The organism is Stenotrophomonas sp. TD3 (assembly GCF_001939825.1).
In the GTDB taxonomy this organism is placed as follows: Bacteria; Pseudomonadota; Gammaproteobacteria; order Xanthomonadales; family Xanthomonadaceae; genus Stenotrophomonas.
In genome coordinates, this window is sequence record NZ_MOYM01000001.1 from 1,647,321 (window position 1) to 1,704,991 (window position 57,671).

Consider the following 57,671-nt stretch of genomic DNA (forward strand, 5'->3'; position numbering starts at 1 on the left):
CGGCGGCACCCGCCAGGAAATCCGCGAACTGCTCAAGCTGTACCGCGCCATCGGCTGCCATCGCCTGGTCGCGCTGCGCGGCGACCTGCCCTCCGGCATGGGGTTCCCCGGCGACATGCGCTACGCCGCCGAGCTGATCGACTTCATCCGCGCCGAACACGGCGACGCCTTCCGCATCGAAGTCGGTGCCTACCCGGAGACCCATCCACAGGCCTCCGATGCACTGGCCGACCTCAAGCACTTCAAGGCCAAGATCGATGCCGGCGCCGACGCGGCGATCACCCAGTATTTCTACAACCCGGATGCGTACTTCCACTTCGTCGATGCCGTGCGCCGGCTCGGCGTGCAGGTACCGATCACGCCCGGCATCATGCCGATCGCCAACTTCAGCCAGCTGCGCCGCTTCTCCGAGCAGTGCGGTGCGGAAATCCCGCGCTGGATCAGCCGCAAGATGCAGGCCTATGGCGATGATGCCGAATCGGTGCGGGCGTTCGGTACCGAAGTGGTGGCCAAACTGTGCCAGCGCCTGATCGAGGGCGGCGCGCCGGGCCTGCACTTCTACACCTTGAACCTGGCCAAGCCGACCACGTCGGTGTTGAAGCTGCTGCACGGCTGAAAGCACGCCATGCCACCGCGATCGGCGCTACCCTGCGCCGATGAAACGGTTTTCCTTCCTGCTGTTGCTGCTGTCGTTGTGTTCGGCATCGAGCGTGGTCCATGCGCAGTCCCCACGCCTGAACCGCTGCACCGACGCGCAGGGACAGAGCGTGTATACCGACCGCCCCTGCGACAGCGTCGGCGCCCAATCGCGATTGCCACCGCCCGCGCCCACCGGCAGCACCCTGCCGCGCGACACCCTGGGTGCGCGCTGCCCACGGCGCCTGAGCGAGCTGGTGGAAGCACTGCGCACCGGCATCGTCAGCAACGATGTGAACCGGCTGTCCTCGCTGTACCTGTGGGGTGCGGTCTCCGATGCCGGCGCGCAGCGCATCCTCGGTCAACTCGAATCGCTGGCACGACGGCCGCTGGTGGACGTGGTGCCGGTGTATCCGTCACAGGGGCTGGCGTCCTCGCAGGAGGAGGGTCAGAGCCCTGCGGCGCAGGGATCCGACCCTGAGCCGCCAGCAGCACGGCATCCGGTCGGCCTGCGCCTGGAGCAGACCTTGCCCGGCAGCGTGTCGCGCGCTTCGACCGTGCTGGGGTTGCGGCGGCAATACGGGTGTTTCTGGATCACGCTGTGATCGGGAGGGGTTCATCCACGCATGGCGTGGATCTACTGCATCCGACCCTGCGTGCGCGGCGTTACGCTGGCCACAACCCGCGAATCGCAGCGATGCCCTGCCCGCCATGCCGGCGTGCTTCGGCGATGTGGCCGGCGGCCATGCCGCCCAACGCGTAGATCGGCAGCGACACCTGCGCGCGCAGTGCGGCGAAGGCCTCCCAGCCCAGCGGCACCGCTTCGGGATGGCTGGCCGTGGCCTGCACCGGGCCGAGCACCGCGAAGTCGCAGCCCAGCCGCTGCGCTGCCTGCAGCTGCTCCAGATCGTGGCAGGACGCGGCGACCAGCTGCCCTTCCGGCAAGGGCCGTTCCTGCAGGGCCAGCAATTGCTCGCTGCCCAGGTGCACGCCCACGCCCAGTGCGCGTGCCAACGCGATATCGCGGTTCAGCAGCCACTGCACGCCGCGGCGATGCGCGCGTACGGCCTGTTCGATCATGGCCTGCCGCTGCGGATGTTCCGGCGGCAGGCGCAGCTGGATGCGCTGCTGGCCGGCCGCCACTGCCTGCTGCAGCCGGTCATGCCAGTGCTGCACGCCGCCGGCATCGTCGGCCGGCGCCGGCGTGATCAGGTAGCGGTCCGGTTGGCGCAGTGCGGCCACCACCGGCAGGTCGGCCGGCGGCATCGAATAGCGGCCCAACTTGTCCTGCGCCACCCAGGTGATCGCCTGGCCTTCGCGCCCGCGCGGTGTGCCCTTCCAGCTGCGCACGTGGCGCACTTCCAGGGTCAGGTGCTTGTCCGGATAGCGCTGCGGCACATCCATCAGCCAGGGCCCGACATCGGCCTCGATGCCCAGCTCTTCGCGCAGTTCACGCACCAGCGCCTGTTCGGAGGTCTCGCCGGATTCGCGCTTGCCGCCGGGGAACTCCCACAGGCCGGCCATGTCGCGGTTCTCGGTACGGCGGTTGAGCAGCACGCGGCCACGGGCGTCGGTGATGACGGCGGCCACGACGTGGATCGATCGGGTGGGGGAAGGCATGGGGCAAGCATGCCCAGAACAGGGCGGGCCACGCAATCTCGGATCCGGCCGGATCAGCCCCGCGAAACAGCCGCCATGAAAGAAAAGCCCCGCTTTCGCGGGGCTCTTCGGGGTCAGCTCAGCTGGCCGTGGCAGTGCTTGTACTTCTTGCCACTGCCGCACGGGCACGGATCGTTGCGGCCGATCTTCGGCTCGTCGCGCTGCAGCGTGGCCACGCCCTGCTGGGCGGCTTCGACCTGCGCGGCTTCCTCGTCGGCGCTGTAGCCGCCCGCATCCTGGTGCTGGAACTGCGACTGGCTCAGGCGCGCCTGCACCTGCTGGCGCTCGGCCGCTTCCAGGGCCTGCACTTCCTCGTCGCTGCGGATGCGCACGCGGGCCAGCAGGGTCACCACTTCGCGCTTGACGTTCTCCAGCATGTCCGAGAACAGCTCGAAGGCTTCCTTCTTGTATTCCTGCTTCGGCTGCTTCTGCGCGTAACCACGCAGGTAGATGCCCTGGCGCAGGTAATCCATGCGCGCCAGGTGCTCCTTCCAGCTCTGGTCCAGCACGGTCAGCATCACGTGCTTCTCCAGCGCGCGCATGGTCTCTTCGCCCAGGCCGGCTTCCTTCTCGGCGAAGTGCTGGTTGACGCGCTCCTGGACCTTGGTGGCGATGGCCTCGGCGTCCAGCTCTTCGTGTTCCTTGACCAGGTCGGTCAGCGACATCTGCAGGCCGAAGTCCGACTCCAGGGTCGCTTCCAGGCCGCGCAGGTCCCACTGCTCGTCGATCGAGTTCGGCGGCACGAAGCGCGCAACGATGTCGAAGATCACGTCGTCGCGGATGCCATCGACATTCGCCTTCACCGACTCGGCATCCAGCAGCTCGTCGCGCTGGGCGTAGATCACCTTGCGCTGGTCATTGTTGACGTCGTCGAAGTCCAGCAGGTTCTTGCGGATGTCGAAGTTGTGGGCCTCGACCTTGCGCTGCGCCTTTTCGATCTGGCGGCTGACCAGGCGGTCCTCGATGACGTCGTCTTCCTTCATGCCCATCATGCGCATGGCCTTCTGCACCCAGTCGGAGGCAAAGATGCGCATCAGGTTGTCTTCCAGCGACAGGTAGAAGCGGGACGAACCCGGGTCACCCTGGCGGCCCGAACGGCCACGCAGCTGGTTGTCGATACGGCGCGATTCATGGCGCTCGGTGCCAACGATGTGCAGGCCGCCCGCGGCCTTCACTGCATCGTGGCGCTTCTGCCATTCGGCCTTGACTGCGGCCTTCTGCTCGTCGGTCGCGTCCTCGCCCAGGGCGTGGATTTCGGCTTCCAGCGAACCGCCCAGCACGATGTCGGTACCACGACCGGCCATGTTGGTGGCGATGGTCACGGCGGCCGGACGGCCGGCATTGGCGACGATGGTCGCTTCGCGGTCATGCTGCTTGGCGTTGAGCACTTCGTGCTTCACGCCGGCCTTGCTCAGGTGCTCGGACAGCATTTCCGAGGTTTCGATCGAGGTGGTACCCACCAGCACCGGCTGGCCGCGCTTGGCGCACTCTTCGATGTCGGCCAGCACCGCATTGAACTTGCCCTTGCGGTTGAGGAACACCTGGTCCGGGCTGTCCTTGCGGATGGTCGGGCGGTTGGTCGGGATCACCACCACTTCCAGGCCGTAGATGCTCTGGAACTCGAACGCTTCGGTATCGGCCGTGCCGGTCATGCCGGACAGCTTCTTGTACATGCGGAACAGGTTCTGGAAGGTGATGCTCGCCAGCGTCTGGTTCTCGCGCTGGACCGGCACGCCTTCCTTCGCTTCCACCGCCTGGTGCAGGCCGTCGGACCAGCGGCGGCCGGCCAGGGTACGGCCGGTGAATTCGTCGACGATGACCACTTCGCCGTCGCGCACGATGTAGTCCACGTCACGCTGGTAGATCGCGTGCGCGCGCAGGGCGGCGTTGAGGTGGTGGACCACGGTCAGGTTCTGCGCCGCGTACAGGCCTTCGGTCTCGCCGTCGAGGATGCCGGCGTCGACCAGCAGCTGCTCGGCGTGTTCCATGCCCGCTTCGGACAGGTGCACCTGCTTGCCCTTCTCGTCCACCCAGAAATCGCCTTCGCCGTCTTCCGCTTCCTGCTTGACCAGGTGCGGCACGACGCGGTTGACGCGGATGTACAGCTCCGGGGAATCATCGGCCGGGCCGGAGATGATCAGCGGGGTACGCGCTTCGTCGATCAGGATGGAGTCGACTTCGTCGACGATGGCGTAGTGCAGGCCGCGCTGGTAGCGGTCGGCCTTGGACAGCGCCATGTTGTCGCGCAGGTAGTCGAAACCGAATTCGTTGTTGGTGCCGTAGGTGATGTCGGCCGCGTAGGCTTCGCGCTTGTCGCTGTGCGGCATGCCCGGGTACACCACGCCCACGCTCAGGCCCAGCCAGTTGTACAGCTTGCCCATCTGCGCGGCATCGCGGCGGGCCAGGTAGTCGTTCACGGTGACCACGTGCACGCCCTTGCCTTCCAGCGCGTTGAGGTACACCGGCAGGGTCGCCACCAGGGTCTTGCCTTCACCGGTGCGCATTTCTGCGATCTTGCCCAGGTGAAGCACCATGCCGCCGATCAGCTGCACGTCGTAGTGGCGCATGCCCAGCACGCGGCGACCGGCTTCGCGGCAGACCGCGAACGCTTCCGGCAGCACCTTGTCCAGGGCTTCACCGCCGGCGATGCGCTGCTTGAACTCCGGCGTCTTGGCCTGAAGCTGCTCGTCGGAAAGCTTCTCGATCTCCGGCTCCAGCGCATTGATCTTGGCGACGATGCGGTTGAGCTGGCGCAGCTGTCGTTCGTTACGACTGCCAAATACGCGGGTAAGCAGGCTGTTGATCATTGAAGGAACCGGGTTGGATGGACACGACGCCCGGCCTCCCCCTTGGGATCCGTCCGCCGCAAACGAAACAGGGCGCCTGGCGCCCTGTCGATGGCAACACCCATTGTAGCTTGGGACGGCCGCGAGGGGTTTCAACCCCGTGGGGTAGTGCCGGCCGCTGGCCGGGTACGCGTCAGCGCATGCGCGCTGGCGCTCCCACGCTTCGCTGCGCGAACCGCGGGCCCCTCTTACCTGGCCTCCACACCCCCGCGCCTACGGCGCTGCCCCCGTACTCCGGGGGCGGTAGTGCCGACCGGCGGCCGGCACCCCAACGCGGCATCAGCCGCGGCTGATCCGCCCGACCGGCGTGTTGCCGCCGTCGCCGAGGAACTTGCGCGGGTTGACCACGTTGCCGTTTTCCCACACCTCGAAGTGCACGTGGGCACCGGTCGAACGGCCGGTGGAACCGGCCTTGGCCACTTCCTGGCCGGCACGGACCAGGTCACCGGCCTTCACCACCAGGCGCGAATTGTGCGCGTAGCGGGTGACATAGCCATTACCGTGGTCGACATCGACGACGTTGCCATAGCCGCCCTTCACACCGGCGAAGCTGACCACGCCTTCGGCCACGGCCATCACCGGGTCACCGACCTTGGCGTGGAAGTCCATGCCCTTGTGGGTGGCGGCACCGCGGCCGAACGGGTCGGCACGGGTACCGAAACCGGAGGTCACGTAGCTGTTGCGGATCGGCATGCGCGACGGCACGGCGTTCTGCTGCAGCTGGTGGTCGAACATCAGCGATTCCATCACCGACAACTGGCGGCCTGAAGCAGCAAAGCGCTGCTCCAGCACCTGTAAGTCGGCGTTGACGTCCTTGACCGGGATGTCGCTGGTCGGGCCGCCGGCGTCGCCGTCACCGAGGCCGGGGGTCTCGTTGAAGTCGAACTCGCCGTCTTCCAGCTTGCCCATCTGGGTCAGTCGTTCGCCGAGGGCGTTCAGGCGGGTGGCCTGGGCCTGCAGCTCGCCGAGACGGGCGGCCAGCGCGTTGACCTGGGTCTGCGCATCGCGCTTGACCTTGGCCAGCTCCGCGTCCTGCCGGTCGACCTTGGCCTGCAGCCGCGAATCATTCAGCGCACTGGCGCCAATGCCGCCGGCAAGGCCGATAATGCAGCCTACCCCGAGCACGCTGCCCAGCAGGGCGCGGGGGCGGTCCTCGAAATAGAACCGCAAACGCGCGATGGGCGACGCCTTGGCCTGTCCTTCACGCGTTTTGATTACGATCTTTTTGAATGCCATCAGTGAGTTTTCATGTCTGAGCCGAAATCCAGCGTTCGCCCCGCGTCAGTGCCGAAACCGGCGCTGGATGCGGTGATGGCGGACAAAAGCGGGAACCCGCTGCGGCGTGCCTTGTGGCTCGACGCGCTGGACCGTCAGTTGCGCCCCCAGTTGCCGCCACCTCTGCGCAGCCGTTGCCGGCTGGCCAATGTGGACGGGGAACACCTCGTTTTTCTCGTCGAGTCCCCGGTCTGGCATGCCAAGTTGCGGCTTGCCGAAGCCCAGTTGCTCGACGCGGCCCGTTCCATCGGGCTGAAGGCCACCAGGGTGACCATCAAGACTGCGTCCACCACTCCCTCACGCTCCCCAGCGATCGACAACCGGAATGGCCCCCACGCAGTTTCAGCCGCCACGCACAAAGGGCTACGCGACGCCTTGGCTTGCCTGCAGGACATTCCCTCGAAGCCGAAGAAACGGTCCTGACGACAACGGAGCATCCGGCTCCGCTCCCCGTCGCGCGTGTCACCACGGCGTGAAACATTTCGGGGGCCGGGTCGCATCCTAGCTGCCATCCGGGGGCCTGTCGTTAGATTGGAGTTAAAACTTCGTTAAATTCAGGCTTCCGATCCAACAGGTTCACAAAACCGTGACCTTGAACCGGCCTTGACGCGTTTCAAGCGCGCTGAATGCGTCGCTGGCGCCGGAAACAACAACGCCGCCCTGGAAGGCGGCGTTTTTATTTTTAAATTCAATAACCTACAGGATCAGGCGTAGGCTGGGGTGGCGTATTCCACCGGATCCGGGGTGGCCGGCGAGTCGAAGCTGACCCATTCCCAGGCGCTGGCGTCGGCCATCAGGGCCCGCACCAGCTTGTTGTTGAGCGCGTGGCCGGACTTGAAGCCCTCGTAGGCGCCCAGCACCTGGCCACCGGCCAGGTAGAGGTCGCCGATGGCGTCAAGGATCTTGTGGCGCACGAATTCGTCGGCGTAGCGCAGGCCGTCTTCGTTGAGCACGCGGAACTCGTCCAGCACGATGGCGTTGTCCATCGAACCGCCCAGGCCCAGGTTGCGCTCGCGCATGTATTCCAGGTCGCGCATGAAACCGAAGGTGCGCGCGCGGGAGATTTCCTTGGTGTAGGCCAGCGTCGAGAACTCGATCTCCTGGCGCGACTGCTTGGCCGGGATCATCGGGTGGTCGAACTGGATGGTGAAGCCCAGCTTGTAGCCCTCGTACGGGGTGAAGCGGGCCACCTTGTCGCCCTCGGTCACTTCCACGGTCTTCAGCACGCGGATGAAGCGCTTGGGCGCATCCTGTTCCACGATGCCTGCCGACTGCAGCAGGAACACGAACGGGCCGGCCGAACCGTCCATGATCGGCAGCTCGGCCGAGGACAGTTCAACGATGATGTTGTCCACACCCAGGCCGGCCAGCGCCGACATCAGGTGTTCGACGGTCTGGATCTTGGCGTCGTTGCAGGTCAGGCCGGTGCACAGGGTCACTTCGGTGACCAGCTCGGCCTTGGCCGGCACTTCCACGACCGGGTCCAGGTCCACGCGGCGGAACACGATGCCATGGTTGACCGGTGCCGGGCGCAGGGTCATGTAGACCTTGTCACCGCTGTGCAGGCCAACGCCGGTGGCGCGGATCGTGTTCTTGAGGGTGCGTTGCTGGATCATGGGGGATGGACCGGAAGTGACACATTAGATTAACACGCGCACTCCCCTACCCTGGCTGAAACGCCAGTTGCAGCCACCGGCAGGACGCACCGGCACGCCGCTGGGAAGCGCGTGAAGCAGGGCGGCCGGGCCCATCCTGGCCCGGCGCCCGCGTTTTCAGGACATGGTGGCGCAACCCGGGGAGGACAACCCCGGGCCGCCCCGCTTAGTCCGCCTGGCGGCGCAGGAACGCCGGGATGTCCAGGTAATCGTTCGGCAGTTCCGCCGCCGCCGGGGCCGAAGCGGCCGGGGCCGACGGTGCGGAGGCCGCCGCGGTATCGCTGCTGGCGCGACGCAGGCCCAGGCCCATGCCGCCCACCGCCTTGGAGACGGCATCGCCGCCGTTGTCGAACTCGCCGAACTCCGGCTGGCCGGTGGTGGCGTTGCGGACCAGCTTGATCGGCGCACGCTCGCCCGGACGCTGGGTCTTGCTGGCCGAGACGCGGTTCAGGCCCGTGGCCACCACGGTCACGCGCACTTCGTCCTGCATGTCCGGGTCCAGCACGGTGCCCACCACCACGGTGGCATCTTCGGAAGCGAAGCCATCGATGGTGCGGCCGATCTCGTCGAACTCGGCCATGGTGAAGTCGGCACCGGCGGTGATGTTGACCAGGATGCCGTTGGCGCCGGCCAGGTTCACATCGTCCAGCAGCGGGTTCTGGATCGCCGATTCGGCAGCGGCCTGGGCGCGGTCATCGCCACGGGCGGTGCCGGTACCCATCATCGCCAGGCCCATTTCGGACATGACGGTGCGCACGTCGGCGAAGTCGACGTTGATCAGGCCCGGACGCACAATCAGGTCGGCGATGCCCTGCACGGCGCCCTGCAGCACGTCGTTGGCAGCGCGGAAGGCCTGGATCATGGTCGCATTGCGACCCAGCACGGTGATCAGCTTCTCGTTCGGGATGGTGATCAGCGAGTCGCAGTGCTGGCTCAGTTCCTCGATGCCCTTCAGCGCCACCTGCATGCGGCGACGGCCTTCGAACGGGAACGGCTTGGTGACCACGGCCACGGTCAGGATGCCCATTTCCTTGGCCAGCTGTGCAACCACCGGCGCAGCGCCGGTGCCGGTGCCGCCGCCCATGCCGGCGGTGATGAACACCATGTCGGCGCCCTGCAGCGCGTCCATGATGCGCTCACGGTCTTCCAGCGCGGCCTGGCGGCCGACTTCCGGGTTCGCGCCTGCGCCCAGGCCCTTGGTCACGTTGGTACCCAGCTGCAGCTGCAGCTTGGCACCACAATTCTTGATGGCCTGCGAGTCGGTGTTGGCGGTGATGAATTCCACGCCATCCACCGCCGAGTTGACCATGTGCGCCACGGCATTGCCGCCGCCGCCGCCCACGCCAACCACCTTGATCACCGCATTGGGTGCCATCTTTTCGATCAGTTCAAAATGCGCCATGTCCGTGTCCTCGTTGTATCCGCTTTGGCTGGCATGGGCATTCGGGCGTCCTGCCGTCCTGCTGCATGCCGACGTTGCGGCTGTGTGGGTTGTGTGTTGCCGGTACTGCGTTGTGATGCGGGTACTGCGGGTACTGCGGGTGTTGCGCCCGGGCGAGGCCCGGGTTTACGGGTTCCGCGTCAGAACTCGCCGCGGAACCAGGTCTTGAGTTTCTTGAACATGCTTCCCGCGCGTCCGGTCGGCAGCGACGGCCGCCGCGGGTGCTCGATCTGGCTGCCCATCAGCAGCAGGCCCACGCCGGTGGCGTGCACCGGGTTGCCGACCACTTCGCCCAGGCCGGTGACGTGCTGCGGGATACCCACGCGCACCGGCATCTGCAGCATTTCCTCGGCCAGCTCGACCACGCCTTCCATCTTCGACGCGCCACCGGTCAGCACCATGCCGGCGCGCACCAGTTCCTCGAAGCCGGAGCGGCGCAGTTCGGCCTGCACCATCTCGAAGATTTCCTCGTAGCGGCCCTGCACGGCCTGCGCCAGCGAATGGCGCGGCATGCGGCGCGGCGGGCGGTCGCCCACCGACGGCACCTGGATGCTCTCCTCGGCCGTGGCCAGCTGGGCCAGGGCGCAGGCATAGCGCACCTTGATCTGCTCGGCTTCCGGGGTTGGCGTGCGCAGCATGTGCGCGATGTCGTTGGTCACGTGGTCGCCGGCGATCGGCAGCGAAGCGGTGTGGCAGATCGCGCCCTGCACGAACACGGCGATGTCGGTGGTGCCGGCGCCCATGTCGACCAGCACCACGCCCAGCTCGCGCTCGTCGGCGGTCAGCACCGCCACGCTGGAGGCCAGCGAGGACAGCACCAGGTCGTCCACCTGCAGGCCGCAGCGCTGCACGCACTTGCTGATGTTGGCCGCGGCCGACTGCGCGCACACCACCAGGTGGGCATGCACTTCCAGGCGCACGCCGGTCATGCCGACCGGGTTGCGGATGCCTTCCTGCGAATCATCCAGCACGTACTCGCGCGGGATCGCGTGGAGGATCTTCTGGTCGGCCGGGATCGCCACTGCCTTTGCCGCGTCGAGCACGCGATCCAGGTCGCCCCAGGTCACTTCACCGTCGCGGATCGGCACGATGCCCGGCGAGTTCTTGCACTGCACGTGGTTGCCGGAGATCGAGGCGTACACCGAGCGGATCTCGCAGCCGGCCATCAGCTCGGCTTCTTCCACCGCGCGCTGGATCGACTGCACGGTCGATTCGATGTCCACCACCACGCCACGCTTCAGCCCGCGCGATTCGTGCGAGCCGATGCCGATCACTTCGATCGGGTTGCCCGGCGAATACTCGCCCACCAGCGCCACCACCTTGGAGGTGCCGATGTCCAGGCCAACGATCAGCGATTTGTCACCCTTGCGATTCATGTCCTTTCCTGCGTGCTTCTGGCCGGGGTCGCCGGCGTTTTCGCCGGCGTGGCCGGGGTACCCCAGCTCAGCGTGAAACCATTGGTGTAACGGAGGTCGGCGCGCTCGATCGGCGCGTCCTGACGGTTGAGCTGCGGCAGTACCTTGACGAAGCGCTGCATGCGCGAGCGCGCGTCGTCACGGCCGACCACCACTTCGGTGCCGTTGCTCAGCACCAGCGACCAGCTGCCGCGTGCATCCATCGTCACCCGGCGCACATCGACGCCGGCCGGTGCGAACAATGCACGCGAGTCGCTGTACAGCTTCATCACTTCTTCGGTCTGGCTGTCCGGACCATCCAGTTCGGGCAATGCCAGGTCGGACAGTTTCTTCGGCGTGGGGAACAGCTTGCCCTGCTCGGACACCAGGCGGTCGGTGCCCCAGCGTGCGAACGGCTTGTGCTCGACCAGGGTCACTTCCAGCACGTCCGGCCACTGCTTGCGGACCTGTGCGCTTTCCACCCACGGCAGTTTTTCCAGGGCGTCCTGCGCGTCCTGCAGCTTGACCGCGAAGAAACCGGCGCGTGCATACGGCAGCAGCACCTGCTGCAGCTGTTCGGCCGGCACCCGCTTGAACTCACCATGCACGCGCAGCTTCGCCAGCGGCCAGCGCTCGGCGCCGACCCAGCCATTGACCACGGCCACCACCGGCAGTGCAACCACCGACAGCGCCAACAGCCAGACGAAGATGCGCAGCACCGCGTTCATGCGTGCGAGGCCTCCAGGGTCTGTTCCAGCACGCGCCACACCAGTTCCTCGAAACCGATGCCGGCCTGGCGGGCCGCCTTGGGCACCAGCGAATGGCTGGTCATGCCCGGCGCGGTGTTCACTTCCAGCAGGAAGAAACGACCGCTGGCACGATCACGCATCACGTCCACGCGGCCCCAGCCACGGCAGCCAGCAGCACGGAACGCGGCCAGCGCGATGCGGCGGATCTCTTCTTCGTCGTCACCGTCCAGGCCCGGGCACAAGTACTGGGTGTCCTCGGCGATGTACTTGGCGTTGTAGTCGTACCACTGGCCCTTGGGCACGATGCGGATCGACGGCAGTGCGACGTCGCCGAGGATGGCCACGGTCAGTTCGTCGCCGACCACCATCTGCTCCATCAGCAGCTGGCCGTCGTAGCGCGCGGCCAGCGCCACCGCTTCATCCAGGCCGGCGTCATCGGTGACCCGGCTGATGCCCACGCTGGAGCCTTCGTTGGCCGGCTTCACCACCACCGGCAGGCCGAGTTCGGCGGCATTGGCGTGCACGTCCTCGGCAGTGACCTTGCGGTACTGCGGGGTCGGCAGGCCCAGCGACAACCACACCTGCTTGGTGCGGATCTTGTCCATGCTCAGCGCCGAACCCAGCACGTTCGAGCCGGTGTACGGCACGCCGAAGGCGTCCATCAGGCCCTGCACGATGCCGTCCTCACCGCCACCGTTGTGGCCGTGCAGGATGTTGAAGACGCGGTCGATGCCACCGGCGGCGAGCGCCGTGGCCAGTGCCGGGATGCCGTCCACCGCGAACGCATCGACGCCACGCGACTGCAGGGCTTCGAGCACGTTGCGGCCGGAATCCAGCGACACCTCGCGTTCGCTGGAACTGCCGCCCAGCAGCACGGCGACGCGGCCGAACCCGGCCGGGTCGGTCACGCGCAGCGGCGGGAAGGTCAGCGTGCTCACGCCTGGCCCTCCCCCTTGAAACCTTCCACCGCGATATGGGTGGCCACCGCACCGATGTCGCCGGCGCCCATCATCAGCAGCAGGTCACCGTCCTGCAGGACGTCCGGCAGCACGCTGGCCAGCTCGGCGGCCTTGCCCACCACCACAGGCTCGCTGCGGCCGCGCGCACGGATGGCACGGGCCAGCGCGTGCGAGTCGGCGCCAGCAATCGGCTCTTCACCGGCCGGGTAGACCTCGCTCAGCACCAGCGCATCGACGCTGGACAGCACCGCGGCGAACTTGTCGAACTGGTCGCGGGTACGGCTGTAGCGGTGCGGCTGGAAGGCCACCACCAGGCGCTTGTCGGCCCAGCCACCACGGGCGGCGGCGAACACCGCCTCCAGCTCGCTCGGGTGATGGCCATAGTCGTCGATGATGCGGACCTTGGCACCGCTGGCGGTGGTCACCTCGCCCAGATCGTTGAAGCGACGGCCGACACCGGCGAAACCTTCCAGCGCGCGCGCGATCGCGTCCGGTGCCACGCCCAGCTGCCAGCCCACCGCAGCGGCGGCCAGCGCGTTGAGTACGTTGTGCTTGCCCGGCAGCGCCAGCACCACTTCCTGGCTGGTGCCCTGCGGCAGGCGCAGGGTGAAGCGCATGCGCGACCCTTCCTGCACCACGTTCTCGGCGCGCACGTCGGCCTGCGGGCTCATGCCGTAGCTCATCACGTGGCGCGGGGTCTTGGCAGCCAGTGCCGCCACTTCCGGATCGTCGATGCACAGCACCGCCAGGCCATAGAACGGCAGGCGCTGCAGGAACTCGGCGAACGCCGCCTGCACGCGGGCGAAGTCGTTGCCGTAGTTCTCCAAGTGATCCGCATCAATGTTGGTGATGATCGACATCAGCGGATTCAGGCGCAGGAAGCTGCCATCGCTTTCATCGGCCTCGGCCACCAGCCACTGCCCACCACCCAGCTTGGCGTTGGCACCGGCGGCCAGCAGCTGGCCACCGATCACGAACGTCGGGTCCAGGCCACCTTCGCTCAGCACCGCAGCGGTCAGGCTGGTGGTGGTGGTCTTGCCATGGGTACCGGCCACGGCGATGCCGCGGCGGAAGCGCATCAGCTCGGCCAGCATCGCCGCACGCGGCATGATCGGAATGCGCTGGCTGCGCGCTTCCATCAGTTCCGGGTTGTCTTCGCGGATGGCGCTGGAGACCACCACGCAGTCGGTGCCCAGCACGTTGGCCGCGGAGTGGCCGCGCATGATGCGCGCACCCAGGCTGGCCAGGCGGCGGGTCGCCACGTTGTCGGCGTTGTCCGAGCCGGACACTTCATAGCCCAGCGTCAGCATCACTTCGGCGATACCGCTCATGCCGGTGCCGCCGATGCCGACGAAATGCACGCGCGGGAACGCGCGCACCAGGTCGTTGGTGTCGTGCAGGCGACGGATCATGCGCGGCCTCGCGCAGGGCAGGCGCGGTGGCATGCCTTCTTCATACAGCTTCCTCGAGAATGATATCGGCGATGCGCTCGGCGGCATCGACCTTGGCCAGGGCACGCGCGGCTTGCGCCATCTGCATGCGGCGGGCGGGATTTTCGGACAGATCGCGCAGCAGTGCGGCAATGCCGTCGGCCAGCGTTCCGTCCTGCTTCAGCAAAACCGCCGCGCCGCGCTCGACCAGGTACTCCGCATTGCGGGTCTGGTGATCGTCGACGGCGGCGGGGAATGGCACCAGCACGCTGCCGACACCGACCGTGCACAGCTCGGCCAGCGTGGATGCGCCGGAGCGGCATACGACCAGGTCGGCCCAGGCAAAGGCTTCGGCCATGTCGGCGATGAACGGGGTGATTTCAGCCTGCACACCGGCCTTGGCGTAAGCCTCGACCGCTTCGGCATGCATCTTCTCGCCGCTCTGGTGGCGCACCTGCACCGGCACGCCGGCGCCCAGCGCGGCAATCGCCTGCGGCACGCCGGTATTGAGGGCACGCGCGCCCTGGCTGCCGCCCACCACCAGCACGCGCAGCGGGCCCTGGCGGCCGGCGAAGCGCCGTTCCGGCGGCGCGATGGCAGCGATTTCCGCGCGCACCGGGTTGCCGACGAACTCCTCGCGCTGGGCGAAGGTGCCCGGGAAACCGGTCAGCAGGCGGCGCGCATAGCGCGACAGGATGCGGTTGGTCAGGCCCGGTGCACGGTTCTGCTCATGCACGATCAGTGGCAGGCCATGCAGGCGCGTGGCCATGCCACCGGGGCCGGAGGCGAAGCCACCGAAGGCGACCACCGCGCGCGGCTGGCGCTGGCGGATGATCAGCCCGGCCGCGCGCAGCGCGCGCATCAGCCGCCACGGCGCCGCCAGCAGGGCCAGCTTGCCCTTGCCGCGCAGGCCGGTGATGGCCAGCGTGTCGATGGCGATGTCGTGCTGCGGCACCAGGCGGGTTTCCATCGCACCGTCGGCGCCCATCCAGGTCACCGGCACGCCGCGCTCGCGCAGCACCCGGGCCACGGCCAGGCCGGGGAAGATGTGACCGCCGGTACCACCGGCCAGGATCATCACCGGACGTCCACTCTCGGTGGCTGCACTCATGACAGCCTCCCGAAGGTGGGTTCGATGCGCGACTGCAGGCGGCTGGTGCCACGTGCGGCGTTCGCTGCAGCGGACGCGGATGCGACCGGCTCGGCACTCATCGGCACGCTGGCGGCCACCGGTGCGGTGGGCTCGTCCATCGGCTCGGCAGCGGCGTCTTCGGCGCCACCGATGCGCACGGCCTGGCGGCGCTCGGCGCGCTTGAGTTCATACGACACGCGCAGCAGCAGGCCCATCGCCACGCAGGTCATCAGCACCGACGAACCGCCGGAGGAGATCAGCGGCAGGGTCAGGCCCTTGGTCGGCAGGATGCCCAGGTTCACGCCGATCGAGACGAAGGTCTGCATGCTGATCCACAGGCCGATGCCGAAGGCGATGTAGCCGGAGAAGTGGCGCTTCATTTCCACGCAGCGCATGCCCAGCCAGAAGGTGCGGCCAACCAGCAGCGCGTACAGCGCTACGATCACGCAGGTACCCAGGAAGCCGAATTCCTCGGCGGTGACCGAGAAGATGAAGTCGGTGTGCGCTTCGGGCAGGTAGTAGAGCTTCTGCACGGAATTGCCCAGGCCGACGCCGGTCCATTCGCCACGGCCGACCGCCATCAGTGCGTTGGACAGCTGGTAGCCGTCACCCTGCTGGTCGGCCCACGGGTCGAGGAAGGAGGTGATGCGGCGCATGCGGTACGGCTCGATGATCGCCAGCGCGCTCATCCCGACCAGGCCGATGATCACCGGCATCGACATGCGCGGCATGTTCACCCCGCCCAGCACCAGCATGCCGGCGGTGATCGCCAGCAGCAGGGTCGAGGAACCGAAGTCCGGCTGCAGCAGCAGCAGCACCACCAGCGCACCGGCCACGCCCAGCGGCTTGAGCATCGCCGGCCAGGTCGCATTGACCTCGTCGCGGAAGCGCACCAGGTAACTGGACAGCCAGACGATGTAGAGCACCTTCACCGCTTCGACCGTCTGGAACTTGGAGATGCCCAGGTTGATCCAGCGGCGCGCACCGTTGACCGTGCTGCCCAGGCCTGGCGTGAACACCGCCAGCAGCAGCACGAAGCAGCCCAGCAGCAGCATCTGGTTGTACTGCTCGATCGACTTCAGCTCGGTGCGGGCGGCAATGACCGCCAGCACGATGCCCACCGCCAGGAAGATCAGGTGGCGATTGAGGTAGTAGAACGGGCTGCTCATCAGTGCGATCGAGCTGGACGCCACCATCACCACGCCGACACCGGTGAGCGCGATGATCGCGCCCAGCAGCCATTTGTCGTAGCTGCCTTCGATGGCTTCAAGGCGTGTTGCCTGGCGGGACAGGTCGTTCATCTCAGCGCACCTTCAACGTGGCCAGGCCGATCAGCACGAGCACGACGGAGATGATCCAGAAGCGCACGATCACGCGCGGCTCCGGCCAGCCCTTCAGTTCGAAATGGTGGTGGATCGGCGCCATGCGGAACACGCGCTTGCCGGTCAGCTTGAACGAAGCGACCTGGATCATCACCGACAGCGTTTCGATGACGAACACGCCGCCCATGATCACCAGCACCAGCTCCTGGCGAGTGATCACCGCGATCGTGCCCAGCACCGCGCCGAGCGCCAGCGCGCCGATGTCGCCCATGAAGACCATGGCCGGATAGGTGTTGAACCACAGGAAGCCCAAGCCCGCACCGGCGATGGCCGCGCAGATGATGACCAGCTCGCCGGCGCCCGGGATCTGCGGGATCTGCAGGTAGTTGGCGAACACCACGTTGCCCGAGGCATAGGCGAACACACCCAGCGCGCAGGCCACCAGCACGGTCGGCATGATCGCCAGGCCGTCCAGGCCGTCGGTCAGGTTCACCGCGTTGGAGAAGCCGACGATCCAGAAGTAGGCGATGGCCACGAAGCCGATGCCGGCCAGCGGCAAGGCGATCGACTTGAACATCGGGATGTAGAAGGTCAGCGCTGCCGGCACGTCGGCCGTGTAGAACAGGAACAGGCCCGCGGCCAGGCCGAAGATCGACTGCAGCAGGTACTTCCAGCGCGACTTCAGGCCGTTCGGATCACGGCGGACGATCTTGATCCAGTCGTCATACCAGCCGATGGCGCCGAAGCACAGCATCACCGCCAGCACCAGCCACACGTAGCGGTTGCGCAGGTCGGCCCACATCAGCACCGACAGGGTGATGGTGAGCAGGATCAGCGAACCGCCCATGGTCGGCGTGCCGGCCTTGGAGAAATGGGTCTGCGGACCGTCCTTGCGGATCGGCTGGCCGCCCTTGAACTGGGCAAGCTTGCGGATCATCGCCGGGCCGAGCCACAGCGACAGGAACAGTGCCGTCAGCGCGGCAAGGATGGCGCGGAACGTCTGGTAGTTGAACAGCCCGAACAGGCTCTCCAACTGCTGCAACCATCGAGCCAGTTCATACAACATGCGGGGATTCCTCTCCTTGCGCCAGCAGCGCTTTGACAATCGTGTCCATGGCGCTGCCACGGGACCCCTTGACCAGGCAGCGCACGCCGGCGTGCAGCTCGTCCTTCAGCGCCTGCGACAGCGCGTCATGGGTAGCGAAATGACGGCCGCCGTCGCCGAAGGTGGCAGCAGCAGCGGCGCTGAGCGGACCCAGCGCATACAGGCGCTTCAGGCCAGCGGCGCGTGCGCGGAGACCGGCCTGCGCGTGCAGCGCCTCGGCATCCGGGCCCAGCTCACGCATGTCGCCCAGCACCAGCCAGCCCTCTTCCGGGGCGGCGGCCAGGGCATCGATGGCGGCCGCCAGCGAACCGGGGTTGGCGTTGTAGCTGTCGTCCACCAGCACCGCGCCGTTGCGCAGCTGATGGGCGATCTGGCGACCCGGCACCGGCTGCGCTTCGGCCAGGCCAGTGGCAATCAGCGCCAGATCGATACCGGCGGCCAGCGCCAGGCTGGCAGCGGCCAACGCGTTGCTGACGTTGTGGCGACCCGGCAGGCCCAGCACCACGCGGGCTTCGCCGGTCGGTGCGACCAGGGTGAACTGGCTGCCCTGCGCACCGGCGCGGATGTCGCGCGCGGTCACGTCCGCCGAGTGTTCCAGGCCGTAGCGCAGCACGCGGCAGCGCGCCGGGGTGCTGATGAAATGCTGTTCGAACCAGCGGCCATAGGCATCGTCGGCGTTGATCACCGCCACGCCATCGGCCGGCAGCGCGGCATAGATCGCGCCCTTGGTCACCGCCACGCCGAGCAGGCTGCCCATCCGCTCCAGGTGGGCGGGGGCGATGTTGTTGACCAGCGCATAGCGCGGGCGGGCGATGTCGGTCAGGTAGGCGATGTCACCCGGCTTGCCGGCGCCCATCTCGTAGACGGCGTAGTCGGCATCTTCCGGGGCATCGATCACCGCCAGCGGCAGGCCGATCTCGTTGTTGCGGTTGCCCGGGTTGGCGTAGACCACCTTGTGCGCGTGCTGGGCCACCTGCTGCAGGATCGACAGCAGCAGGCTCTTCACGCTGGTCTTGCCGTTGCTGCCGGTGATCGCGAACACCTCGGTCTCGCGGTCGCGCTGCATGCCGGTGGCGATCTTCGCCAGCGCCAGTTCGCTGTCGGCCACCAGCACCTGCGGCAGTTCGATCGGCAGCAGGCGCTCGACCAGCAGCGCACTGGCACCGCGCGCCTGCGCGTCGGCAGCGAAGTCATGGCCATCGAAACGCTCGCCACGCAGCGCCACATACAGGCTGCCCGGACCCAGGTTGCGGGTGTCATTGCTGACCGCATCGATGGCCACGTCGTCGCCATGGATCTCGCCGCCGGCCCAGTGTGCGATCAGCGAAAGCAGGGTGCGCTTCATGCAATGCCCTCCCCGGCCTGCGCGGCCAACACGCCAGCCTTGGCAGCCAACGCCGCCGCGGCCACTTCGGTGTCGTCGAAGTCATGGCGCACGCCATTCACTTCCTGGTACGGCTCGTGGCCCTTGCCGGCGATCAGGATGATGTCGCCGGCACCGGCGCGCTTCACCGCCAGGCCGATCGCGCGCGCGCGGCTGCGCTGCACGGTCACGGCATCGGCGTTCTGGAAGCCGGCCAGGATGTCGGCCACGATCACGTCGCCGTCTTCGCCACGCGGGTTGTCGTCGGTGACGATGACCTGGTTGGCCAGGCGCTCGGCGATCGCCGCCATCTGTGGGCGCTTGCCGGTATCGCGCTCGCCACCGCAGCCGAACACGCAGAACAGCGCGCCGTGCAGGTGGCCCTGCAGGCTGTCCAGCGCCTGCTCCAGCGCGTCCGGGGTATGTGCGTAGTCGACCACCACGGTCGGCAGGCCGTCTTCGCCGCCCAGGCGGTTCATGCGGCCACGGATCGGCTGCAGCGCCGACAGCACGTCGGCGATGCGCGGCAGCGGCTGGCCCTGCGCGTGCAGGGTGCCGGCCACGGCCAGCAGGTTGTCCACGTTGAAGCGGCCCAGCAGCGGCGACTGCACCGCCGCACGCTGGCCGTCGATGACCAGCTCGAAGGCGATGCCACGGCCGTCCAGCTGCAGCGCCTCGGCGCGCACGCTGGCGTCGCTGGCACCGCGCGAGCTCAGGCCGATCGGCTGCACGCCGGCCGGCAGGCCAGCGAACAGCTGGCGACCGAAGGCGTCGTCAAGATTGATCACCGCGGCCTTCAGGCCCGGGCGATGGAACAGCCGCGCCTTGGCCGCGCCGTAGCTGGCCATGTCACCGTGGTAGTCCAGATGGTCGCGGGTGAGGTTGGTGAACACCGCCACGTCGTAGTGCACGGCATCCACGCGGCCCTGGTCCAGCGCATGCGAGCTGACTTCCATTGCCACCGCGCGTGCGCCGGCGTCGCGCAGCTGCGCCAGCAGCGCATGCATCTGCAGCACCAGCGGCGTGGTGAAGCCGGTCGGTTCGACCGCGCCATAAAGTCCGGCGCCCAACGTGCCGATACTGCCACTGGGCGTTCCGAGCAGGTGCCAGGCCTGGGCCAGCAGCTGCACGGTGGAGGTCTTGCCGTTGGTGCCGGTCACGCCCACCATCGCCATCGCCCGCGACGGTGCGCCATGGAACTGGTCGGCCATCGCACCCATGCGTGCGCGCAGGCCCGGCACGGCGATCGCATCGCCCGGTGCCGGCAGCTCGGCGGGTGCCGGCGGTTCGAACAGAATGGCGCTGGCACCGGCGGCGCGGGCCTGCTCGGCAAAGCCCAGGCCATGCGCGCCGAATCCGGCGATGGCGACGAAGGCATTGCCGGGGCGCACGGCACGGCTGTCCAGCACCAGGCCGGTCAGAACGGGGTCGTGCCCTGCCAGGGCCACGTCCGGAAGCAACTGCGAAAGCAACATCGAAGGACTCATTGCGTGCCTCCCGTAGCGGGCGGCGTCTGGGCTTGCGCGCTCGGCAGCGCAGCATCGAATTCGGCAGCGGCATCGACAGGCAGCGCGGCCTCGGCCGGCGGCGCCGGCAGGATCGACGCCGAATGGCCGACCTTGCCCGACTGCTGTGCGGCCAGCCACGACTGCAGGTCGTCCAGCGGCACGTCCATCAGGCGCAGGGTGCCTTCCATCACGTTGTGGTAGACCGGCGCCGAGACCAGGCCACCGTAGAACTTGCCGGCCTGCGGGTCGTTGATGACGATGACGGTGGCGAAACGCGGGTTGGTGGCCGGCACCACGCCAGCGAACAGCGCGTTGTAATGGCCGCGCTCATAACCGCCCGGGCCGGCCTTGCGCGCGGTGCCGGTCTTGCCGGCCACGCGGTAACCCAGCACCGCCGCCTGCTTGGCGCCGCCCTGGGTGACCGCCGTTTCCATCATCGCCACCACCTGCCGGGCGACGTTCTCGTCGATGATCTGCTGGCCTTCGTTGCGCTGGCCCTTGACGAAGGTCGGCGCGATCAGGCGGCCGCCGTTGGCCAGCGCCGAGTATGCAGTGGCGATCTGCAGCGGCGTGACCGACAGGCCGTAGCCGTAGGACATGGTGGTCTTGGTGGTGCCCGACCAGCGTGCCGGGCGCATCACCACACCGGCCGATTCACCCGGGAAACCGCTGTGCGGCGCCGAGCCATAGCCGAAGCGGCGCACGCCGTCATAGAAGGTCTGGTCCGGCATCTTCGCCGCGACCTTGGCTGCACCCACGTTCGAGCTGCGGGTGATCACGCCGGTCACGTTCAGCACGCCATTGTTGCGCGGCACGTCGCGGATGGTGAAGCGGCCCAGGGTCATGTAGCCCGGGTTGGTGTCGATGATGGTGTCCTTGGTCACCGCACCGGCCTGCAGCGCGGTGGCGATGGTCAGCGGCTTCATCGTCGAGCCCGGCTCGACCAGGTCGGTCACCGCGCGGTTGCGGCGCGTATCGGGGATCGCGCCGGTCAGCGAATTCGGGTTGTAGGTCGGCAGGTTGACCATGGCCAGGATCTCGCCGGTGGTCACGTCCATGATCACCATCGAACCGCCGGCTGCCTTGTTGGCCACCAGCGCGTTGCGCAGCTCCTTGAAGGCCAGGTACTGGATGCGGCGGTCGATGCTGAGGGTCAGGTCCTTGCCCGGCTCGGCGGCGCGCAGCAGATCGCTCTCGACCGTCTCGCCCTTGCGGTTGCGGATCACCCGCTTGGCGCCGGCCTTGCCGCGCAGCCATTCGTCGAACGCCAGTTCCAGGCCTTCCTGGCCGCGGTCGTCGATGTTGGTGAAGCCCAGCACGTGCGCCATCGCCTCACCCTGCGGGTAGAAGCGGCGGAACTCGCGCTGCGCGGCCACGCCCGGAATCTTCAGCGCGACCACCTTCTCTGCCTCGTCCGGATTGATCCGGCGGCGCAGGTACATGAATTCCTTGTCCGACTTCTGCGACAGGCGGCTGCTCAGCTCATCCACCGACATGCCGACCGCCTGGGCCAGCTCCGGGATGCGCTCGGGCGAGCGCAGCAGGTCCTGCGGGTTGACCCAGATCGAGGCAACCGGCGTGGACACCGCCAGCGGCTCACCGTTGCGGTCGGTGATCATGCCGCGCGAGGTCTTGATCGGCAGCTCGCGCAGGTAGCGGGCCTCGCCCTGGCGCTGGTAGAAATCGCTATTGATGATCTGCACGTAGGCCGCACGCCCCACCAGCGACACCGAGCACAGGCCAAGCGCCAGCGCGACCCAGCGCAGGCGCTGGCGCAGGTTGAAGGCGTTGCGCGGGCGGTTGCGGCCGGTCTTGCTCATGGGCGCACCACGACGATGTCACCGGCCTCGGGGAACTTCATGCCCAGCTTCTCGCGGGCAATGCGGTCCACGCGGTTGGCTTCGGCCAGGGTCGCCTGCTCCAGCTGCAGGCGGCCGAATTCAAGGTTGATGTCATCGCGCGTGCGCTCGGCACGCGACAGTTCGATGAACGTCTGCCGATGACGGTGACGCACGAACACGACGCCGATCGCCGAGGCCACGGTGCAGGCCAGCAGGATGATCAGCAGCAGCCGGCTCATGCGTCGGCCTCCCGCTTCTGTGCCACGCGCAGCACGGCGCTGCGGGCACGCGGGTTGGCGGCCAGCTCTTCGTCGGTGGCCTTGATGGCGCCACCGATCAGGTCCAGCGTCGGCACGAACGCAACAGCCTCGGGCAGGCGGCGGTTGGCCGGCGGCGCCTTGGCCAGGCGGTTCATGTACTGCTTGACGATGCGGTCTTCCAGCGAATGGAAGCTGATCACCGCCAGGCGGCCACCGGGCTTGAGCCGTTCCACCGCCGCATCGAGACCGGCTTCCAGATCGGCCAGCTCGCGGTTGATGTGGATGCGGATGGCCTGGAAGCTGCGCGTGGCCGGGTGGATCTTGTCCTTGCCACGCGGCATCACCGAGGCGATCAGCTCGGCCAGTTCGGCGGTACGGGTGAACGGCTGCTTCTCGCGGCGGGCCACGATGGCGCGGGCGATGCGCCGGCTCTGGCGCTCTTCGCCGTAGGTCCACAGCACATCGGCGATCTCGCGGTCTTCAACGCGGTTGATCCACTGCGCGGCGCTTTCACCGCTGTCCGGGTCCATGCGCATGTCCAGCGGGCCGTCCTTGCCGAAGCTGAAGCCACGTTCGGCCACATCCAGCTGCGGCGACGACACGCCCAGGTCGAACAGCACGCCGTCCAGGCCTTCGGCCGTCGCATCCCACTGCAGCAGCTGGGCGAAGCTGCCACGGAAGATGGACACGCGCGGGTCCGGCGCGAAATCGCGCTCGGCAACGGCGATGGCTTCCGGATCCTTGTCCATGACCAGCAGGCGCCCCTCGGGACCGAGCTGGGTGAGCACGCCACGTGCATGACCGCCACGACCGAACGTGCCATCCAGATAACGTCCGTTTTCGATCACCCTCAGGCCTTCAAGGACCTGGGTGTACAGGACCGGCAGGTGCACCGCCGGCGACTGCGACACCGGAAGGTGACCGGCCTGCGCTTCTGGGCGCATCCGGGCACCCCGGCTCACAACTTCAGGTCGAGCAACCCATCACCCAGATCCTCGTCAGACAACGTCTGCTGGATCAGGGCCCGATGCGCCTGCTCGCTCCACAATTCGAACTTGTCGCCCATACCGAGCAATACCGCCTTCTTCTCAATGCCCACCGCACCGCGGTGGCTGGCGGGGATGCTGATGCGACCGTTGCCGTCCAGCTCCAGATGGGCGGCCGAGCCGACCAGCTTCTGCTGCAACAGGCGCACGACGCGCTGGGTGTTGGGCTTGGACATCACATCGTCGCGGACCCGCTCCCATTCCGACTCTGCGTACAGCCACAGGCAGCCGGCTTCGAACGGGTTGTAGGTCAGCACGAGACGGTTGTTGCTGGCGCGCGCGACGAGGTCGCGGTAAGCGGTGGGAACCGCCATGCGCCCTTTGTCGTCAACTGTGATGGCCGTCTCGCCCTGGAACACGACGCCTGCACCTTGTCCTTCGCCCGGTGAAACATTGAACCACGAAAACCCACAAAACACCCGGATTTCCCTCTGATGCCCACCTTAGCAGCGGGCCGAGGGTTGTCAACAACTTTTCAGCAGGGAAATCGCCAGCCGCATCAATGGCTTGCAACAACCTTTAGAGAATTGTTCAAGGCTTATCCACAAGTTGCTGATCCGTCTCAATTTTTGAGATTGAACGGAAGTTCAGGGGCGTGGACGGGGCGTGAAACATCGGCCGCGCATTCATCCAGAACGGGCCGGAAACGGCGCCAGACTGCGCAAACCGTGCACAATGAAGCCATGTGCCTGCTCGCTCTTGGCTGGATGCACCACCCGCGCTGGCGGCTGGTGATGACCGGCAACCGTGATGAGTTCCACGCCCGCCCGACGGCGGCGCTGGCCCCCTGGCAGGATGAGACGTCCGTCATCGGGGGGCGCGACCTGCGCTCCGGCGGTGGCTGGGCCGGCGTCGGCGCCTCGGGCCGGATGGCGGTGGTCACCAATGTCCGCGACCCGCTGGCGGCCCAGACCGGCCCGTCGCGGGGCGCGCTGGTGGCCGACTTCCTGCGCGGCCGCGACCCTGCCGCTGTGCATATCGACCGATTGGCGACCGTGGCTGGCGCCTATGCCCCGTTCAATCTGTTGCTGGCCGATAGCGACAGCCTGGAGTACCTGGGCAACCATCCCGCCGAACGGCAGACCCTCGGCCCGGGCGTGCACGGCATGTCCAACGGCGCGCTGGACGCGCCCTGGCCGAAGACCCGGCGGCTGATGGCGGCGCTGTCGGCATGGCTGGAAGAAGACGGGGTCAGATCCCTTTCGCAACGCGAAAGGGATCTGACCCCGGATCTGGCCCCGCTCTGGGCCGCGCTGGCCGACGAACACCGCCCTGCCGACAGCGACCTGCCCGACACCGGCATCGGCCTGGAACGCGAGCGCTGGCTGAGCCCGGCCTTCATCCGCGGCGACGACTACGGCACCCGTGCCAGCACCGTGCTGCTGATCGACGCCGACGGCCACGGCGAGATCCACGAACGCCGTTTCGGCCCGCAGGGCGCACCCAGCGGACAGAGCCACGTCATTTTCTGACCGGGTCCTGCCGGCCGCTGGGCGGATTCTCTTGCCAGCGGGGTAGTGCCGGCCGCTGGCCGGCAACCACTGGATCTTCGGATGCGCCATGAAGCTGCCGGCCAGCGGCCGGCACTACCGGGCATCGCGTTGTCGCGATCCACGCGACGGTGGTCGTCATCGCAACGGACTCGAAACGTCATTCAGCTTCCAACCGCGACCGCGATCCGCCCACGCCACAGGGGCTCCGGCGTCGCAGTCCGCGCACTGTGCCCTTTTCGCATCCGGCACTGTGTCTATAAATGTCGGCCCTGACCTCCCAGGGTGGTCGTGCCCGGCACCGCGCCGCGCGATCGACCGCAACCACACGGAGGCCCCATGCGCCGCATCCTCATCCTGCTCGCCACCCACCTGCTTACCCTCGGCCTTGGCTTCGGCCTGGGCGTCTACCTCCTGCCCATTCTGATCGCCCCCGATGACCCGCCGGTCGCGCAGGTGCAGACCGCCATGAAAGACGCCACCTACCGCACCACCTTCCGCCGCGACCTCAAAGGCAGCGACGCGGTGCACTGGGCCGAAGGCAAGGTCAGCGTCAGCGCCACCCAGGTCGCCTTCGACGGCAAGATGGGACCGGGCCCGGACTACAAGGTCTACCTGGTCCGCGATTTCGTCGACAACAAGGCCGACTTCCTGAAGATCAAGGCGCAGGCCCAGCGCATCGGCGAGGTGAAGACCTTCAACCGCTTCCTGGTCGAGGTTCCCGCGAACGTGGACGTGGACGACTACACCACCGTGGTGGTGTGGTGCGAGCGCTTCTCGCAGTTCATCTCCGCCGGGCAGTACCGTACGCCGGGCTGACCGAGGCATGGGGTCGGATCCCTTTCCTCCGGAAAGGGATCCGACCCCGCAATCACGAAGCTGCCGGCCAGCGGCCGGCACTACCGATGCGCGGTTCACGCATATAGAAGAAAGAGGCGGAGCCGGCCGATAAGCCGGGTTCTGTCGTGGACAGTCATTCCTCTAGGCGTTACGTCACCGCAACGCTCAAGCAACCTACCCGGATCCAACGCGGGCCGCGCCAAAGGATCCCTATTTGGTCTTGCTCCAGGTGGGGTTTGCCGTGCCGGTCTGTTGCCAGACTCGCGGTGCGCTCTTACCGCACCATTTCACCCTTACCGGCCTTCCGAAGAAGACGTAGGCGGTATCTTTCTGTTGCACTTTCCGTCGGCTTGCGCCGCCCAGGCGTTACCTGGCACCTTGCCCTATGGAGCCCGGACTTTCCTCGGCACCCCCGAAGGGATGACGCGACTGTCTGGCCGGCTCCGCCAGCGCGTATTCTAGCGTACGCACGCTTTTCCTGCCGTGCTGATCGCGGCATCCGGTTCATCCATCCACGCATGGCGTGGATCTACCTGGATTCGGGGCCCCTATCCACGCATGGCGTGGATCTACTGCAGTAGCGCCACGCCATGCGCGGCTGCAGCAATCGATCAACTGCCGTACAACGCCTTGCGCGGCGCGCCGGTCAACTCGGCGGCCAGCTTGGCGGCGGTCGACGGCGGCAGGTGCTCACTCAGCTTGGCGTACACGCGGCGGCCATGGGCCAGCTGCGCTTCTTCGTCATCACCCGCGCCCTGCACCATCACCACGAACTCGCCCTTGCGCTGGTTGTCGTCGGCCTCGACCTTGGCCAGCAAGCCGGCCAGGTCGCCATCAAGCACGGTCTCGAACAGCTTGGTCAGCTCGCGGGCCAGCACCGCCGGGCGTTCGCCCCCGAAGATCGCCGCCATGTCGGCCAGCGATTCGGCAATGCGGTGCGAGGATTCGTAGAACACCATCGTGCGCACTTCGCCAGCCAGCGTCTGCAGCCGGTCGCGGCGGCCGCTGGCCTTGGCCGGCAGGAAACCCTCGAAACTGAAACGGTCGCTGGGCAGGCCGGCCACGCTCAGCGCGGCGATGGCGGCGCAGGCACCGGGAATCGGGCTGACCTTGATGCCCGCCGCGCGCGCGGCACGCACCAGCCGGAAACCGGGATCGCTGACCAGCGGGGTGCCCGCATCGCTGACCAGCGCCAGCGACTCGCCGGCCTGCAGGCGCGATACCAGGCGCTGCGCCAGGGCCTCTTCATTGTGTTCGTGCAGGGCCACCAGTGGTTGCTGGATGCCGAAATGGGACAGCAGCTGGCCGCTGCGGCGGGTGTCCTCGGCACAGATGGCCGCCACCGAACGCAGCACCTCCTGCGCGCGCGGGCTCAGATCGGCCAGGTTGCCGATCGGGGTGGCGACGACGTACAGGGTTGGGACACTCATTTCAGCGGTACTCACGGGGCAAGGGTAGAATCGTAGCGTGTACCCGGCCAAGGCCGCTGCCCTCATCGCATGGACCCGATCATGAACAAGCCCGCCGCACGGATCTCCGCCCTGTCGTTGTCGCTGATGCTGCTGGCCGGTTGTGCCACCACCAGCCTGACCAGCACGCCCGATTCGCCGGCCCAGAGCCAGGCGCTGGCGCTGATCGAACAGGGCAAGCCGCGCGACGCCGCACTGCAGCTGGAAGGCCTGGCCGCCACCCTGCGCGGCGGCGCCCGCAGCAACGCACTGGCCGACGCGGCCTGGGCCTGGCACCTGGCCGGCGACAGCGCCCGCGCGCGCAGCCTGCTGGGCCAGCTCACCGCGCGCCAGCTGTCCGGCGCCAGCCTGCAGCGCTACCAGCTGACCGGTGCCGAGCTGGCCCTGGCCGACAAGCAGCCGGCGCAGGCGCTGGCCCTGCTGAAGGACCATGGCGACAACGTGCTGCCGGCCCTGCGTACGCGCTGGTACCTGGCCCGTGCCGGCGCCCTGCAGGGCACCGGCGATGCCTTCGGCGCCGCCACCGAGCGCGCCCGCGCCCATGCCAGCCTGACCGGCAGTGCGCGCAGCGATAACCAGGCCGCCATTGCCGGCCTGCTCGGCACCCTCGACGACGCCACGCTGCGCAGCCGCGCCGCCGCCCTGCCGGCCAACGACCCGCTCTACAACTTCGCCGGCCGCGCACTGATCGCGCGTGGCCTGCCGCTGCCGCGCCCGTTCGACCGCGATGGCGCGGCCCAGTTCGACACCAGCAAGCGCCCGCCGGCGATGAGCGACGGTTACCGGCCGCCGGCCAAGCTGGCCGTGCTGCTGCCGCTCAGCGGCCGCCTGGCCACCGCCGCACAGCCGGTGCGCGATGGCCTGTTGAGCGCCTACTACGGTGAAAGCCGTCGTCGCCCGGACATCAATTTCTTCGACACCGCCGGCACCCCGGCCGGTGCCCTCGCCGCCTACGACAAGGCCGTCGCCTCCGGTGCCGACTTCGTGGTGGGCCCGCTGGGCCGCGACGAGGTGGACGCGGTGTACGGCCGCCAGCAGCTGCAGGTGCCGGTGCTGGCCCTGAACCGTGGCAAGGACGCACCGCCGGCCGGCAGCGCCGGTTTCTCGCTGGCACCGGAAGACGACGGCATCGTCGCGGCCGAGTACCTGCGCGGCCGCGAGCGCGGCAAGGCGCTGGTGATCAACAGCGCCGACGACACCGGCCGCCGTGCCGCCGCCGCCTTCGCCCAGCGCTTCGCCCAGCGCGGTGGCCAGGTCGTGGCCACGGTCGGCGTCAGCGATGCGGTGGGCGACGTCAGCGCCCAGGTGCGCAACGCCGGCCAGGTCGATGCCGTGTTCCTCGCCGTGCGTGCGCCGCAGGCCCGCCTGCTGGCGCCGCAGCTGGCGCTGGCCGGTGCCGGTGGCGCGACCCGGGTCGGCACCTCGCAGCTGACCGTCGGCAGCGGCAAGGTGGAAGAAGACGTGGCGCTGGACGGCATCGTCTACCCGAACGAAGCCTGGAACGTGCGCAGCGTGTCCGGACTGCCCTCGGCCAGCCAGGTGGCCAGCACCCTGCCGAGCGCACGCGGTGCGGCCGGCCGCCTGTTCGCCTTCGGCGCCGACGCCTGGAAGATCACCGCCTATCTGGACAAGCTGTCCAACGAGGGCGGCCTGGACGGTGCCACCGGCACCCTGTTCCTGGACAGCAACGGCAACATCCTGCGCCAACCGGCATGGTCGACCTTCAATGGTGGCCGGCCGATGCCGATCGTCGGTGGTCGCTGAGCGCAGCCAACGCGGCTCGGCGGTGGAAGCCGCCGCCGAGCAGCATCTGCAACAGGCCGGGCTGCAGCCGCGCGCGCGCAACGTGCGTTATCGCGGCGGTGAACTGGACCTGGTGATGGACGATGCCGGCACCGTGGTGTTCGTGGAAGTGCGCTACCGCGCGCGCTCCGATTTCGGTGGCGGCGCCGCCTCGGTGGATGCGCGCAAATGCCGGCGCCTGGCGCATGCCGCGCAGCTGTTCCTGCAGGACAACCCGGCGTTGGCCGATGCGCCTTGTCGCTTTGATGTGGTGGAAGCCACGGGTGAACCGCCGCAGTTGAACTGGCTGCGCGATGCGTTCCGGCTGGATGACTGCTGATGGGTCCCCTTTGCCGGCCAGCGGCCGGCACTACCATGGTCCATGACTGATGCCTTCGATCATCACCCATGCCGCTGTGCCGCTGGCGCTGTGGTGCGCCGCTGATCGTGGCCGCATCCCACCGCGCCTGCTCGTGGCCGGCGTGATCGCGGCGATGCTGCCCGATGCCGATGTGCTGGCCTTCGCCCTGCACATTCCCTACGCCGATGCCTTCGGCCATCGCGGCGCCAGCCATTCACTGCTGTTTGCCGCCGTACTGGCGGTGTTGGCCGCGGTGTGGGCGTTCTTTGGTAGTCGCCGACCTTGGTCGGCGGGTGTGCGCCAACCATGGTTGGCATCTACCGTACAAGCCGCTGTATTCGTCTTCGTCTGCGCGGCCAGCCATCCCTTGCTCGATGCGATGACCTCCGGCGGCCTCGGCGTCGCCCTGGCCTGGCCGTGGAGCGAACACCGCTTCTTCGCACCGTGGCGACCCATCCGCGTTTCACCGTTCGCGCCGCAGTTCTTCAGCGCGCGCGGCTTGGCCACCCTGCTCTCCGAACTGCGCTGGGTGTGGCTGCCGCTGGCTACCGCCGTCGTCGCCTGGAAACTGATCCAACCCGCTCCTGCTGCCCCACGAGATCCGTCATGAGTCCTACCCTGCCCGCCACCCTGGTCGCCGAACTGTCCACCCTGCTGGGCGCGGAGGGCTGGCGCATGGATGACAGCGCGCTGGAAGCCAACGCGCAGGACAACTCATGGCGCCGCCAGCGCCCGGCCGCGGTGGCGCTGCCGGCCGACGTCGAACAGGTGCAGGCACTGGTACGTGCCTGTCGCACGCATGGCGTGGCGCTGGTCGCGCGCGGTGCCGGCACCGGCACTACCGGTGCAGCGGTCCCGCAGCCGGGCAGCATCGTGCTCTCGTTCACCCGCATGGACCGCATCGTCGAGATCCGCGCCGGTGATCGCTGTGCGGTCGTGCAGCCCGGCGTGCTCAATGGCACCCTGCAGCAGGCACTGGCCCCGCATGGCCTGTTCTGGGCACCGGATCCTTCCAGCGCCGAGATCTGCAGCATTGGCGGCAACCTGGCCTGCAACGCCGGCGGCCCGCGCGCGGTGAAGTACGGCACCAGCCGCGACAACGTGCTGGGTCTGGTGGCGGTGACCGGCACCGGCGACGTGATCCGCTGCGGCGGCGCTTACACCAAGGACGCCACCGGCTACGACCTCACCCACCTGTTGGTAGGCAGCGAAGGCACGCTGGCGCTGATCGTGGAAGCCACGCTGAAGCTGACCCCGTTGCCGGTCAGCCAGGCCGGCCTGCGCGTGCTGTACCGCGATGCCGATGCTGCTGCGGCCGCCGTGTCGCGGTTGATGTCGCAGCCGATGGTACCCACCCGCCTGGAATTCATGGACGCGCGCAGCCTGGAGCTGCTGCGGCTCAATGGTGCTGACGTGCCGGAGGCCGGTGCGATGCTGCTGGTCGAGGCCGATGGTGACCACGACACCCTGCCCTATCTGCTGCAGGCCCTGGCCAGTGCCGCCGAAGGCAACGGCGTGATCGAACTGGACGTGGCGATGGAAGGCCGTGCACGCGACCAGCTGTGGGCGGCGCGCAAGGCGCTGTCGCCTGCACTGCGCAGTGTGGCGCCGGGCAAGATCAATGAAGATGTGGTGGTCCCGGTGTCGCGCATTCCAGACCTGGTGGCCGGCGTGCAGGCGCTGGCACGCGACTACACGCTCACCATCGTCACCTTCGGCCATGCTGGCAATGGCAACCTGCACGTCAACATCCTCTACCACCCGGACGATGCCGACGAGAACGCACGCGCGCATGCCGCGCTGCCAAGGATCTTCGAGCTGACGCTGGCGCTGGGTGGCACGCTGTCGGGTGAGCACGGGATTGGCCTGGCCAAGCGTGATTTCATGGCGCAGGCGTTCACTGCGGAAACGCTGGCGACGATGCGCGCGATCAAGGCCGCGCTGGACCCGGACGGCATTCTCAACCCGGGTAAGGTGCTGCCGCCGGCATAGGCGCGCGCCTACCTGTAGAGCCGAGCCATGCTCGGCTCACCGCGCGCAGCGCGGGCTTCCTGCCTGCGGAACGCAGAGCAGCCGAGCATGGGCTCGGCTCTACACCGGCTTGTCGCTCGCGATATCGATCAGCGTCTGCCGGAAGCTGGGCAACAGCACACGGTTGCCATGCCCGCTCAGGTGATCATTGTCGAAGAACAGCGGTTCACCGTCTTCCACCGCCGAACAGGTGTCTGGCCCGCACAGCAACGGCATCGGGTCCCACACAGTCAACGCGGGATACCGCGCTGCCAACTCGGCCAGCAACGCCATCTGCGGCACGCGCAGCCTCTCCAGATCCGCGCGCGGCATGCTCAGGCCTCCGGCGCATGCCGGATTGTGGCGGTTGAACCAGTCCGAACAGCGGTACGCACCGGCCTTGAACAACGGCAGCGGTGCATCCACAACCACATGCACGCCCAGCTTCTGCAGACGCCCAAGAACACGATCAGCCTCATCACGCGCGGCCTGCGCATTGGTCGGCGTGCGCTCGGCAAGCAATTGACGATAGATCTGCTGCGCATCCTGCTGTTGCCAGTCGAATCCACGCAGCTCCGGCATGCGCAATGCCGCCAGCAGCACGATGTCACCGGGACGTGCCTCGCGCTCGATGGTCGACAGCGCGTCTTCGATGAAGTCCTGGCAGTCGGCCGGGCTGGCCCGCAGCAGGTTGACGAAGCTGCAGCCGCCGCGATCCTGCTGGCGCACCTCCATGCCCGTCTGCCGCGCGACCATGCTGGTCATGGTGCGATACGCCGCCGCGTGCGAATCACCGGCCACGAACAGGCGCCGCCCTTCAAGCGCCGGCGCACTCACCGGTTCCAACGGGCGCCACGCCGGGTAGCGGCGCGCCTGCCATGCGTAGCCGTCGCGGGTCACGCTGAGCGAGACCTGCTCGTGGTATTCCACCGTGGCCCAGGCACCCGCGCCGCATAGCGCGACCACGGGTAGCGCCATCGCCAGCACCTTGGCCGGTGCCAGGCGCAGCAGCGGCGCCGCACTGCGCAGCGGGCGCTCGATGAAGTGATACGACACGGCGGATACCGCCAGCAGCAGTACCGGATACAGCCACAACGCGGCACCGTGCAGGCCGTAGGTCCAGCGCAGCAGCACCAGCAGCGGCCAATGCCACAGGTACAGCGAATAGGACAACCGGCCCAGGTAGGCCAGCGGTGCGCAGCCCAGCACACGGGCGATGCGCGATGTCCCCACTGTCGACACGCTCGCCAACAGCAACAGGGTACCGGCCACGGTGGCCAGCACGCCCGGCACCGGCATCGCCAGCTGCGGGGCGATCACCACACCTGCGGCCAGCAGCACCAGGCCGGCCGCTGCAACCGCGTCACCGTTCTGGCCGGGCGTACGCGTACGCATCCACTGGTACAGCAGCGCGCCCGCGGCCAGCTCCCAGAACCGTGCCGGCAGCAGATAGAACGCTGCCGCCGGTGCCGATTGCGCCTGCCAGCCCGCCCACGTCAGCGACAGCACGGTGAGCACCGGCAACAGCCAGCGCGACCACGGCCAGCGCTCACGCCCGCGCAGCCACACGAAGAACAACAGCGGGAAGACCAGGTAGAACTGCTCTTCCACACCCAGCGTCCATGTATGCAGGAACGGATTGAGTTCAGCGCCGGGTGAGAAGTAATCGTCCTGCTGGCCGGCCAGCACGATGTTGCTGAAGCCGACCAGCGCGGCCCAGCCGGTCTGGTCGAACTGCTCATTGCGCCACGCGCGGGGAATGAACAGTGCCGACAGTACGAAGGTGGCCATCAGCATCACCAGCAGCGCCGGCAACAGGCGCAGCACGCGGCGCCGGTAGAAGTCGAGCAGCATCGCGCCCAGCGACGCATGGGCGCGCGAGGCCAGCGACTGGCTGATCACAAAGCCGGACACCACGAAGAACAGGTCGACGCCGGTGAAGCCGCCGGGCAGCCACGTCGCGTTGGTGTGGAAAAGGACGACGGCCAGCACCGCCAGTGCACGCAGGCCATCGATGGCGGCGTTGTGGGAACGTTCGGGAGAGGACACGCGGGCAACCGGCAGAAGACAGGGCGGCAGCATCGCCACCGTTTGCGCAGTCATTCAATGGACAATCGCGACAGACGTGGACATGGTTCAGGTCCGGCCCCTGCTCGACGCGGTTGTAGAGCCGAGCCATGCTCGGCTGCCCTTCGTCCAGAGCGCTGTGAGCCGAGCATAGGCTCGGCTCTACAGCAGCCGTCGGGTCGGATCCCATTGCCATGGCAAAGGGATCCGACCCCGCTTCACGCGCTTACCAGGCCATGCGCAGGCCCAGCTGGCCGCTCACGTTGCGGTAGCCATGATCGCCGCGCTGCACGCTCATGCCACCCCACGCACCCCAACGCTGGCCCAGCCTCAGCTCGCCACCGGCCTGCACTTCATAGCGGTTGCGCGGCACGTCCGCACCCAGCGTGTCGCCGTTGAACTGCAACGTACTGGTGCCGCTGCCACGCAGCCAGTTCACGCCCAGGTACGGCTGCACGGTGTTGCCGGCGGCCGTGCCATGGCCGAACACACGCACGCCCAGGCGCCCGCTCAGGCCACCGGCGTCGGCGTGATCGACCACCGTGCCGTTGCTCTCCACGTGGCGATCGGCGCGGAAATCGACATGGCTCAGCTGCAGCTGTGGCTGCACATACAGTGCGCTGGCGGTGCCCTGCCACACATTGAATGTGTAGCCGGACTCCAGTGACGCAGTGGCCATGCGCGAGTCGTAGTGCTCCGGCGCCAGGCCGATGCCCTGCACGCGGTTATCGAAGCGGCCGTACTGCAGGGCTGCATCCACATACGCGCCCCGCGTGCCGTCCGCTTCCTGCATCCAGGTGCCGTACACACCCACGGCGCTGCCACGCACCCGGCCCTTGGCGCTGTAACCGGTCAGATCGGACACTACGCTGCTGTCGGCGCGGCCGCTGCCCAGCATCACACCGGCAACCGCGTTGCCACGCTGCAGCAGGTCAGTGCCGATCTGCAACATCGAGGTGTTGCCATCAATCGACAGCTGGCCGCCGACCGCGCTGAAATCCGCCTGCTGCCGACCCACGCGTGCCCAGGCCTGGCGCTCGCCGTCCATCGAACGTGCGCCATTGCGCTCGTGCATGCGGTGCGCGAACAGGTTGATCGCCGCCGACTGGTTGGCCAGGTAAGCCCCCGCTTCCGGGCGCAGCACCGGTGGCGGCAGGATCGGATCGCCCGGATCGCCCGGATCGCCCGGATCAGTCGGATCAGTCGGATCAGTCGGATCAGTGGGATCGGTTGGATCCGGATCCGGGCCCGGATCGACCACGCACCCCGGTGCGGCCGGGTTGTCCTGGCAGATATCGAACCACTGCGAACGCAGATACCAGTTGCCATCGGCAGGATCCGCCAGACCGCCCTGGAACAGGAAGTACTCGTACGATCCGCCCACCGCGCGGCCGCTCAGCGCGTAGCTCGCCAGTGATGCGCCGTCGACCTCAATCAACGGAATGCCATCGACCGTCGGCCCACCCACGCCACCGATGTTCTTCACCGCGATCAACGCGTCGCCGGAAGTATCGCCGCGCACGTGCAGGCGGTCCATCGCGCTGTCATCGCCGACCAGCGCGCCCTGGAACAGGAACGTCGCACCCTCGCTGTGCAGGTCGCCGTCCACGGTGAGCGTGTTGAAGCGACCACTGCCGTCTGACAGCGCCACGCCGCTGTTGAGCACCTGCAACTCGCCCACCGTGGCATCACTGGTCAACGTCCACTGGCTGCCGCTTTCAATTGCCATCGTCTGCACCAGATCCGACGAACCCTGCCACAGCGATCCATCCGACAGCCGTACATGCACGTCCGACTGTGGCGGTAGTCCAGCGTCCTCGTCCTCCGGCGTGATGACGACGTCGCCGTCCATCCGCGAGCGGCCCTCCAGCACCACATCGAAGCGCCCGGCCACTGCGGCATCCAGTGCCAGCGCAATGCCATTGCCGCCCGATACCAGTACGCCGTTGGACAGCGTCAGGCCAGGGTCGCGGCTGCTGCGCAGCCACACGCCGCCATGCTGGGCACTTACCAGCGAGCCGCCGTCGATACGCATCCGCCCGTTGTCATTGATCACCGCCGCCCACGCGCCCTCGCCTTCGGCGCGCACATGGGTATTGGTCAAGGCGATCTGCCCAGCCCCACCGGCAATGACACCGTGCGAAGATCGGCCAAGGGTCTGCAAGCGGCTGTCGACCAGCGTGACGGTCCCGCCGGTGCGCGCAATCGCCGCAGCAGACCCATCACCTTCGGTCAGCACCTGGGTATCGACCGCCTCGATCCCGGGCGGCCGCCCCGCGCCGCCCTGCGCATACAGACCATGGGCAGAACGCCCCTCTGTGCGCAGGTTGGTACTGAAAAGCTGCGCGCTGCCCCCTCGTGCATCAAGACCGAGTCCACCGTCGCCCTGGGCCGCCACCGAAGAATCGCGCAGCACCAGCGTGGAATCGTTGGGCATCCAGATGGCGGTACCCGCAGACGCCGCAAGCGAGCTGCGCTCCACTGTCACGACGTTGCCTCGGCCATTGATATCCAACGCGACCAGCTCGCTGCGGACACTGCTGTCGCGCAGGTTCACGCTGCCATTGTCCCTCAGCATCAGACCCGTGTTGCCGGACAGCTCGCTGCTCTGAACGTCCAGTGCACCACCCGACTGATCGACAGTGCGACCGTGGGCACCGTGCACGCTGATGCGGCTGTTGGAAACCTCGACGCTGCCTCCCATCGCCAGACCGACGGCGGTGTCACCGCGCATGTCGATGTCCACACCCGTCATCACCAGGCGCGCGCCGCGATGTGCCGTTGCGGCTACGCCAGAATGGCCAACGCGTCCAATGCTCGCGTCCTGCAGGATCACCTCGGCCGTGCCGGTCGCCAGAACGCCACTGCCCGCGTCGCCCGCCACATCGATGTGGACCGCATCCAGCGTTGCTGTACCCGCATTCGCATATAGACCGTAGGTGCCGTAGCGGTTCACCTGCAGGTGGGCGCCCTGCACCTGCAGCGTGCCTCCCATCAGTCGCAGCGCATCGCCGCCACTGCTGCGGACCTGCACGTTTTCCAGCACAGCATCCGCGTCCTGCACCTGCACCCCGTGAGCACTGTTGCCGCGTGTCTCGATCACTACGTCGGCGGCCTGCAGTCGGGCACCTGCCGCAACCGACGCGCCTGCCGCCGAAACGCCGGTGGTGGTCACCATTCCACCCTGCAACGAAATCAGGCTGCCCGCGCCTTCAGCGTGCGCCGCGTGGGCGCCGCGTCCTTCGGTAGAGAGATTGACCGGCCCTGTCGGAAGAATACGGCCGCCGTTGATTGCGTAGAAGGCATGCCCCGACGGGTCCCCCGGCAGCACCGGCTCCGTGGTGTGGTAATCGCCTTCGGCAGGCATCTGGTCGTCGCCGTCGGCCACGATCTGCTGGGCCGAGGCGGGAATGCTGGCAAGCAGTGCAATGGCGAGGGCAGCTGGCAGCGCATGGTGGCGTGGGGTGGAAGTGTGCATGGGGTTGTTCCTGAAAGGAGGCGCCATGCTCGGCATCTCCCTTCAATGCCTCCATCGAATCACTTGCAACCCACCTGCGACGGGTTGTCGCAGTGCTGGCTGGCGGCTGAAGGCACGACGGACGTCCAGCGTGCTTTACAACTTTTTGCATGGGACAGCCGGCCCCGCTCGCGGAGACTGCCGCCAGTGGAGACACGAGATTTCGCAATAAGCCCACTCCATCACGCCATTTTCACGATGGAGCGGCTTATACGGCGCTTCGTCTGAATGCGGTTGCGTGGTGTCGCGTGTCTTCCCCTTTTTCGACACAAGGAATTCCGATGAAGCGCATCACCAACGCCACCGCCTCCCGTCCTCCGACGCCGCGCCTTCTCTTCCGCAGCGTGCTGCTGGCACTGGCATCCCTTCCCACCGGCATCGCATTTGCCGGTGATCTCGACGGGCAGACCGCGGATGTCGGCGCAACCGATCCGGTCGAAGCGTGGACGTTGAAGAACGGCTCGCTGCTGACCGTGACCGGTGGTGCCACACAGACCATCGTTGCCAGCGATTCCCGCGTGACACTCGACGGCGCGACGGTATCGCGCAAGCCATCGGGCGACTACTCGGAGAATGCTGCAGTACTGAATGGCAACTCGCATCTGAACGCGCAACGCACCACGCTCGAGGGTTCTCTTCGCATACATGACTACGCGCAGGCCGTGCTCACCGACTCCCATATTGATGTCACGCCTGGCTCCGGCCTGGAGCCCGGTGATGCCACATCCGTGGGCCTGAACTTTGCATCGGTGATGAACACCGGCAACGCACGTGTCCTTCTCGATAACAGCACCGTCAGGGTTGACGCGATTCCCGGTGGCAGCGCCTACCCGACGTCCAACGGCGTGGGTGCGTTGATGTCCCACGGAACGCTTGAGCTCACGAACGGTTCGCGTATCGATGCCGGAAACCATGGCGTTGTAATCCTGCCAATGGACACTGGCCAGACGTTCGGCGTGCACTTGAACCGGTCCACCTTGTCGGCAGACAGCGCGGCCGCCATCTGGGTTCGTGGGCGTGCCAGCGACGCTCATGTCGATGTTACCGTAGCCAATGGCAGCCAGTTGCGCGGGGGGGATGGCATCCTCCTCCAGCTGAAGGGACAAACGTCCGCTGTAGCCGGACGTACCGAGGTCGATTTTACCGTCGATGATTCACGCATTTCCGGTGACCTTCTGCTCGATACAGCAACGGTTCCCAACGGCACGATCAACGTAACCCTGCGCAACAAGGCGCAGATCGACGGTCGCTTCCTCAACGTCACCTCGGCCAGCATCGACAGTGACAGCACCTGGCTGATGACCGGCGACAGCAACGTCGGCCATCTGGCGCTGGGCAACACCGGCACCGTGGCGCTGGGCAATGGCAGCACCTTCAACACGCTCACCGTGGACACCTTCGACGGCGCTGGCGGCACCCTGCTGTTCAACACCCAGCTGGGCGACGACAGCTCGGCCACCGACAGGCTGATCATCAAGGGCGATGCCAACGGCCAGGCCAATGTGCGTGTGCTCAACGCCGGCGGCGCAGGCGCCAAGACCGACAAGGGCATCGAGCTGATCCGCGTGGGTGGTGCGTCCAATGCGCAGTTCGATCTGCAGGGCCGCGCGGTGGGCGGGCAGTACGAGTACTTCCTGTTCAAGGACGCGACCAATGGCGGCTGGTACCTGCGCTCGGAGCTGGCCGGCACGCCGGCCCCGTGTGTGGTGGATCCCACGCTGCCGGAATGCACACCAATCGATCCGGTGGACCCGGTCGATCCGATTGATCCGATCGACCCCACGCCGGTGCTGCGCCCGGAAGCCGGCGCGTACCTGGCAAACCAGTTCGCGATGGACCAGATGCTGCGCCACGGCTGGCGCGACCGCCAGGGCGGCAATACCTCCGCCGTTGACGGCGTGCGTGGCTGGGCGCGTGTGGACGGTACGCAGAGCAAGCTGTCGGCGGTGGAAGACCAGCTCGACCTGCGCGTGGACCGCTCGCGCCTGCAGCTGGGTGCGGACATTGGCGTGTTCGACAACGGCCAGGGCCGCGCCGGCGTGATGGGTACGTTGGCCAAGTCCGATGCCACCTCGCGTTCGCAGCTGACCGGCTACAGCGCACGTGGCAAGGTCAACGGCGGCGCGCTGGGCGTGTATGGCAACTGGAGCAACGATGCGTTGTATGTGGATGCCAGCGTGCAGCGCGGCCAGTTCCGCAACCGCGTGCAGGGCGAAGGCCTGGCCGAGGAACGCTACGACTCGGATATCTGGCAGTCGTCGCTGGAAGCCGGCTACCGCATCGGCATCGGCCAGATCGGCAGCACGGCGCTGAGCCTGCAGCCGGAACTGCAGCTGGTCTACACCGACGCCAACACCGATCGCCACGAGGAAGCCAACGGCACCGTGGTGCGCAGCCTGGGCGACAGCGGCCTGTCCGGCCGCGTGGGCCTGCGCCTGCAGGGCGAAGGCCGCAGTGCCGCCGGTGCATCGGTCAGCCCGTATGTGGTGGCCAACTGGTACCGCGATGGTGCCAGCAACGGCATGGCGTTCGACGATGAAGCGCTGAAGGCCCGCGTGCCGCGCAACCGCTACGAGTTGAATGCCGGTGCGCGTGTGGACTTCCGTTCCGGGCTGAGTGCCTGGGGTGGCTTTGGTGTGATGCGCGGTGACCATGGGTATCGCGAAGCGACAGCCAATGCAGGCGTCGCATACCGCTGGTAATCCGTCTTGCCCCCCATCGCGAAGCGACGGGGGCTTCCCCTCTTTCCATCCGCTCGATAGCGCCATGCTCAATCCATACCCCACCTCCATCGCAACGACGCCCCGCGTTCGCCCGCTGAGTTCGTGCCTGCTGCTGGCGCTGCTCGCCCTGCAGAGCAACGCCGCATTCTCCCGTGAACTGGTAGGTGAGACGGTCCTTGTCTCCGCCGGAGACCCGGTAGAGGCCTGGACGCTGCGCGCAGGTTCACGCTTGCACGTACAGGGTGCGGAAACGCTGGGCATCGAGGCCTTCGATGACAGCACGGTCGAACTTGATGGTGCCACCCTCGGTGACCCCAGCTTCTGGGAACGAGGCTCCGTGCTGCTGGGCGATACCGCTTCATTGACCGCACGTGCCTCTACGTTCCGCGGCAAGGGCGTGATCGTGATGGGCTCAGCGTCGGTGCACCTGACCGGTAGCCGCGTTCTGGTGACGCACAGCGAGGGCCTGGACCCTTTCGCCACGCAATCCATCGGTGTAGATCTGAGTTCGGCAATCAACCCGGTGTTCGATGGCTCAGCGGTCATCGATTCAACCCTCATCCAGGTCGATGACGCAGGATCTACGCCCCAGGACAATCACAGCGGTCTTGGGTTGCGCCTGGGTCATGGCCAGACCTCGATCCGGAATGGATCCCACATCGAGGCGGCCAACGTCGGTGCGCTGCTCTATGGTGACGATAACGCTACAGCTCCGGTGCGACTGGCAGTAGACGCCTCGACGCTGATCTCCGGCCGGGGAGCTGCCATCCGGGTTGCCACGCTGGGCGTACAGGACCAGTTCGAGATCACTCTTGCAAACAGTACGCGCGTTCACGCAGGAAACGGAACGCTGCTGCAGGTGGATGCGTATCGCCCTGGTCGGCCTGGTCCTGCATCGATCAGGTTCGCCGTGGATGATTCACGTGTGGCCGGTGACATTGTCTTGGACAGGGCAGGCATCAGCCACGGTGGACTGGATGTTCGCTTGCGCAACAAGGCACAGATCGACGGCCGCCTCCTCAACGTCACCTCCGCCAGCGTCGACAGCGACAGCACCTGGCTGATGACCGGCGACAGCAACGTCGGCCATCTGGCGCTGGGCAATACCGGCACCGTGGCGCTGGGCAATGGCAGCACGTTCAACACGCTCACCGTGGATACCTTCGACGGCGCTGGCGGCACCCTGCTGTTCAACACCCAGCTGGGTGACGACAGTTCGGCCACCGACAGGCTGATCATCAAGGGCGATGCCAACGGCCAGGCCAATGTGCGTGTGCTCAACGCCGGCGGCGCAGGCGCCAAGACCGACAAGGGCATCGAGCTGATCCGCGTGGGTGGTGCGTCCAATGCGCAGTTCGATCTGCAGGGCCGCGCGGTGGGTGGGCAGTACGAGTATTTCCTGTTCAAGGACGCGACCAATGGCGGTTGGTACCTGCGCTCGGAGGTTCCAGCAGGTCCGGATCCGTGCGACACCGATCCCGGGCTGCCGGAATGCTCACCCGTGGACCCGATCGATCCGGTCGACCCGGTCGACCCGGTGGATCCGTTCGACCCCACGCCGGTGCTGCGCCCGGAAGCCGGCGCCTACCTGGCAAACCAGTTCGCGATGGACCAACTGCTGCGCCACGGCTGGCGCGACCGCCAGGGCGGCAACACCTCCGCCGTTGATGGTGTGCGTGGCTGGGCGCGTGTGGACGGTACGCAGAGCAAGCTGTCGGCAGTGGAAGACCAGCTCGACCTGCGCGTGGACCGCTCGCGCCTGCAATTGGGTGCGGACATCGGCGTGTTCGACAACGGCCAGGGCCGCGTGGGTGTGATGGGCACGCTGGCCAAGTCCGATGCCACCTCGCGTTCGCAGCTGACCGCCTACAGCGCACGCGGCAAGGTCAACGGCGGCGCGCTGGGCGTGTATGGCAACTGGAGCAACGATGCGCTGTATGTGGACGCCAGCGTGCAGCGTGGCCAGTTCCGCAACCGCGTGCAGGGCGAAGGCCTGGCCGAGGAACGCTACGACTCGGATATCTGGCAGAGCTCGCTGGAAGCCGGCTACCGCTTCGGGATCGGTCAGATCGGCAGCACCGCGCTGAGCCTGCAGCCGGAACTGCAGCTGGTCTACAGCGACGCCAACACCGACCGCCACGAGGAAGCCAACGGCACGGTGGTGCGCAGCCTGGGCGACAGCGGCCTGTCCGGCCGCGTGGGCCTGCGCCTGCAGGGCGAAGGCCACAGTGCCGCCGGTGCATCGGTCAGCCCGTATGTGGTGGCCAACTGGTACCGCGACGGTGCCAGCAACGGCATGGCGTTCGACGATGAAGCGCTGAAGGCCAGCGTGCCGCGCAACCGCTACGAGTTGAATGCCGGTGCGCGTGTGGACTTCCGTTCTGGCCTGAGCGCCTGGGGCGGCTTTGGTGTGATGCGCGGTGACCATGGATACCGCGAAGCCACCGCCAATCTGAGCGTGGCGTACAAGTGGTGATGTAGTTGAAAGGACGGCGCCGGAGCAATCCGACGCCGTTCTGCATTCTGTAGAGTCGAGCCATGCTCGACTTCTGTTGGCCGCAGTCGAGAAATGCAGTCGAGCATGGCTCGACGCTACAGGGAATGTCGCATTCGGCAGGCATTGCCATCTGCTGCCTGCCAGCCAGGAAATTGCAACGTTTTCGAATTTTCAAACAATTCTCATTGGCAGCATTGGCGCTTCATGCAAATCATGTAGCGCCACCGACAACGGGTGGCACGGGCTTCCAATCCCGTTTGGAGTATCTGTTGTTTACGCTTGTCTGCCGGCGTCACCCTTTCCTTGTTGGGTGGCGTCGGCAGGCATTCTGTCCGCGCTTACATGGCGGGCGGTGCGTGGGGGCCTTGTGCCCGCCGGCGTTTTGCAGATATTCCACCGGTATTGGAACCACGCACCGTCCGCCACCCTTGCTGTTAAGCGGGGTGGCCCCTTGCCGCTTGCACAAGGACGCCGCCATGACCGCTTCCCCCTACCCGCACCTGTTCGCCACCCTGGGCGACGCCGCCACGCGCCTGCCCGATGACCTGGCCCGCACGCTGGAAGACACCTTCGTTGCGCTGCAAAGCGGCAACAGCGCCGGGACCATCACCTTGCAGGCCTGCCTGCAGTACATCCGCCAGGGCGATGCCGCCGATGGCCAACCTTGGCCCGGCAGCAACCGTACACCCGGCCAGCGCCTGGCATTGGCGCGCATCGACCGCGCCAATGCGGGGCTGAGTTTCCTGCTGGAACTGCTGCACGCCACTGAACGTGTACGCGTGGACGGTGATATCGATCAGCAGATGGGCGATGGTGCGCGCGAAGGACTGCTGTTGGCCTGCCGTGGGCTGGCCGAGTATGTGGATGTGCAGCTGCGGGCGGCGTGAGCATCCAACGAAGAGAAGTGCGGGTGAGCGCTCAGTTCAGTTACGCGCTGCGCGCAATTGCAACGATTCCGATGGCTCATCATCACAGGAGCACCAATAGTGCGCACTTCTTTTCAGGGAGTGCCCAGATGCACAAGATGATGATTCCGCTTACCCGCTACACCCAGTTCAGCGGGCGCGCCAGCCGCAGCGAGTACTGGTGGTTCCAGTTGTTCATCGTGATCGTTTCGATCCCGTTGTACATCCTGAGCTTCTATGCCGGTTACAGCGGTTCGCAGGGCCTGGCCCTGGTATCGACCGGACTGAGCGTGGTGATGTGGCTGGTATTCGCCTTGCCGTGCATTGCCGCAACCATCCGCCGCCTGCACGATACCGATCGTTCGGGCTGGTGGCTGCTGCTGGGGTTCGTGCCGTTTGCGAGCCTGGTGCTGCTGGTGTTTCTGGTGCTGCCCAGCGCGCCGGGCGACAACCGCTTCGGTGCGCCGGTTCCGCACGTGTAACCACCCCGCTTTGGTAGGTGTCGACCTTGGTCGACACGGTGTTGCCACCGGCCGCTGACACATTCGTGCCAACCAAGGTTGGCACCTACCAGAGCAATGCCGAGGTGCCTCCGCCACCGTGTGAGCACCGGCGTCTGACACATTCGTGCCAACCAAGGTTGGCACCTACCAGAGCAATGCCGAGGTGCCTCCGCCACCGTGTGAGCACCGGCGTCTGACACATTCGTGCCAACCAAGGTTGGCACCTACCAGAGCAACACCGAGGTGCCTCCGCCACCGTGTGGGCACGCGCGGCTGACACATTCGTGCCAACCAAGGTTGGCACCTACCAGAGCAATGCCGATGTGCCTCCGCCGCCCTGCTGCCACCGGCCGCTGACACATTCGTGCCAACCAAGGTTGGCACCTACCAGAGCAACATCGATCTGACCCCACCCCGAAGGTTGGCACCCAGCGGGGCGGTACCGCTGCGGCTACGCGAAGTGCTGGTAACCGCCGTCGGCGGCTTCGCCATCCACGTGTACGCCCTGCCCTTCGGCAATACGACCGATGCGGGTGAGCGGCACGTCCAGCGATTCGGCCAGGTAGTGCAGCGCGTCGCGCTGGTCGGCGGCGGCGGTGAAGCACAGCTCGTAATCGTCGCCACCGCGCAGTGCGCAGTCGCGTGCACCGTCGCGGCCGAGCAGTTCACGCAGCGCGTGCGCGATCGGCAGCGAATCGGCATCCACATGCGCGGCCACGTTACTGCGCGTGGCGATATGGCCGAGGTCGGCCAGCAGGCCGTCGGACACATCCACCGCCGCGTGCGCGAAGGCACGCAGGCGCAGGCCGAGGGTCACGCGCGGTGTTGGCCGCAGCAGGCGCAGGCGCAGGCTTTCGTAGTCGGCCAGCAGCGTGGCGGTGGTTACGCTCAGCGCACCCTGCTGCCACAGGCGCAGCGCGCCGGCGGCATCGCCCAGCGTGCCGCTGACCCATAGGTCGTCACCCACCTGCGCGCGGTCGCGGCGCAGCGCCTGGCCACGCCCGACCTGGCCCATCGCGGTCACCGACAGCGACAGCGGACCGCGCGTGGTGTCACCGCCGATCAGCGCGATGTCGTGCTGGTCAGCCAGGGCGAAGAAGCCATCGGCAAAGGCCTCGATCCAGTCTTCAGACGCTTCCGGCAGCGACAACGCCAGCGTGCACCACGCTGGGCGCGCGCCCATCGCGGCCAGGTCCGACAGGTTGACCGCCAGGGTCTTCCAGCCGATGTCGAAGGCCGGGGTCTCCACCGGGAAGTGCACGCCGCTGTTGAGCGTATCGGCGGTGACCACCAGCTGCTCATTGGCACGCGGCTGCAGCAGCGCGGCGTCGTCGCCGATGCCGAGCAGGATGTCGTCGCGCTCGAGGGTGCGGGCGCGGATGCGGTCGATGAGGGCGAATTCGGCCAGGGACATGGGGCGCTCCCGCTGTTGTACGTGCCGCGCAGGGCGCGGTGGGCGGTAGTGCCGGCCGTTGGCCGGCAACCTCAGGATCCCTGCAGCTGCCGGCCGGCGGCCGGCACTACCACGGGTGGGTCAGTGACCCGATTCGACCTTGCGCCATTCCACGGCGGCACGATCCAGCACGCCGTTGACGTAGGTGTGGCCGTGTTCGGAACCGAAGCGCTTGGCCGATTCGATGGCTTCGTTGATCACCACGCGGTACGGCACGTCCAGGCGGTAGCGCAGCTCGTAGGCGGCCAGGCGCAGCACCGCGCGTTCGATCGCGTCCACTTCTTCGATGCCACGGTCCAGGTACGGGCCGAGCGCTTCGTCGATGTCGCGACGGTTGTCGAGCACGCCGTGCAGCAGCGCCTCGAAGTACGCCAGGTCAGCGATCTCGCGGGCCTGCTCGTGGGCGAACTGGGCGATCAGCGACTGGGCGTTGCCGCCGGAGATCTGCCAGGCGTAGATGGCCTGCACGGCACGACGACGGGCGCGTGAGCGCAGCACCGGATCGACGCCATCGCGGCGGACGGGTTTACCGGAGGGCTTGCCCTGGGTGTTCTTGTTCATGGCAGCTGCTCCAGAAGATTGACCATTTCCAATGCGGCGAGTGCGACTTCCTCGCCCTTGTTGCCGTGGCTGCCGCCTGCGCGGGCCTCGGCGTCTTCAACGCGTTCCACCGCCAGCACGCCGTTCAGCACCGGCACGCCGAAATCCAGCTGCACGCGCATCAGGCCTTCGGCGCAGCGGTCGGCCACGTGTTCGTAGTGGCGGGTGTCGCCACGGATCACGCAGCCCAGGGTGAGGATGGCGGCGTGTTCATGAGCGGCGGCCAGGCGTGCGGCCACCAGCGGCAGTTCCCAGGCTCCCGGCACGCGGATCACGTCGATGTTGGCTTCGGTGATGCCGTTGCCGGCCAGGCTCAGGCGGGCGCCTGCGACCAGCGCGTCGGTGATGCGGGCGTTCCAGCGGCTGGCCAGGATGGCGAAGCGCGCCGATTCGGGAGTGCGAAGATCGCCTTCGTAGTGGCTCATATGCGGCTTGGGGGACTCGATAAGGGGGTAATTCTAGCGTGGATGGGCCCCGGCCGTGGCTGGCGGGGCCTGCAGGGTGTGCCGACCAACGGTCGGCACCCACCGGTAGTGCCGGCCGCTGGCCGGCAATCCCGGGGGATGCGGTTGCCGGCCAGCGGCCGTGGCCGACCAACGGTCGGCACCCACCAGAGGGCAGACGGTGGGTGCCGACCGTTGGTCGGCACGCCAAGCGGCTTACAGGGTGACCGTCTCCACCACTTCCAGGCCGTAACCGGCCAGGCCGATCTGGCGGCGCGGGGTGCCCAGCACCCGCAGCTTGCCCAGGCCCAGGTCGGACAGGATCTGCGCGCCGGCACCGTTGCGGCGCCACTGGCCCACATCCTTGTCCTTGCCCGGCACCACCGGCGCCGGCTGCTGGCGCAGGCGGGCCAGCAGGGCTTCGCCGTCGCGTGGGGCCGACAGCACCACCATCACGCCCGCGCCCTCGGCATCGATCGCACGCAGGGCATCGGTGGCCGCCACGCCGAAGTCGTCACGGCGCCAGTGCAGCAGGTCGGCCAAGGGGTTTTCCACCTGCACTCGAACCAGGGTCGGGGTATCCGCATCCGGGGTGCCACGCACCAGGGCGAAATGCAGGTCGTGGGCGATGCGGTCGCGGTAGGTGACCAGCTTGAACGGGCCGAATTCAGTGTCGATCTCGCGCTCGTCGACGCGTTCAACGGTCTTTTCGGTGGCCAGGCGGTAGGCGATGAGGTCGGCGATGGAGCCCATCTTCAGGCCGTGCTCGCGGGCGAACACTTCCAGTTCCGGGCGGCGCGCCATGCTGCCGTCCGGGTTGAGGATCTCCACCAGCACGCCGGCCGGTTCCAGCCCGGCCAGCATGGCCAGGTCGACGCCGGCTTCGGTGTGGCCGGCACGGGTCAGCACGCCACCCGGCTGGGCGATCAGCGGGAAGATGTGGCCCGGCTGGTGCAGGTCCGACGGCTTGGCATTGGGCTTCACCGCCGTGCGGATGGTGTGGGCGCGATCGTGCGCCGAGATGCCGGTGGTAACGCCCTCGGCGGCCTCGATGCTGACCGTGAAGTTGGTCTGGAACTGCGCGGTATTGGCCTGCACCATCGGCGCCAGGCCGAGGTCGGCGGCGCGGGTGCGGGTCAGCGGCAGGCACACCAGGCCACGGCCGTGGGTGACCATGAAGTTGATGTCCGACGGCTTGACCAGTTCGGCGGCCATGATCAGGTCGCCTTCGTTCTCGCGGTCTTCGTCATCGACGATGACCACCATGCGGCCCTGGCGGATGTCCTCCAGGATGTCCGGAATCGGGGCGAAATTCATGCTGCATCTCCCTGTGGGTGCTGACCGTTGGCCGGCACACTGATCAGCCGCTCCACATAACGGGCGACCAGATCGATTTCAAGATTGACCGCGCTGCCCACGCCTGCGGCGGAGAAGGCGGTGTTGGCCACGGTGTGCGGGATGAGGGCGACTTCAAAGCCTTCCTCGTCCACTTCGTTGACGGTGAGGCTGACGCCGTCCACGCAGATCGAGCCCTTCTTGGCGATGTAGCGGCGCAGCGAGGCCGGCGCGGCGAAACGCCAGCGCTGGGCGCGTGCGTCTTCGTGGATGGACAGCACCTGGCCGAGGCCATCGACGTGGCCGCTGACCAGATGGCCACCGAGGCGGTCGGTCGGGCGCATGGCCCGTTCCAGGTTGATGACCGCCCCTTCGCCCAGCTGGCCCAGCGTGGTCAGGCCCAGGGTCTCGGTGGAGGCATCGGCCTGGAAGCTGCTGGCGTCGAACGCGATGACGGTGAGGCAGACGCCGTTGATGGCAATGCTCTCGCCCATCTGCACGTTGTCGAACGGCAGATTCCCGACATTGAAGGTGAAGCGGACATCGCCGCCGATGGATTCGCGTGCGGCCAGACGGCCGACGCCTTCGATGATTCCAGTAAACAAGAAACGTTCTCCGCGAAAAGTGAGCGAAAAACGCCGCAAGGCAAACAGGCGCACGCAGGGCAAGAGCCCTGTGGCACCGTCTTCTTTCATCCGGACTATGACCGTCGGCTCCGGCATTGGACCGGATCTGCTGACCCCCGGCCGTGGGCCGGGGCGCTCGCGGGCTCGTGCTTGCGCACCTACCGCCGGTGGGGAATTGCACCCCGCCCTGAAGACGTTTGTGTACCGGCGAACCGGCCCGCGTAGTGTACCAGCCCGGGCTGAACGGGGTCGGATGACCGGGGTCGGATCCCTTTCCGCAGGAAAGGGTTCTGACCCCGGCCAAGCCAGACCAGCCTGTGACGGCCGTCTCTCGCATTTTGTAAAACTTTCATTAAAATTCGCGGTGGACGACATGAGGTCGCCACGGGCAGCCGCGAGGGCAGGCCCGCCAATGGACTGAAATTCACAGGAATTCCCATGCGCAAGATCCTGATCGTGGCCGCCCTGCTGGCCGCCGCCCCGTTTTCGGCTTCGGCCGAAGCCCTGAGCTACACCTACGTTGAAGGCGGCTGGACGCAGGTCCAGGTTGACGACAACGCACTGGACGACCCGAAGGTCGACGGTGGCTACCTGCGCGGTTCGGTCGCGCTGGCCGAGCAGGTCTACGTGTTCGGTGGCTGGTCGCGCACCAGCAAGACCCGCCACTACGGCGAAGACTCGCTGAAGCTGGAACTGAACCAGCCGGAGCTGGGTATCGGCTACCACATGCCGTGGACCGACCGCCTGGACTTCACCGCCGATGCCGCCTGGGTGCGCCAGAACGCCGAATCGACCCTGCGTTATGACGGCGTGCGTTACCACGGCAAGGACCACACCAACCTGGGCCGCGTCACCATGGGTATCCGCGGCAAGCCGTCGCGCATGACCGAAGCCTGGGCCAAGGCCGGCTACATGGATGGCGGCAACAACTACAAGGGCACCTGGGTCGGCACCGTCGGCGGCCAGATCAACTTCACCAAGACCTGGGGTGTGGTGGGCGAAATCGCCGGCTACCGCGACGTCACCCAGTACTCGGTCGGCGTCCGCGCCAGCTTCTGATTGCCGATCCTCGTCGTGCGATCTGACGGGCCCCGCAAGGGGCCCGTTTTTTTGGCCCGCGCGCACCGGCGCGTGATCACATGGCGCCATCGGGCCTGCGCAAAGATGCGCTAGGCTTGCGCGCCTCTGGAACAGGAAACACCGTCATGAAGACCCCCTTGCGTACCCTGCTGGCCAGCGCCCTGCTGGCTGCCCCGCTGCTGGCCAGCGCCACCCCGGCCACGCTGACGCCCGAACAGGCGTTCGACCTGTACGCACGCGTGCTGCTGGAGGACGACGCTGCGGCGACCCGCACGCTCAACGATGCACTGAAGCCGGCGTTCGACGGCCAGGACGCCGTGACCCCGAACCCGGGTGCGCTGGCCAAGGCGCTGGCCGAACCGTGGCAGGTCGTGCTTGCCAGCACCGGCGCAAAGGCCGACGCGGCCGCCACCGAGGCGCTGTATGCCAAGGCCCTGCGTGATTCGAAGTGCCGCGCCAGCAAGAGCGTGATTGAAGACAACGAGTACGTGGAAGACCAGAAGCTGGCGCGCATCACCTTCAGCTGCCAGGTGCCCGACCTGGGCAAGGTGCGCCCGCTGTTCGCCGCCAGCCTTGCATCCGACGCCAGCCCGGCCTCGCGCAAGCAGTTCACCGACGCTTACACCCAGGCGCTGCAGAGCGGTGCGCGCGTGCCGGTCAGCGGTACTTTCACCCTGTACCCGGCCAAGGACAATGGCTACTGGTACAGCGGCAACTTCGACGACCTGGTGGGCACCGTGACCGGCGCGCTGGCACCGTTCGAGGACTGGATGCAGGACGCGCAGGCGGCCAACGCACCGAAAGTGACCGGCGTACCGGGCTGCGACCTGCTGCTGCAGCAGCACCGCGCCTGCGTGGCGAAGATCGCGCCGGACCAGATCAGCGGCGTGGATGCGATGGCCGAAGAACTGAAAGCCAAGGCCCAGGTGCAGTCTGCCGATGAGATGACGCAGGAATGCAAGGCACTGCGCCCGATCGCCGAGATGATGTGGACCGACGAGTGCGCGTGAGGTGGTTGCACTGAAACCGCTGGGGCTGGCGGCGCTGCTGCTGGCCCCCGGCAGTGCGCCGGCCGGTACCGGGGCGGCATCGCCGGCGCAGCTGTTCGATCTGCATGCGCAGGTGATCGTGCACGGCGATGCCCGTGCGCAGGCCGCACTGGCCGCGCAGCTGGGTTCGGATGACGCGCCAGCCTTCGTTGCCGCGTTGGCTGCTGCAAGCCAGCTGGATGAAGCACCCGAGCTCGCTGGATGGCCGGCTGCTGCACAGGCCCTGCGCACGCGGCAGGCCTCGGCACAGTGCAAGGCCGATGGCGTGCGTTGGCCGCAGGGCCATGACGGCGACGTTGCCGAAGTGGCTTACCGCTGCCACCTGCCGGATCTGTCGGGCCTGCTCCCGCTCTATCGCCAGCACCGTGTGCCCTTCAATGGGCCGCATCCGCCGCAGATGTCCGCACCCCTGGCGGCCGCCTACACGACGGCGATGCACAACGCGCCAGACCGCGTTCGCAGCGGCACTCTGACCTTCCAGCGCAGCGGCGACCACCGCGCATGGCGCGTGCGCGACCCGGGCCCGCTGATGGCGCTGGTGGCCGATGCCTTCCTGCCGTTCTTCGAATGGAACGAGCACCTGCCGGATGAGGCTGACTGACCTGCAAGCCGATGCGGTTCGGGCAGGAGGTAGCGCTTGGCCCCTGCCCGGTTCCCGATCGCGGGACATGCAGGCATCCGCATTTTCAGAACCGTTGCATGGCCCTGCGCGGCCTGCATGGTCAATGCTGTTGCCCTCTTCCAGCGGGGCAACCGCATGAAACACCGCATGACGTCGACCGCGATCATGCTGCTGGCGCTGATGGCGTGCTGGCAGGCCGACGCGTCCAGGTTCAAAGCCACCAAGATTTTCGTCGTGCAACCCTCGGTTGCCTTCGAGTCAACCCAGCTGAGCGACAGGCACCTGGATGCGTGGATGAGCGAGGACGACGACTGCCACGCGTTCCTGATGTACCACGATCAATGTGCCGTGCTGGTGCTGCCGGATGAGTACGACAACGGTTTCACCCGTCACCAGCTGCGGTTGAAGACCAGGCAACTATCGGGCGAGGCACTGGGTGCGTACTGCCGCGACCTACATGTGCTGTGGAAGCAGCAGTGGAAAGGACAATGCCCCGTCGGCGAAGACGACGACGAAGGCGCCTGATGTCGGCGGACCAACCTTCGCCGCGTCATTGCCTCACGGGCGCAGCAGCAGCCTGATGTCCTCGCCGACCTGGCGCTGATCGACCACGCGCAGGCGACGCTGCTGGTCCATCGCCTCGATGCCGAGGCCGGCCAGCAGCGGGCGGCCGTTGTCGCCCAGCAGCGTGGGCGCTTGATAGAGCAGAAGCTCATCGACCCAGCCACCGCGCAGCAGCGCACCGGCCAGCGTCGCGCCGGCTTCGGTGTGCACTTCATTGATGCCGCGCTCGGCCAGCAGCGCCAGCACCGCGCCCAGATCCAGGCGATCATCGATGCTCGGCACGCTGGCGAATTCGGCATCGGCCGCGTCCGGTGCGCTCACCGCCGCAGCGTGCAGGTACAGCGTCGGTGCCCCGCCCTCGCGCACACGGCTGCACTCCAGTGAGCGCAGGCGCGAATCCAGCACTACGCGCAGTGGCGGCATCACCTCGGTATCGGCCAGCCGCACGGTCAGCATCGGGTCGTCGGCCAGCACCGTGTCGGCGCCGGTCAGGATCGCGCCAGCGCGCGCGCGCCAGTGCTGCACGTCCTCGCGCGCGGCCGGGCCGGTGATCCACTTGGAGCTGCCATCGGCCATCGCGGTACGGCCATCAAGGCTGGCCGCCAGCTTCACCCGCAACCAAGGACGATTGCGCTCCACGCGCGACAGGAAGCCCTTGTTGAGCTCGCGTGCCTGCGCCGCCATCAGCCCTTCGGCGACGTCGATGCCGGCATTGCGCAGCAGATCGAAGCCACCGCCATCGACCTTCGGGAACGGATCACGCATCGCCGCGACCACGCGCGACACGCCGGCTTCGATCAAGGCCAGCGCGCACGGCGGCGTGCGCCCGTAGTGCGCGCAGGGTTCCAGGGTGACGTAGGCGGTGGCACCGCGTGCTTCGCTGCCGGCTTCGCGCAGCGCGAACACTTCGGCGTGCGGTCCACCGGCGCGCTGGTGCCAGCCCTGCCCGACCACGCGTTCGCCGTGGGCGATCACGCAGCCGACCATCGGGTTGGGGCGGGTGGTGTAAGCGGCACGCTCGGCCAGGCGCAGTGCGTTGGCCATGTGCAGGTGGTCGAGGACGGAGAACGGGGTGGTCATGCGGCCATGGTAGCGCCGTTGGTGTGGATCCACGCCATCAGTGCCAACCAACGGTTGGCACCCACCGAAGCAGTTATCTGTGCCAACCAACGGTTGGCACCCACCAAAGCAGCTATCGGTGCCAACCAAGGTTGGCCCCCACCAAGGCAGAGGCGGTCAGCCCTTCTTCTTCTTGGTCAGGGCGATCACATCGCCCAGCAGCTGCAACTGCTCGGTACTGGACGGCAAATCGCGCTCGAGCTTCTCGATCTCCTCGCGGAAATCGGCCACGTCCTCGAAGCTGCGGTAGACCGAAGCGAAGCGCACGTAGCCGACATGATCGAGCTTGCGCAGTTCGTTCATCACGAACTCGCCGACCTTGATCGAGGGCACTTCGCGCTCGCCACTGATGCGCAGCTGGTGAACCACCGCACGCACCGCCGCTTCGATCTTGTCTTCGGCCACCGCACGCTTCTGCAGCGCGCGGTCAAAGCCGGCGCGGACCTTGCGCTGGTCGAATGCCTCGCGGGTGCCATCGCTCTTGACGATGGCCGGCAGCTTCAGCTCGACCGTTTCCAGGGTGCTGAAGCGCTCGCCGCAGGCTTCGCATTCACGCCGACGACGGATCGTCGCGCCGTCTTCGGAGACGCGCGAGTCGATGACCCGGGTATCGGCATGTTGGCAGAAGGGGCAGTGCATGGAACGCCTGGCTCAGGAAAGTACCTATTGCCACGGTCATGGCAGCGTCGCAAAGGTACCTGAGAAGGGGCGCAGCAGCAAATGCTGTCTGCGCGCAAGCGCCTGCATTTCGGCCAATCAGAGCATCCAGTGCAGCCAGGACAACCCGCTCAACCGGGAGCAGGTGGCGCCGATGCCGCGGGTGCCCAGCGCAGCCACGCCAGATGTGTCGCCGGCAGCAGCAACGGCGGGCCGAGGAAGAGATAGGCCAGCACAATCAGGTCCGGATCAGTAAACACCCGATGCACCGCGACGGCGACCATCCCCACGGCGGCCAGCACGCCCAGCCCGAGGCCTCCCCAAAGGGGCCAGGGTGCCGCGCACAGCGCGGCCTGACCGCGCCACAGGAACAGGCCAGCCAACACCCCCCAGGCAAGCAGCCCGATGAGCCCAGCACCTGCCCACAGCAGCTCGATGGCAGTCAGGTAGTCGGGAGCCACCACCAGCCCAAGCACCGCCAACGTGCCTGCGGCGGCGATGATCGGGATGCCCAGCAGCAGGGACAGCCCGACCCGGCGCTTGTGCACGGCTTCATCCACGGTGAGAGGACTCCTGGACAGGGCGCCGCCCACGCAGCCACAGAAGCATCAGCATGCCAGCAGGCACCCACAGGGACGGCCCGGCGAACAGCCCGCTCAGCACGGATGGACCAAGCTCGGTGAAGTAGTACAGCGCCATCGCCAGCAACGGCAGGGCCGCCAGCACACCCATGCCCAGCAGCCACCACCAACGGCGCGATGCCATGCGCAGGCCCCGTGCCCCATCGCGCAGCCAGAAGTTGCTGAGTGCAACCCAGGCCACCAGACCGGTAATCGCGGACACGCCCCACGCGAACATGCCGGCGGCAAACCAGAGTTTGTCCGCGTCCAGGGAGATCAATCCGATCACGCCCATGACCAGGGCGATGCAGGCGCCCGCGCCGCCGAAGAACAGGCTGGGCAGGCCGAACAGCACCGCCAGGGCGGTGTACAGGTACTTGAGGTGGCGTTCATCCATGCGCGGTTGCTCCGATACCGGGGTCAGAGCCCTTCCCTGCGGGAAGGGATCCGACCCCTGCGTCGACTGGGTGGCGGGGTCGGATCCCTTTCCGCAGGAAAGGGCTCTGACCCCACTCTCAGATCAGCCGTAGACCGGGTACTTGCGGCACTGCGCGCTGACGGCGTCGCGCACGCGGGCGATGACCGCGTCATCGTTCGGTGCGTCGAGCACGTCGGCGATCCAGTTGGCCAGGTCCACGCAGTCCTGTTCGACGTAACCACGGGTGGTCACCGCCGGGGTACCCAGGCGCAGGCCCGAGGTCACGAACGGCGAACGCGGGTCGTTCGGCACCGAGTTCTTGTTGACGGTGATGTGGGCCTTGCCCAGCGCGGCTTCCGCGTCCTTGCCGGACACGTCCTTGCCGATCATGTCGACCAGCATCAGGTGGTTCTGGGTGCCACCGGAGACGATCTTGTAGCCGCGCGCAATGAGCGTGTTGGCCATCGCCTGGGCGTTCTTCACCACCTGCTGCTGGTAGGCCTTGAAGCCCGGCTCCAGCGCTTCCTTGAAGGCCACGGCCTTGCCGGCGATGACGTGCATCAGCGGACCGCCCTGGATGCCCGGGAACACGATCGACTGCAGCTTCTTGACCAGGTCTTCGTCGGCGCCCTTGGCGACGATGATGCCGCCGCGCGGGCCGCGCAGGGTCTTGTGGGTGGTCGAGGTGACCACGTGGGCATGTTCCAGCGGGCTCGGGTAGACGCCAGCGGCGACCAGGCCGGCGACGTGGGCCATGTCGACGAACAGGTAGGCGCCGACCTTGTCGGCGATGGCGCGGAAGCGTGCCCAGTCGATCACCTGCGAGTAGGCCGAGAAGCCGGCCACGACCATCTTCGGCTTGTGCTCCAGGGCCAGGCGCTCGACTTCGTCGTAATCGATCAGGCCCTGGTCGTTCACACCGTACTGCACGGCGTTGAACAGCTTGCCCGAGGCGTTGACCTTGGCACCGTGGGTGAGGTGGCCGCCGTGGGCCAGGCTCATGCCGAGGATGGTGTCACCCGGCTGCAGCAGGGCGAAGTACACGGCTTGGTTGGCCTGCGAGCCGCTGTGCGGCTGCACGTTGGCGTAGTCCGCGCCGAACAGCTGCTTGAGGCGGTCGATCGCCAGCTGCTCGGCGATGTCCACGTATTCGCAGCCACCGTAGTAGCGCTTGCCCGGGTAGCCTTCGGCGTACTTGTTGGTCAGCTGGCTGCCCTGGGCTTCCATCACCGCCGGGCTGGTGTAGTTCTCGCTGGCGATCAGCTCGACGTGGTCTTCCTGGCGCTGGGTCTCAGCGGCGATGGCCTTGGCCAGTTCGGGATCGTAGGATTCGATGCGGACGTCACGCGGGAACATCGGGTACTCCAGCAGGCAGGGAAAGGGGTACGACTCAGCCCTCGATTGTAGCCCCGCACCGGCCTGCTGGGGCCGAAACAGACGGGGCCGGCATCCCCGAAGGAATCCGGCCCCGTATGGTTTCGATTGATGGTGTGGGGTCAGAGCCCTTTCCGTTGGAAAGGGATCCGACCCCGGCCGCGATCCTCAGCGGCCGCTGAGCACGTACTGGGCAATCACGCCGGTGGCGATGGCCACCAGCAGCATGTTGCCGCGGTCATCGCGGATCCAGTGGTGGCCATACGGCGGGCGACGCAGGTGGTAGCGCGGGTAGTCGTTCACCACGTAGACCGGGCCGGAGTAGTAATTGCGATAGGGCGAGCCGACCCGCCAGCCGTAGCTGCCGTAGCGCGGCGGCGGCGGTGCCGGGCGATAGACCACGCGCGGCGGCGCGGGGCGGTAGTAGCGGTCGTGGTCACGGTGCCAGTCGCGGCGGGCCTCGCGGCGGTTGCGCTCCCAGTCACGGCGATCCTGGCGCCACTCGCGGCGGTCGTGGTCGCGGCGATGATCGTTGTCGGCGAAGGCCGGAGCGACGGCGCCGAGCGCCAGCACAGAGGCCACAGCGCCGGCCATTACTCGATTGATACGCATGTCAGACCTCTGCTCGGGTGGGTGGTGAGCCCATATTGCGCACCCGATCTGAACCGTTTCCGGCTGGAAACGCTTCCCGCTGCAGGACTGTGACGAGGTATTCAGGCCGCGGCCAGCCCCGCGCCCCCCGCCCGGCGCGGCCGGGAACCGGTTCCGGCTATAATTGGCGGTATTCCTTTTCAGTCTGTGCCCGCTGCCGCAACGGGATGTTCCCGTGACGGGCCGGGCGCAGGGCCGCGCCTACGGAGACCTCATGTCCTCGCAATACATCTACACCATGAACCGCGTGTCCAAGGTGGTCCCGCCCAAGCGGCAGATCATCAAGGACATCTCGCTGTCCTTCTTCCCGGGCGCGAAGATCGGCCTGCTGGGCCTGAACGGCGCCGGCAAGTCCACCGTGCTGAAGATCATGGCCGGCGTGGACACCGATTTCGAGGGCGAAGCCCGCCCGCAGCCGGGCATCAAGGTCGGCTACCTGGCGCAGGAACCGGAACTGGACCCGACCAAGACCGTGCGTGAAGCGGTCGAGGAAGGCGTGGGCGAAGTGCTGCAGGCCCAGGCCGCGCTGGACGCGGTGTACCTGGCCTACGCCGAGGAAGGCGCCGACTTCGACGCGCTGGCCAAGGAACAGGAGCGCCTGGAGGCGATCCTGGCCGCTGGCGACGCGCACACCCTGGAAAACCAGCTGGACGTGGCCGCCGATGCACTGCGCCTGCCGCCGTGGGATGCCATCGTCGGCAAACTGTCCGGTGGTGAGAAGCGCCGCGTGGCACTGTGCCGCCTGCTGCTGCAGAAGCCGGACATGCTGCTGCTCGACGAACCGACCAACCACCTCGACGCCGAGTCGGTGGAATGGCTGGAACAGTTCCTGGCGCGCTACACCGGCACCGTGGTGGCGGTCACCCACGATCGCTACTTCCTGGACAACGCCGCCGAGTGGATCCTGGAACTGGACCGCGGCCGCGGCATTCCGTGGAAGGGCAACTACACCGACTGGCTGACCCAGAAGGATGAGCGCCTGAAGCAGGAAGACAACCAGGAAAAGGCTCGCCAGAAGGCGATCCAGAAGGAACTGGAGTGGTCGCGCCAGAACGCCAAGGGCGGCCGCACCAAGGGCAAGGCCCGTCTGGCCCGCCTGGAAGAGCTGCAGTCGGTCGATTACCAGAAGCGCAACGAGACCAATGAAATCTTCATCCCGCCGGGCGAGCGCCTGGGCAACGCGGTGATGGAGTTCAAGAACGTCTCCAAGAAGTTCGGCGACCGCCTGCTGTTCGACAACCTGAACTTCCTGGTGCCGGCCGGCGCCATCGTCGG

At 67.3% G+C, this 57,671-nt stretch carries 49 protein-coding genes, 1 other RNA gene, 1 pseudogene and 1 riboswitch (2 of these 52 cut by a window edge); of the genes and pseudogenes, 18 read left to right on the forward strand and 33 right to left on the reverse strand.

Features of this window, described 5'->3' with window-relative positions; genetic code table 11:
* Both metF and BKE09_RS07820 read left to right on the forward strand, forming a co-directional pair.
* On the forward strand, positions 1–616 hold the 3' portion of the coding sequence (metF, locus tag BKE09_RS07815) for a methylenetetrahydrofolate reductase [NAD(P)H] (RefSeq protein ID WP_075675359.1). Its footprint begins 212 nt before the window's first position; the window shows 616 of its 828 coding nt (coding positions 213–828); the start codon falls outside the window, past its left edge; the stop codon is at positions 614–616.
* 40 nt (positions 617–656) lie between these two features.
* Positions 657–1,241, forward strand: a complete 585-nt coding sequence (locus BKE09_RS07820) for a DUF4124 domain-containing protein (RefSeq protein ID WP_075675360.1) — start codon at positions 657–659, stop codon at positions 1,239–1,241.
* Between the two features lie 61 nt (positions 1,242–1,302).
* On the opposite strand, the gene BKE09_RS07825 is transcribed toward BKE09_RS07820, so the two are convergent.
* The 3 genes from BKE09_RS07825 to BKE09_RS07835 form a co-directional block, all read right to left on the reverse strand.
* Complete coding sequence (locus BKE09_RS07825; RefSeq protein WP_075675361.1) at positions 1,303–2,256, reverse strand: Nudix family hydrolase; 954 nt, start codon at positions 2,254–2,256, stop codon at positions 1,303–1,305.
* A 113-nt stretch (positions 2,257–2,369) separates the two neighbouring features.
* Positions 2,370–5,102, reverse strand: coding sequence for a preprotein translocase subunit SecA (gene secA / locus BKE09_RS07830; RefSeq protein ID WP_014035991.1), 2,733 nt, complete (start codon positions 5,100–5,102; stop codon positions 2,370–2,372).
* A 318-nt stretch (positions 5,103–5,420) separates the two neighbouring features.
* A complete protein-coding gene (locus tag BKE09_RS07835; RefSeq protein ID WP_049443148.1) occupies positions 5,421–6,377 on the reverse strand; it encodes a M23 family metallopeptidase in 957 nt (318 codons plus the stop codon).
* Between the two features lie 12 nt (positions 6,378–6,389).
* On the opposite strand from BKE09_RS07835, the gene BKE09_RS07840 reads away from it, so the two are divergent.
* Positions 6,390–6,839, forward strand: coding sequence for a DUF721 domain-containing protein (locus BKE09_RS07840; protein ID WP_014035989.1), 450 nt, complete (start codon positions 6,390–6,392; stop codon positions 6,837–6,839).
* 281 nt (positions 6,840–7,120) lie between these two features.
* On the opposite strand, the gene lpxC is transcribed toward BKE09_RS07840, so the two are convergent.
* The 15 genes and pseudogenes from lpxC to mraZ form a co-directional block, all read right to left on the reverse strand.
* Positions 7,121–8,032 carry a UDP-3-O-acyl-N-acetylglucosamine deacetylase gene (lpxC, locus tag BKE09_RS07845; protein WP_008267619.1) on the reverse strand — a complete coding sequence of 304 codons (912 nt, stop codon included), beginning with the start codon at positions 8,030–8,032 and terminating at the stop codon, positions 7,121–7,123.
* Positions 8,033–8,237: 205 nt separating this feature from the next.
* Complete coding sequence (ftsZ, locus tag BKE09_RS07850) at positions 8,238–9,473, reverse strand: cell division protein FtsZ (RefSeq protein WP_005415297.1); 1,236 nt, start codon at positions 9,471–9,473, stop codon at positions 8,238–8,240.
* A 179-nt stretch (positions 9,474–9,652) separates the two neighbouring features.
* Entirely contained in the window at positions 9,653–10,888 is a 1,236-nt protein-coding gene (ftsA, locus tag BKE09_RS07855; protein WP_005408083.1) for a cell division protein FtsA, read from the reverse strand.
* Between the two features lie 71 nt (positions 10,889–10,959).
* Positions 10,960–11,634, reverse strand: a pseudogene (locus BKE09_RS07860) (cell division protein FtsQ/DivIB); the annotation flags it as partial.
* Positions 11,631–12,593: a D-alanine--D-alanine ligase gene (locus BKE09_RS07865; protein ID WP_075675362.1), complete on the reverse strand. Its 963-nt coding sequence runs from the start codon at positions 12,591–12,593 to the stop codon at positions 11,631–11,633. The pseudogene BKE09_RS07860 and the gene BKE09_RS07865, both read right to left, overlap by 4 nt.
* A complete protein-coding gene (gene murC / locus BKE09_RS07870) occupies positions 12,590–14,026 on the reverse strand; it encodes a UDP-N-acetylmuramate--L-alanine ligase (RefSeq protein WP_014035986.1) in 1,437 nt (478 codons plus the stop codon). The genes BKE09_RS07865 and murC overlap by 4 nt, the downstream gene beginning before the upstream one ends.
* A 40-nt stretch (positions 14,027–14,066) precedes the next feature.
* Entirely contained in the window at positions 14,067–15,155 is a 1,089-nt protein-coding gene (murG, locus tag BKE09_RS07875; RefSeq protein ID WP_075675363.1) for an undecaprenyldiphospho-muramoylpentapeptide beta-N-acetylglucosaminyltransferase, read from the reverse strand.
* Positions 15,152–16,477 carry a putative lipid II flippase FtsW gene (gene ftsW, locus BKE09_RS07880; RefSeq protein ID WP_075675364.1) on the reverse strand — a complete coding sequence of 442 codons (1,326 nt, stop codon included), beginning with the start codon at positions 16,475–16,477 and terminating at the stop codon, positions 15,152–15,154. The genes murG and ftsW overlap by 4 nt, the downstream gene beginning before the upstream one ends.
* Before the next feature lies 1 nt (position 16,478).
* Entirely contained in the window at positions 16,479–17,564 is a 1,086-nt protein-coding gene (gene mraY, locus BKE09_RS07885; protein ID WP_010481929.1) for a phospho-N-acetylmuramoyl-pentapeptide-transferase, read from the reverse strand.
* The gene (gene murF, locus BKE09_RS07890; protein WP_075675365.1) at positions 17,554–18,948 is read right to left on the reverse strand and encodes a UDP-N-acetylmuramoyl-tripeptide--D-alanyl-D-alanine ligase; all 1,395 of its coding nucleotides are present in this window, start codon (positions 18,946–18,948) and stop codon (positions 17,554–17,556) included. The genes mraY and murF overlap by 11 nt, the downstream gene beginning before the upstream one ends.
* Positions 18,945–20,453, reverse strand: coding sequence for a UDP-N-acetylmuramoyl-L-alanyl-D-glutamate--2,6-diaminopimelate ligase (locus tag BKE09_RS07895; protein WP_075675366.1), 1,509 nt, complete (start codon positions 20,451–20,453; stop codon positions 18,945–18,947). Before BKE09_RS07895 ends, murF begins: the two co-directional genes overlap by 4 nt.
* On the reverse strand, positions 20,450–22,294 hold the full coding sequence (locus tag BKE09_RS07900) for a penicillin-binding transpeptidase domain-containing protein (protein WP_075675367.1): 1,845 nt from the start codon (positions 22,292–22,294) through the stop codon (positions 20,450–20,452). The genes BKE09_RS07895 and BKE09_RS07900 overlap by 4 nt, the downstream gene beginning before the upstream one ends.
* Positions 22,291–22,554, reverse strand: coding sequence for a cell division protein FtsL (gene ftsL, locus BKE09_RS07905; protein WP_014035980.1), 264 nt, complete (start codon positions 22,552–22,554; stop codon positions 22,291–22,293). Before ftsL ends, BKE09_RS07900 begins: the two co-directional genes overlap by 4 nt.
* Entirely contained in the window at positions 22,551–23,519 is a 969-nt protein-coding gene (rsmH, locus tag BKE09_RS07910) for a 16S rRNA (cytosine(1402)-N(4))-methyltransferase RsmH (protein WP_075675368.1), read from the reverse strand. Before rsmH ends, ftsL begins: the two co-directional genes overlap by 4 nt.
* Positions 23,520–23,533: 14 nt before the next feature.
* Positions 23,534–23,980, reverse strand: a complete 447-nt coding sequence (mraZ, locus tag BKE09_RS07915) for a division/cell wall cluster transcriptional repressor MraZ (RefSeq protein ID WP_004143635.1) — start codon at positions 23,978–23,980, stop codon at positions 23,534–23,536.
* A gap of 324 nt (positions 23,981–24,304) precedes the next feature.
* On the opposite strand from mraZ, the gene BKE09_RS07920 reads away from it, so the two are divergent.
* Together BKE09_RS07920 and BKE09_RS07925 are read left to right on the forward strand one after the other, a co-directional pair.
* Entirely contained in the window at positions 24,305–25,093 is a 789-nt protein-coding gene (locus tag BKE09_RS07920; protein ID WP_075675369.1) for an NRDE family protein, read from the forward strand.
* A gap of 357 nt (positions 25,094–25,450) precedes the next feature.
* Entirely contained in the window at positions 25,451–25,930 is a 480-nt protein-coding gene (locus BKE09_RS07925; RefSeq protein ID WP_075675370.1) for a DM13 domain-containing protein, read from the forward strand.
* Positions 25,931–26,044: 114 nt separating this feature from the next.
* Here BKE09_RS07925 and rnpB read toward each other — a convergent pair.
* Positions 26,045–26,396: RNase P RNA component class A (rnpB, locus tag BKE09_RS07930), an RNA gene on the reverse strand.
* A gap of 166 nt (positions 26,397–26,562) precedes the next feature.
* On the reverse strand, positions 26,563–27,381 hold the full coding sequence (gene rsmI, locus BKE09_RS07935) for a 16S rRNA (cytidine(1402)-2'-O)-methyltransferase (protein WP_075675371.1): 819 nt from the start codon (positions 27,379–27,381) through the stop codon (positions 26,563–26,565).
* Between the two features lie 81 nt (positions 27,382–27,462).
* On the opposite strand from rsmI, the gene BKE09_RS07940 reads away from it, so the two are divergent.
* The 4 genes from BKE09_RS07940 to BKE09_RS07955 are packed head-to-tail and all read left to right on the forward strand — an operon-like array spanning position 27,463 to position 31,555.
* Complete coding sequence (locus tag BKE09_RS07940) at positions 27,463–29,184, forward strand: penicillin-binding protein activator (RefSeq protein ID WP_075676634.1); 1,722 nt, start codon at positions 27,463–27,465, stop codon at positions 29,182–29,184.
* On the forward strand, positions 29,174–29,542 hold the full coding sequence (locus tag BKE09_RS07945; protein WP_170871734.1) for a YraN family protein: 369 nt from the start codon (positions 29,174–29,176) through the stop codon (positions 29,540–29,542). The genes BKE09_RS07940 and BKE09_RS07945 overlap by 11 nt, the downstream gene beginning before the upstream one ends.
* A gap of 49 nt (positions 29,543–29,591) precedes the next feature.
* Entirely contained in the window at positions 29,592–30,173 is a 582-nt protein-coding gene (locus BKE09_RS07950; RefSeq protein WP_075675373.1) for a metal-dependent hydrolase, read from the forward strand.
* The gene (locus BKE09_RS07955; protein WP_075675374.1) at positions 30,170–31,555 is read left to right on the forward strand and encodes an FAD-linked oxidase C-terminal domain-containing protein; all 1,386 of its coding nucleotides are present in this window, start codon (positions 30,170–30,172) and stop codon (positions 31,553–31,555) included. The genes BKE09_RS07950 and BKE09_RS07955 overlap by 4 nt, the downstream gene beginning before the upstream one ends.
* Positions 31,556–31,654: 99 nt before the next feature.
* Here BKE09_RS07955 and BKE09_RS07960 read toward each other — a convergent pair whose 3' ends face one another.
* The gene (locus BKE09_RS07960; protein ID WP_343124477.1) at positions 31,655–33,655 is read right to left on the reverse strand and encodes an acyltransferase family protein; all 2,001 of its coding nucleotides are present in this window, start codon (positions 33,653–33,655) and stop codon (positions 31,655–31,657) included.
* A gap of 211 nt (positions 33,656–33,866) precedes the next feature.
* Positions 33,867–37,118 carry an autotransporter outer membrane beta-barrel domain-containing protein gene (locus tag BKE09_RS07965; protein ID WP_075675376.1) on the reverse strand — a complete coding sequence of 1,084 codons (3,252 nt, stop codon included), beginning with the start codon at positions 37,116–37,118 and terminating at the stop codon, positions 33,867–33,869.
* 320 nt (positions 37,119–37,438) lie between these two features.
* On the opposite strand from BKE09_RS07965, the gene BKE09_RS07970 reads away from it, so the two are divergent.
* The 4 genes from BKE09_RS07970 (at position 37,439) to BKE09_RS07985 (ending at position 43,764) form a co-directional block, all read left to right on the forward strand.
* Positions 37,439–39,859, forward strand: a complete 2,421-nt coding sequence (locus tag BKE09_RS07970; protein WP_075675377.1) for an autotransporter outer membrane beta-barrel domain-containing protein — start codon at positions 37,439–37,441, stop codon at positions 39,857–39,859.
* Positions 39,860–39,923: 64 nt separating this feature from the next.
* Positions 39,924–42,356, forward strand: a complete 2,433-nt coding sequence (locus BKE09_RS07975; RefSeq protein WP_240502886.1) for an autotransporter outer membrane beta-barrel domain-containing protein — start codon at positions 39,924–39,926, stop codon at positions 42,354–42,356.
* A 497-nt stretch (positions 42,357–42,853) separates the two neighbouring features.
* Positions 42,854–43,264: a hypothetical protein gene (locus BKE09_RS07980; RefSeq protein ID WP_075675378.1), complete on the forward strand. Its 411-nt coding sequence runs from the start codon at positions 42,854–42,856 to the stop codon at positions 43,262–43,264.
* A gap of 128 nt (positions 43,265–43,392) precedes the next feature.
* Positions 43,393–43,764: a DUF805 domain-containing protein gene (locus BKE09_RS07985; protein ID WP_075675379.1), complete on the forward strand. Its 372-nt coding sequence runs from the start codon at positions 43,393–43,395 to the stop codon at positions 43,762–43,764.
* Positions 43,765–44,236: 472 nt separating this feature from the next.
* Here the strand turns inward: BKE09_RS07985 and thiL are convergent, their stop codons facing one another.
* The 5 genes from thiL to BKE09_RS08010 form a co-directional block, all read right to left on the reverse strand.
* Complete coding sequence (gene thiL, locus BKE09_RS07990) at positions 44,237–45,199, reverse strand: thiamine-phosphate kinase (protein ID WP_075675380.1); 963 nt, start codon at positions 45,197–45,199, stop codon at positions 44,237–44,239.
* Positions 45,200–45,319: 120 nt separating this feature from the next.
* Positions 45,320–45,799 (reverse strand): transcription antitermination factor NusB, encoded by a 480-nt coding sequence (nusB, locus tag BKE09_RS07995; protein ID WP_005408062.1) that lies wholly within the window; start codon positions 45,797–45,799, stop codon positions 45,320–45,322.
* On the reverse strand, positions 45,796–46,263 hold the full coding sequence (gene ribH, locus BKE09_RS08000) for a 6,7-dimethyl-8-ribityllumazine synthase (RefSeq protein ID WP_005415267.1): 468 nt from the start codon (positions 46,261–46,263) through the stop codon (positions 45,796–45,798). The genes nusB and ribH overlap by 4 nt, the downstream gene beginning before the upstream one ends.
* A 234-nt stretch (positions 46,264–46,497) precedes the next feature.
* On the reverse strand, positions 46,498–47,598 hold the full coding sequence (gene ribB, locus BKE09_RS08005) for a 3,4-dihydroxy-2-butanone-4-phosphate synthase (protein WP_075675381.1): 1,101 nt from the start codon (positions 47,596–47,598) through the stop codon (positions 46,498–46,500).
* Positions 47,595–48,221 (reverse strand): riboflavin synthase, encoded by a 627-nt coding sequence (locus BKE09_RS08010; protein ID WP_075675382.1) that lies wholly within the window; start codon positions 48,219–48,221, stop codon positions 47,595–47,597. The genes ribB and BKE09_RS08010 overlap by 4 nt, the downstream gene beginning before the upstream one ends.
* Positions 48,222–48,295: 74 nt before the next feature.
* A riboswitch (FMN riboswitch) is annotated at positions 48,296–48,441 on the reverse strand.
* 239 nt (positions 48,442–48,680) lie between these two features.
* Here BKE09_RS08010 and BKE09_RS08015 point away from each other — a divergent pair.
* The 4 genes from BKE09_RS08015 to BKE09_RS08030 all read left to right on the forward strand — a co-directional run bounded on the left by BKE09_RS08015 (position 48,681) and on the right by BKE09_RS08030 (position 51,518).
* Positions 48,681–49,301: a hypothetical protein gene (locus BKE09_RS08015; protein WP_075675383.1), complete on the forward strand. Its 621-nt coding sequence runs from the start codon at positions 48,681–48,683 to the stop codon at positions 49,299–49,301.
* A 146-nt stretch (positions 49,302–49,447) separates the two neighbouring features.
* Complete coding sequence (locus tag BKE09_RS08020) at positions 49,448–50,332, forward strand: hypothetical protein (protein ID WP_075675384.1); 885 nt, start codon at positions 49,448–49,450, stop codon at positions 50,330–50,332.
* Between the two features lies 1 nt (position 50,333).
* Positions 50,334–50,972 carry a hypothetical protein gene (locus BKE09_RS08025; RefSeq protein WP_075675385.1) on the forward strand — a complete coding sequence of 213 codons (639 nt, stop codon included), beginning with the start codon at positions 50,334–50,336 and terminating at the stop codon, positions 50,970–50,972.
* Positions 50,973–51,008: 36 nt separating this feature from the next.
* Positions 51,009–51,518 (forward strand): hypothetical protein, encoded by a 510-nt coding sequence (locus tag BKE09_RS08030; protein WP_240502887.1) that lies wholly within the window; start codon positions 51,009–51,011, stop codon positions 51,516–51,518.
* Positions 51,519–51,551: 33 nt separating this feature from the next.
* Here BKE09_RS08030 and ribD read toward each other — a convergent pair whose 3' ends face one another.
* The 6 genes from ribD to BKE09_RS08060 all read right to left on the reverse strand — a co-directional run bounded on the left by ribD (position 51,552) and on the right by BKE09_RS08060 (position 56,357).
* On the reverse strand, positions 51,552–52,637 hold the full coding sequence (gene ribD, locus BKE09_RS08035) for a bifunctional diaminohydroxyphosphoribosylaminopyrimidine deaminase/5-amino-6-(5-phosphoribosylamino)uracil reductase RibD (protein WP_075675386.1): 1,086 nt from the start codon (positions 52,635–52,637) through the stop codon (positions 51,552–51,554).
* A 156-nt stretch (positions 52,638–52,793) separates the two neighbouring features.
* The gene (gene nrdR, locus BKE09_RS08040) at positions 52,794–53,315 is read right to left on the reverse strand and encodes a transcriptional regulator NrdR (protein WP_010481984.1); all 522 of its coding nucleotides are present in this window, start codon (positions 53,313–53,315) and stop codon (positions 52,794–52,796) included.
* 149 nt (positions 53,316–53,464) lie between these two features.
* Positions 53,465–53,893 carry a hypothetical protein gene (locus tag BKE09_RS08045; RefSeq protein WP_075675387.1) on the reverse strand — a complete coding sequence of 143 codons (429 nt, stop codon included), beginning with the start codon at positions 53,891–53,893 and terminating at the stop codon, positions 53,465–53,467.
* Positions 53,886–54,350, reverse strand: a complete 465-nt coding sequence (locus tag BKE09_RS08050; protein WP_075675388.1) for a hypothetical protein — start codon at positions 54,348–54,350, stop codon at positions 53,886–53,888. The genes BKE09_RS08045 and BKE09_RS08050 overlap by 8 nt, the downstream gene beginning before the upstream one ends.
* Positions 54,351–54,473: 123 nt before the next feature.
* Positions 54,474–55,727 (reverse strand): serine hydroxymethyltransferase, encoded by a 1,254-nt coding sequence (gene glyA, locus BKE09_RS08055; RefSeq protein ID WP_010481990.1) that lies wholly within the window; start codon positions 55,725–55,727, stop codon positions 54,474–54,476.
* Between the two features lie 186 nt (positions 55,728–55,913).
* Positions 55,914–56,357, reverse strand: a complete 444-nt coding sequence (locus tag BKE09_RS08060; RefSeq protein ID WP_075675389.1) for an RcnB family protein — start codon at positions 56,355–56,357, stop codon at positions 55,914–55,916.
* A gap of 253 nt (positions 56,358–56,610) precedes the next feature.
* Between BKE09_RS08060 and ettA the strand changes: the two genes are divergently transcribed.
* Positions 56,611–57,671, forward strand: partial view of an energy-dependent translational throttle protein EttA gene (gene ettA / locus BKE09_RS08065; protein ID WP_014035954.1) — the 5' portion only. 604 nt of this gene lie beyond the right edge of the window; 1,061 of the gene's 1,665 nt are visible here — the first part of the coding sequence; it begins with the start codon at positions 56,611–56,613; its stop codon lies off the right edge, out of view.

Coding starts and splice junctions, on each gene's coding strand:
- BKE09_RS07820 (WP_075675360.1), top strand. CDS start 657: ATGAAACGGTTTTCCTTCCTGCTGTTGCTGCTGTCGTTGTGTTCGGCA.
- BKE09_RS07825 (WP_075675361.1), bottom strand. CDS start 2,256: ATGCCTTCCCCCACCCGATCGATCCACGTCGTGGCCGCCGTCATCACC.
- secA (WP_014035991.1), bottom strand. CDS start 5,102: ATGATCAACAGCCTGCTTACCCGCGTATTTGGCAGTCGTAACGAACGA.
- BKE09_RS07835 (WP_049443148.1), bottom strand. CDS start 6,377: ATGGCATTCAAAAAGATCGTAATCAAAACGCGTGAAGGACAGGCCAAG.
- BKE09_RS07840 (WP_014035989.1), top strand. CDS start 6,390: ATGTCTGAGCCGAAATCCAGCGTTCGCCCCGCGTCAGTGCCGAAACCG.
- lpxC (WP_008267619.1), bottom strand. CDS start 8,032: ATGATCCAGCAACGCACCCTCAAGAACACGATCCGCGCCACCGGCGTT.
- ftsZ (WP_005415297.1), bottom strand. CDS start 9,473: ATGGCGCATTTTGAACTGATCGAAAAGATGGCACCCAATGCGGTGATC.
- ftsA (WP_005408083.1), bottom strand. CDS start 10,888: ATGAATCGCAAGGGTGACAAATCGCTGATCGTTGGCCTGGACATCGGC.
- murC (WP_014035986.1), bottom strand. CDS start 14,026: ATGATCCGTCGCCTGCACGACACCAACGACCTGGTGCGCGCGTTCCCG.
- murG (WP_075675363.1), bottom strand. CDS start 15,155: ATGAGTGCAGCCACCGAGAGTGGACGTCCGGTGATGATCCTGGCCGGT.
- ftsW (WP_075675364.1), bottom strand. CDS start 16,477: ATGAACGACCTGTCCCGCCAGGCAACACGCCTTGAAGCCATCGAAGGC.
- mraY (WP_010481929.1), bottom strand. CDS start 17,564: ATGTTGTATGAACTGGCTCGATGGTTGCAGCAGTTGGAGAGCCTGTTC.
- murF (WP_075675365.1), bottom strand. CDS start 18,948: ATGAAGCGCACCCTGCTTTCGCTGATCGCACACTGGGCCGGCGGCGAG.
- BKE09_RS07895 (WP_075675366.1), bottom strand. CDS start 20,453: ATGAGTCCTTCGATGTTGCTTTCGCAGTTGCTTCCGGACGTGGCCCTG.
- BKE09_RS07900 (WP_075675367.1), bottom strand. CDS start 22,294: ATGAGCAAGACCGGCCGCAACCGCCCGCGCAACGCCTTCAACCTGCGC.
- ftsL (WP_014035980.1), bottom strand. CDS start 22,554: ATGAGCCGGCTGCTGCTGATCATCCTGCTGGCCTGCACCGTGGCCTCG.
- rsmH (WP_075675368.1), bottom strand. CDS start 23,519: ATGCGCCCAGAAGCGCAGGCCGGTCACCTTCCGGTGTCGCAGTCGCCG.
- BKE09_RS07920 (WP_075675369.1), top strand. CDS start 24,305: ATGTGCCTGCTCGCTCTTGGCTGGATGCACCACCCGCGCTGGCGGCTG.
- BKE09_RS07925 (WP_075675370.1), top strand. CDS start 25,451: ATGCGCCGCATCCTCATCCTGCTCGCCACCCACCTGCTTACCCTCGGC.
- rsmI (WP_075675371.1), bottom strand. CDS start 27,381: ATGAGTGTCCCAACCCTGTACGTCGTCGCCACCCCGATCGGCAACCTG.
- BKE09_RS07940 (WP_075676634.1), top strand. CDS start 27,463: ATGAACAAGCCCGCCGCACGGATCTCCGCCCTGTCGTTGTCGCTGATG.
- BKE09_RS07950 (WP_075675373.1), top strand. CDS start 29,592: ATGCCTTCGATCATCACCCATGCCGCTGTGCCGCTGGCGCTGTGGTGC.
- BKE09_RS07955 (WP_075675374.1), top strand. CDS start 30,170: ATGAGTCCTACCCTGCCCGCCACCCTGGTCGCCGAACTGTCCACCCTG.
- BKE09_RS07960 (WP_343124477.1), bottom strand. CDS start 33,655: ATGCTGCCGCCCTGTCTTCTGCCGGTTGCCCGCGTGTCCTCTCCCGAA.
- BKE09_RS07965 (WP_075675376.1), bottom strand. CDS start 37,118: ATGCACACTTCCACCCCACGCCACCATGCGCTGCCAGCTGCCCTCGCC.
- BKE09_RS07970 (WP_075675377.1), top strand. CDS start 37,439: ATGAAGCGCATCACCAACGCCACCGCCTCCCGTCCTCCGACGCCGCGC.
- BKE09_RS07975 (WP_240502886.1), top strand. CDS start 39,924: ATGCTCAATCCATACCCCACCTCCATCGCAACGACGCCCCGCGTTCGC.
- BKE09_RS07980 (WP_075675378.1), top strand. CDS start 42,854: ATGACCGCTTCCCCCTACCCGCACCTGTTCGCCACCCTGGGCGACGCC.
- BKE09_RS07985 (WP_075675379.1), top strand. CDS start 43,393: ATGCACAAGATGATGATTCCGCTTACCCGCTACACCCAGTTCAGCGGG.
- thiL (WP_075675380.1), bottom strand. CDS start 45,199: ATGTCCCTGGCCGAATTCGCCCTCATCGACCGCATCCGCGCCCGCACC.
- nusB (WP_005408062.1), bottom strand. CDS start 45,799: ATGAACAAGAACACCCAGGGCAAGCCCTCCGGTAAACCCGTCCGCCGC.
- ribH (WP_005415267.1), bottom strand. CDS start 46,263: ATGAGCCACTACGAAGGCGATCTTCGCACTCCCGAATCGGCGCGCTTC.
- ribB (WP_075675381.1), bottom strand. CDS start 47,598: ATGAATTTCGCCCCGATTCCGGACATCCTGGAGGACATCCGCCAGGGC.
- BKE09_RS08015 (WP_075675383.1), top strand. CDS start 48,681: ATGCGCAAGATCCTGATCGTGGCCGCCCTGCTGGCCGCCGCCCCGTTT.
- BKE09_RS08020 (WP_075675384.1), top strand. CDS start 49,448: ATGAAGACCCCCTTGCGTACCCTGCTGGCCAGCGCCCTGCTGGCTGCC.
- ribD (WP_075675386.1), bottom strand. CDS start 52,637: ATGACCACCCCGTTCTCCGTCCTCGACCACCTGCACATGGCCAACGCA.
- nrdR (WP_010481984.1), bottom strand. CDS start 53,315: ATGCACTGCCCCTTCTGCCAACATGCCGATACCCGGGTCATCGACTCG.
- BKE09_RS08050 (WP_075675388.1), bottom strand. CDS start 54,350: ATGGATGAACGCCACCTCAAGTACCTGTACACCGCCCTGGCGGTGCTG.
- glyA (WP_010481990.1), bottom strand. CDS start 55,727: ATGTTCCCGCGTGACGTCCGCATCGAATCCTACGATCCCGAACTGGCC.
- BKE09_RS08060 (WP_075675389.1), bottom strand. CDS start 56,357: ATGCGTATCAATCGAGTAATGGCCGGCGCTGTGGCCTCTGTGCTGGCG.